The following is a 54,011-nucleotide window of genomic DNA, read 5'->3' on the forward strand; positions in this document are numbered from 1 at the left end:
ACGGCCTTCGAGGCCACCTACACCCAGCGCCAGGGCCAGCCCAGCCCCAGCTATGTGATGGTGGCGGCCAATCTGCCGGCCGTCGTGCAGCGCGGCTATCTGTCGGCCGAGGTCGACATGGACGATGTCAAGGCCAAGCGCTGGGGCGCCAGCTGGAAGGTCATGATGGACCTGCTGCGCCGCATGCACACCGCCGGCATTCCGCTGGTGGCGGGTACCGACGCGACGCCGGGCTTCGCCTTCCAGCGCGAGCTGGAGCTCTATGTGCAGGCCGGCATCCCGGCCGCCCAGGCGCTGAAGATCGCGACCTGGAACGGTGCCAAGTACAGCGACCGCCTGAGCGAGATCGGCAGCATCGAACGCGGCAAGCGGGCCGACCTGGTGCTGGTGGACGGCGACCCGGTGGCCGACATCCGCGCCATCCGCCGCATCGCGCTCGTCATCAAGGGTGGGCAGGCGCTGTCGCCTTCGGCGCTGTACCAGACCATGGGCATCCTGCCCTTTGTGCCGTCGGCCGAGGTGGTCAAGTGAGGCGGCTGGCTGCGCTGCTGCTGGCCCTGCCGCTGATCGCGCAGGCCGACACCACGCTGCGCTTCTGCGCCGCGGGCAGCCCCAAGACCTTCGACCCGGCGATGACCGACAGCGGCATCGACCATGTCGCCCACCTGCCCATCTTCAGCACCCTCATTGAGGTCAAGCACGGCACCGACCAGCTCATTCCCGGCCTGGCCACCAGCTGGACGCTGAGCTCCGACGGACTGGCCTACACCTTCGAGCTGCGCCGCGGCGTGAGTTGGCACACGGTCGAGGGCTTCAAGCCGACGCGCGAGTTCAATGCCGACGACGTGCTCTTCACCTTCGGCCGCCTGCTCAGCCGTGACAGCGTGTTCGCCAAGGCCTTTCCGAACGTGTCGCCCTATGTCGTCTCCTTCGGCTGGGAAAAGCTCATCACCAAGGTCGAGAAGCTGGGCGAGCACCAGGTGCGCATCACGCTGGCCGAGCGCGACGCCTCCTTCCTGTCGGCACTGAGCTTTGCGTTCACGATGATCCAGTCTGCGGAGCTCGGCAACCAGCTGCTCAAGGCCGGCACGCCGCAGCGCATCGCGCAGATGCCCGTCGGCACCGGCCCCTTCCAGTTCAAGAGCTTCCGTGCCGATAGCGTCATCCGCTACGTGAAGCACCCGAGCTGGTGGCGCAAGGACGAGCGGCCGCGTGCCGACCAGCTGGTCTTCGCCATCACGACCGACGCCAGCGTGCGTGCCCAGCGCCTCAAGCGCGACGAGTGCGACATCGCCGCACCCGTCGGTCCGGCGGAGCTCGACGAGCTCAAGAAGGATCCGGCCATCAAGCTCGCGACCGCGCCCGGCATGAACATCGGACTGCTGGCCTACAACACCAAGCGTCCGGCCCTCGCCAAGGTCGAGGTGCGCCAGGCCCTGGACATGGCCATCGACAAGGGATCCATAGTCCGCACCGTCTACGGCGATGCCGGCACCCTGGCCACCAGCAACATCCCGGCCGCCAACTGGGCCTTCGACGCGACGCTGAAGGCAGCACCGCACGACCCTGCCAAGGCCAGGGCCCTGCTGGAAAAGGCCGGCGTGCTGCCGCTGAACATCACGCTCTGGGCCATGCCCGTCGTGCGCGCCTACAACCCCAACGGCCAGCGCATGGCGCAGATGATCCAGTCGGACTGGGCCAAGGTGGGCGTGACGGCGCGCATCGTCACCTACGAGTGGGGCGAGTACCTGCGCCGCATCGACGCCGGCGAGCATGACGCCGCCCTGAGTGGCTGGAACGGCGACCCGGAACCCGCCAACACCTTCGGCCAGCTCGCCTGTGGCTCGGCCAGCGGCAGCTTCTGGTGCAACCCGGCCTACGACAAACTGCTGGTCGAGGCCCGCCGGGCCCTCAAGCAGGAAGACCGCAAGGCCCTCTACGCCAAGGCCCAGCGCATCGCCATGCAGGAGCTGCCCTGGACCGTCATCGCCAACGGCCGCATCGCCGTGCCCGAGCGCGCGGCGGTCAAGGGCTTCATCCTGGACCTGGACGGCGGCATCTATCTCGACGGGGTTCTTCCCCGATGACAGCCCACCCCCTACCGGCTTCGCCGGCCCCCTCAAGGGGGCGCTGCCGATGGCCCGGCAAAGCCGGCTCCATGGCAGCCGTTGGGGAAGGCACCACGAATTTCTAAGAGGATCAATATGAGTATCAAGAGCGACAAATGGATCCGCCGCATGGCCGAGCAGCACGGCATGATCGAGCCCTTCGAGCCCGGCCAGATCCGCGAGCAGAACGGCCGCAAGATCGTCAGCTACGGCACCAGCAGCTATGGCTACGACATCCGCTGCGCGCCCGAGTTCAAGGTCTTCACCAACATCCACAGCACGGTGGTGGACCCCAAGAACTTCGACGAGAACAGCTTCGTCGACATCAACAAGGATGTCTGCATCATCCCGCCCAACAGCTTCGCGCTGGCGCGCACGATGGAGTACTTCCGCATCCCGCGCAATGTGCTGACAGTCTGCCTGGGCAAGAGCACCTATGCCCGCTGCGGCATCATCGTCAACGTGACGCCCTTCGAACCCGAGTGGGAAGGCTATGTGACGCTGGAGTTCAGCAACACCACGCCGCTGCCGGCCAAGATCTACGCCGGTGAAGGCTGCGCCCAGGTACTGTTCTTCGAGAGCGACGAGGTCTGCGAGACCAGCTACAAGGACCGCGGCGGCAAATACCAGGGGCAGGTCGGCGTCACCTTGCCCAAGGCCTGATCTCAGGCCGTCGCTGCGCGCGGCGGATCGCCGTTGGAGGCGTGGATGTGCACGATCTTCCAGGCGCTTTCGAGGCGCTGCAGCACCAGGCTGCGCCTTCCCACGGAACCATCGCCGCGCGGGAACTCGAACGTGACCAGGGCGGCGTCCTCGGCCAGCTGCAGGCGGTGGACGTTGCGCGGCCGGATATCGGGCCCGGCCGGCGCCTCATGCTCGAAGACGAGGCGGAAATGGGCCTCGACAGCTGACTTGCCCTCGATGAGGCTTGGCTGAGCCACGACCGGCGCGAACAAGCTGACCCGCTCGGCCAGGCAAGCCTTGAAGCCATCGAAGTCCAGCGTGTTGAAGGCGCGCAGAAAGCTGTCCACGACAGTGTCGACGGCGGGTGTCACGGTGTTCGGGTCCACGTCGGGTCCTGGCTGATGAGCCCGATCATGCTGCCGCCGTCTCAGCCGGCTGCCAATCCCAGATAGCTCTGCAGACCCAGGCGGCCGGCGCGCATCACCCGTTTGTGATTCCAACGGAACAAGGGCGCCAGCAGCGGCGCCGTCCAGCGCAGGATGCCTGGCGGCAGGGTGACACGCCAGACAAAGGTCACATCGGTATGCCCCCCCGCCTCCGGCAGGGCCTGGTGCAGCAGCCAGATGCCTTCGCCCGCCAGCGTGCCGGCGGCCCTGGCGCGCAGGCGCTCCTCACGCAGCACCTCGGTCACCTCCAGCTCCAACTGCAGGCGGTAGCCCAGGCCGGTGCGGAAGTGGATCTGCTGTACCCGGCCCACGCCGACCTCATCGCCGTTCTTCAGCCGCTTCACGCCCACGACGCCGGGCCACCAGCGCGGCCAGTGCTCGGTTTCGGTGATGGCCCGCCAGACGCGGGGGACGGGCGCATCCAGGCGCCAGTGGCTGACAAGGTCGAAATAATCGGTTTGAGACATGCAAAGGGGATACGCCGGACTACCCAGGGTAGATGCCGAGGTTTACGCTGCATCCGGAATTCTTCACGCTGCGTAGAGACCCTTCATGACCTCGCCCTCCGCCACCCCCGCCCAGGCCCGCGCCATCCGCCGGCGCCTGCTGGAGCGCGTGGCCGACACCGACGACAGCCACCTGACCGTGCCCGCGGGCTCGGTCGGGTGGCAACCGTTCGGAGAAGGCGTGCAGATCAAGGTCTTGCATGAGAACGACGGCATTCTGAGCTATCTGCTCAAGCTTGCGCCCGGAGCCCGCCTCGAAGCCCACCGCCATCCGGTGGACGAGGAGTGTCTGGTGCTGGAAGGGGTGCTCAAGGTCGGCAGCCAGATCGAGGTGGGCCCGGGTGGCTACCACCTGGCCCGCGCCGGCAGTCTGCACGCCAGCATCAGCACCGAGACGGGCGCCACCATCTTTCTGCGCGGTGCCGAGCCGCATGTGGACCAGTTGCTGGTCTGAGGAGACGCCATGACCCTGCCGCACCCGAGCGAAGCTATGGACGAGCCGCCCGCGCCGGCGCTGCTGTTCGACGAGGTCGAACCGCAGGACGCCGACCTGGAAGACCCCTGCGTCGTCGAAGCGGCCGCGCCCAGGCCCGGCTGCCCGACGTTGGACGACACCCAGCTCGCGGCCTGGATCGAGGCCATCGTCGACCATGACGAGCGCGCCCTGCTGGCCCTCTACGAAGCGACGCTGTCGCGTGTCTATGGCCTGGTGCTGCGCCTGGTGCGCCGACCCCAGCTGGCCGAGGAAGTGGCCGAGGAGGTGTTCTTCCAGGTCTGGCGCCAGGCGCCGCGCTTCGATGCCGGGCGTGGCCGTCCGCTGACCTGGCTGCTCGGGATGGCCCGCTCGCGCGCCATCGACGCCATCCGCCGCGAAGCCCGTTTCCAGCACGAGGAACTCGATGAGGAGACCGTGCCCCTGTCGACATCCACGTCCGAGTCCGGCGACGAGCTGCTGGCCGTGGCCCAGGGCCATGCCGAACTGCACCGTGCCCTGCTGCTGCTCAAGCCCCAGCCGCGCCAGCTCGTGGCGCTGGCCTTCTTCAATGGCCTGTCGCACGAGGAGATCGCCAGCCAGACCAGCCTGCCGCTGGGGACCGTCAAATCCCAGATCCGCCGCGCGCTGATCACGCTGCGTGAGGCTCTGGGCGACACTGGCGCGCATGCGCTGCTGGCCTGAAGGGAGGGCGCCATGACGACGATGCCCGATACCCCCGAATCCCGCCCCGAATCCCCCGACGACGACATGTCGCCCCTGCTCAGCGAACCCTTCGCAAGCGCCTGGGCCGCGCCGGCCGCACCCGCTGGCCGCCTGGGCGAACGCCTCACCGGCCGCCTGCAGCAGTCGCTTGAAGCCGAGCGCGGCATGGTCACCGTGCGCCGTCGCCGCACGACGACCGAGGCCCTGGCCGAAGGCGTGCACCAGCGCTGGCTCTACCGCGCGCCGCAAGGCCGTGCGCTGCGCCCCGGCGAGCCGCGTGCCGCTCGCGTCATCGAACTCGAGCCCGGCGCCAGCGCAGACCTGGAGGTAGCGGGCGCGAGCGAATTCCTCGTCGTGCGCGGCAGCCTCGAGGTCGGCGAGGAATTCCTCGGCCTGCGCGACTTCCTGCGTCTGCCCGCCGGCAGCACGCCGCGGCTGGCCAGCGCGGACGGCGCCCATGTCTTCGTGCGCGAGACCGACGGCCCGGCCGGCGAGCGCGCCCTGGTGCGCGATGCCGACGCGGGCTGGCCCGAGTTCGCGCCCGGCATCCGCCGCCGCGTGCTGTGGAGCGGGGGCGGCCAGGCCGCGCTGCTCTACCGTGCCGACCCCGGCGCCAGCGTGCCCGTGCACAGCCACGGTCACGACGAGGAATGCCTGATGGTGCAGGGCGAGCTCTTCCTGGACGACCTGCTGCTGCAGACCGGCGACTACCAGCTCGCGCCGGCCGGTACCGGCCATCGCATCACCGAGACCGACACCGGCGTCATCCTCTACGCGCACGGCGATCTGGACCTGCAATTCGTCTGACTTGAATTTCATCAGCGGCGGTTAAGGGTGGCTTTTCCGCCTTTCTCCGCCCTTCAGTTTTCAGCGGCCCCGGCACGATGACGGCACACGCCAGAAGTCCGCCGAGGCCCGCCATGCTCATTCCGCTGCACCTGATCCCCATCCCCGCCGACGAGCCCCGCGGCGCGGGCGACCCGGGCCATGCCTTCAGCGGCCTGAAGATCGCGCAGGGCGTCAATCTGGGCGACATCCGCGCCCTGGGTCTGACGTCCGCCGGATCGGCCAGCGGGCCCGTCAGCAGCCGCGATCTGCTGCGTTTCGGCCAGCTGATGAACGATGCCGGCCTGGCCATCAACCCGACGCGCATGCTCTACGACCGCCAGTACGCCTCCGAGCGCCTGGTCGACGGTTTCGGCAGCGACCACCCGGGCCTGCGTGACCTGGCGCTGGACCTTTTCGAGGCCTACCAGTCCGCCGGCGAGTGGATCGGCATGACACACTGAAGCGGCGCTCGGCCCGCGAATACGTTTTCATTCCGGTACCGTCCCCAAATCCCGGGGCTTTCCCCGTGCTTGGGAGGGCTTTGCCCCCAAATCCCGGGGCTTTCCCCAGGCCGAAGCCTGGCTTTCCTCACCCCGGGCATCTGCCTCTTGCGGGTTACGCTCGCGGTTTCGTCTTTTGCCGAACCGCTTCATGATCCGTCACTCCCTCACGCTGCTGGCCGCTGCCGCGCTGGCCGTTACCGCTGCCCATGCCGATGAAGGCATGTGGATGCCCAAGCAACTGCCGCAGATCGCCAAGCCGCTGAAGGCCGGTGGTCTGGCCATGGACCCGGCCAAGCTCAAGGAGCTGACCGACTTCCCGATGGGTGCCGTCGTGTCCTTGGGCGGCTGCACGGCCAGCTTCGTGTCGCCCCAGGGCCTGGTGGTCACCAACCACCACTGCGCCTACGGCAGCATCCAGTACAACTCCAAGCCCGACCGCGACCTGCTGAAGAACGGCTTCTACGCCGCCACGCTCGCCGATGAACTGCCCGCCGCGCCCGGCAGCCGCATCCTCGTCACGGTCGACATGAAGGACGTGTCGGCCGACATCCTGAACGCCAAGACCCTGGCCCTGACCGGCAAGGCCCGCACCGACGCCATCGAGGCCACCGAGAAGGGCCTGGTCGCCGCCTGCGAGGCCGACAAGGGCCATCGCTGCAATGTCTACGCCTTCTTCGGCGGCCTGCAGTACCAGCTGATCAAGCAGCTCGAGATCCGCGACGTGCGCCTGGTGCATGCCCCCGCCACCGGCGTGGGCCTGTTCGGCGGCGATGCCGACAACTGGGTCTGGCCGCGCCACACCGGCGACTACAGCTTCTACCGCGCCTATGTGGGCCCGGACGGCAAGCCGGCCGAGTTCAGCAAGGACAACAAGCCCTATGTGCCCAAGCACCATCTGAAGATGGCCAGCAGCCCCCTGAACGAGAACGACTTCGTCATGGTGGCCGGCTACCCGGGCCGCACCAACCGCCACCGCCTGCCCACCGAAGTGGACTTCGCCTTCGGCTGGCAGCAGCCCACGCAAGCGCGCGTGATGGGCGAGGCCATCGACCTCATCAAGGCCGAGACGGCCGGCCGCCGCGACGGCGAGATCAAGATGGCCGCCCGCATGCAGGGCCTGCAGAACTACTACAAGAACCTGCAGGGTCAGCAGCAGAGCTACGACGGCAGCGACATCCTGGCCCGCAAGACGGCCGACTTCGACAAGCTCAAGACCTGGGTCAACGCCGATGCCAAGCGCAAGGAGCGTTATGGCGCCGACATGACCGCGACCGAAAGCCTGATCGCCGAGCGCCAGGCCACCGCCCGCGCCGAGATGCTGATGGCCTTCACGGCGCCCGTGCTGCTGAACTCGGCCCACACGTTGTACGAGGCGGCACTGGAGCGCGCCAAGCCCGATGCCGAGCGCAAGACCGGCTTCCAGGACCGTGACCAGTCGCGCCTGCGCGCCGGCCAGCAGTCCCTCGATCGCCGTTACGACGAGCAGACCGACAAGCGCGTGGTGGCCCACTTCCTGGCCCAGTACCTGGCCCAGCCCGCCAACACGCTGAACGCCGCCTGGCTGCAGTCCCTGGGCCTGAAGGCCGGCCAGGACGAGGCCAGCATCCGCGCCCAGCTGGACAAGCTCTACGCCGGCAGCAAGCTGTCCGACACCGCCACCCGCCTGGCCTGGATGGACAAGGACGCCGCCGCCTTCAAGGCCAGCGACGACGCCTTCATCAAGCTCGCCGTGGCCCTGCAGGACGACTACGACAAGCGTGAGAGCCGCGACAAGGAACTGGCCGGCAAGCTGCAGAAGGCCTACGCCGGCGTGCAGCAGGCCATGATCGACTACCACGCCAGCCGTGGCGAGGCCGTCTACGCCGACGCCAACAGCACGCTGCGCATCAGCTTCGGCAAGGTGCAGGGCCGCAACCCCGGCAGCGACGGCAGCAACTGGACGGCCTTCACCACGCTGCGCGGCATCGTCGCCAAGCATCGCGGTCCGGACGAAGCCGGCGGCGAGTTCAACGCCCCGGCCGAGCAGCTGGCCGCCATCAAGGCGCGCAACTTCGGCAAGTACTACGTGAAGAGCCTGGACTCCGTGCCGGTCAACTTCCTGTCGACGCTGGACACGACCGGTGGCAACTCCGGCAGCCCGGTGCTGAACAAGAACGCCGAGCTGGTCGGCCTGCTGTTCGACGGCACGCTGGACGCGGTGATCTCGGACTGGGACTTCAACCCCAAGATGGTCCGCAGCATCTGCCTGGATGCGCGCTACATGCTGTGGCAGATGAGCACCGTCGACAAGACGACCCGCCTCCTGGATGAGATGGGTGTGAAGTAAGAAGAAAACGCCTCCTCGGAGGCGTTTTTTTCTGGGGCCTGCGGGCCCTTACTCCTTGGCCACCGCCTCCACCTGGATGCGCAGGCCCACATCCATCTTGAAGCCCCAGTCCTTGCCGGCGACGAGACCGAAGTCCTCGCGGTTGAAGCTGCCCGAGGCGTCGGCGCCGCACCAGTCGCGCTTGAACATGGGGTGTGCCGTGCACTTCACCTGGTTGATGGTCAGCGTGACGGGCTTGGTATGGCCGTTCAGTGTCAGCTCGCCCACCAGCTTGCCCGGCGCGCTGTCGAAGCGGCCCTTGAAGCTGGCGCCGGGGTTCTTGGCCACGTTGAAGAACTGCTCGCCCTTGGCCCAGCCGTTCATGGCCTCCAGGCCGAAGTCGATGCTGGCCAGGTCCATCTGCACTTCCACGCTGCCGGCGCCGGTGGCCTTGTCGTAGACGATGCTGCCGGCGTTCTTGGTCAGCTTGCCGCGCCAGAAGGACATGCCCATGTGGTCGGCCTCGAAGCTCGGATAGGTGTGGGCCGGGTCGATCACATAGGTGGTCGGGGCGGCCTGGGCCAGGCTGGCGGCGAGCAGGGCGGGGATCAGGGTCAGGCGCTTCATGAGGTCTCCAACAGCGATTTGGTTTCGGGTCAGGCGGTTGCCTGACACTACGACGAAGCGGGCGCCGCGATTTCGACAGCGGCCCGCAGTTTTTTGTGCCGACATGATCGCCCGACTCCTCATCACCCTGCTGGCGCTGGCCCTGGCCGCCTGCGCAGCCCAGAAGCCCCAGCCCACCGCCGAGAAGCGCTACAGCGCCGCCGAGCTGCTGGCGCTGAAGCCGGCCGATCTCCGCTGGCCCGCCACCTCCACGGACGGCGAGCGCGCGCTGCGCGAGGCCGCGTTGGCCGACATTCGCGCCCGCATCGCGCTGCCGCCCGGACCCGAGCGCGACGCGACCCTGCCCAGGCTGTTCGACCTCGTAGCCCAGTACAACCTTGAGATCGACGCCGCCCGGCCGCTGCTGCTGCAGGCCCTGCCGACACTGGCCAGCCGCGACGCCGACTACCAGCGTGCCCTGCTGACCGCGGCACGGGCGCTGTACGCGGTCGAGGCTCAATCGGCCGTGCAACCCCTGCTGCCCCAGCTCACTGCGAGCAAGCCCTTCGCCATTGCGGCCTACACGCTGAAGGCCGCCAACCCCGGCTACGCCGAGTTCATCCGTGACCTCGTCCCCCGCCAGTTCCCGCAATGGCGCGACGACCCGCGCCTGGTGGCGCTGATGGATGACGTCGCCACCGTCCGCGCCAGCCCGCCGCCGCTGGCCGACCTGCTCGGCGCGCCGCTGCGGCCGGGCTACCCCGTCATCTACAGCCTGCAGCGCCCCGGTCGTGCCGACATGGGCCTGGTGCTGGTGCGCGGCGCCGACGGCCGCTTTGTGCGCACCGCGACCGGCCAGCTCTTTGCCCAGTCCCAGCTGGCCCTCTCGCGCAGCGGCCTGCCCGGCACCATCACCAATGGCAACACGCCCCAGGGCGTCTTCACCATCGTCGGCGCCGGCACGGCCACCAATCCCAACATCGGCCCCACGCCCTATCTGCACAGCAAGCTGCCCATCGAGGCGACGCCTGCCGAATTCGAGCATGGCGACACGACGGTCGCGTGGAGCGAGGCCGCCTACGAAAGCTTCCTGCCGGCGAGTTGGCGCGCTTATGCCGGCATCAAGGAAGCCTGGCTGGCCGGCCGCGCGGGTCGCGACGAGCTGCTCATCCACGGCACGACCATCAACCCGGCCTACTACGCCGGCACGAGCTACTTCCCCGGCACGCCCCAGCAGGGCTGCATGATCTCCAACGAGGACTGGGATCCCGCCACCGGCCGGTTGCTGTCCAGCCGGCAGCTGACGCTCGCCCAGGCCTATGCCGCTGCCGGCGCACGCCAGGATCTGGCGGGCTATCTCGTCGTGGTCGAGGTGGCGGGACAGGGGCCGGTCACGCCGGGCGAGGCTCAGGCGCTCGTGACGGCGGCTGGCCGCTAGCGCACGAAGTCCATCTTTCCGTACTCCCAGTCCCAGGGCACGCCGGTCTCGCCGAGCACGAAGCGCACGAGCTGGGGAAAGGCCCGCTCGGCGCGCACGTCATTGGCCAGGATGACGACGCAGCGCCGGCTGGTCTTCACGCAGACCCAGGTGTTGCCGGTGGCGTCGTCGTGCCCGCCCTTGTAGAAGCCCGGGCCCTGCGGCCCCTGGAAGACGATGACGCCCAGCCCCGCGGCCAGGTCGGCGCGGCGCTTGGATGGCGGCAGTTCGGCCTGCAGCGTCGGGAACTGCGAGGCCGTCGTGATCGGCAACTGCGGCGTGGTCAGCGCGGCCGTGCCTTCGGGCGACAGCGTGACGCCCTTGACGTAGCCGGCCGCCATGCGCGCCATGTCGGCAATCGTCGTGTCCATGGACCCGGCGACGCGCACGCGGCTGCGTTCGTCGTGCGGCACCGCCTGGCCATCGATCGTCCAGCCGTCGGCGAGATTGGGCCGGAAGTCGGGCCGCCACATCATGCCGGTGCGCGTCATGCCGAAGCGGTCGAACACGCGGCGCTGGATCTCCACGCCCATGTCCAGCCCCAGGCCGCGCTCCATGACGAACTGCAGCAGGATCAGGCCTTCGCCCGAGTAGGCGTAGCGCGTGCCGGGGTCGAAGTGCATGCGCAGCTTGCGGTCGGGTTCCAGGAAGGGGAAGTTGGCGAAGCCGCTGCTGTGCGTCAACAGCATGCGCGCCGTCAGGCGGCGCCAGCGCTCGTCGCCGGCCAGGTCGCGCCAGGGACCGTATTTGCCTTCGTTCGGATAGTCGGTCAGCGGCTTGTCGAGGTAGTCGGCCAGCGGCCGGTCCAGCGCCAGCTTGCCGCGTTCCACCTGCTGCATGACGGCGAAGCCGAACACAGTCTTGGTCAGCGAGGCGCCGTACATGACGGTGTCGGTCAGCAGGGGATCGCCCGCCGCATTGCGCTTGCCGTAGGCGCCCACGTGCAGGACCTGACCGTCGTCGATGACCGCCACAGCCAGTCCCTGAGCCTGGCTGGCGGCCATCAGGCGTGCAGCCTCGGCATCGATGGCGGCGCTGTTCGGGATGTCGGCGGCCGCAGCCAGCAGGGGCAGGGCGGCGATCAGACCTAGGAATCGAGTCAGGGGCATGGGACCTCCGGGCCGAGAGCCTAGCGGCTGTTCAAATGGGCCGCCATGCCCTCCATTCGCCTCATCCCGCCCACCCTCGACAGCGCCGACGAACTGCTGCGCTTCGAGACCGACAACCGTGCCTTCTTCGAGGCCCGCGTCAATTCGCGGCCGGCGGGCTACTACTCGCCTGAAGGCGTTCGCGCCGCCATTGCGCTGGCCGAGCGCGAAGCGGCCGAGGACAAGGGCTACCAGTTCCTGGTGCGCACCGATGCCGGCGAACTGGTCGGCCGGGTGAACCTTGCGGGCGTGAAGCGCACCCACTTCCAGATGGCCGACCTCGGCTACCGCATCGCCGAGTCCGCCTGCGGCCGCGGCCATGCCAGCGAAGCCGTGCGCCTGGTGCTCGCCAAGGCTTTCGGCGAGTTGGGCCTGGTGCGCCTGGAGGCCAATGCGCGTGTCGGCAACGAGGGTTCCGTGAAGGTGCTGCTCCGCAACGGCTTCCGCGAGTTCGGTCGCTCGACGCAAAGCTTCCTGCTCGGCGGTGTCTGGCACGACCGCCTGCATTTCGAGCGGCGAGGCCCAGCCTAAGGTAGGCCTCGCAGCGTCTTCTGCAGCGGCGCCAGCAAGCGCTCCCGCTGGCCGGCATCGGCCACGTCCAGCACGCCGGCCAGCAGGGGCCACAGGAACTCGCGCAGATTGTGCAGATCGGTCAGGGCCGCCTCGTCCCAGGCCTGTGCCTGCTTCAGCGGCAGCAGCAGGCCGTCCAGCCAGGTCTGAACGGCGGCGTCTTCGGGCCTGAGCTTGAGCTGCAGTTGCAAGGCCGCGCGGGCGAGGCGGTTGCCCTCGCCGAAGCGGTAGCTGTGCTGGTGGTCGGCCAGCACCTGGCGCGTGACGGCGTCCAGCAGTTGCTGGCGTTGCGGCGCGTTCAGCGCTTCGTTCATGCCGAGCTGCAGGGCCAGGTCGGCGCCATGGGCCACGCCGTGGCGCCAGCCCTCGCCGGGGATGAAGCCGCGGTAGTCGCGCACGCCGGCCAGGAAGCGGGCCGCGTGATCGACGAGGTCGGCACGCTGCGCCGGCGTCATGAAGGGCCTGAGCCGGTCGGCCCGCGCGACTTCGGCCAGGGTCAGCACCGCAAAAGGCTGATGCACCCCGGCCGCATCGGGCGGGGCATCGAGCACGGCGATGAGGTCGGTGCGCAGGCGCTGCAGCGTGGCAGCGTCCAGCTTGCCGCCGCGTGACCAGGCCGACAGCTGCTCGAAAGCGAGGTCGTCGCGCAGCCTGGGGTCGGGGTGCCCCAAGCAGGGCAGCAGGGCCACGGCCTGCTGCTGGATGCGTACGGGATCGGCCTCATCCTTGAGGCCGGCAGGTGGTGCGCAGGTCTGGGCGGCGACGGTCAGCGTCAATGAAGAGAGCAGGACGGTGGCGAGGAGGTTCTTCATGCGCCGCAGTAGCGCATGCCCGTTCACCGCCGGCAAGAAGTCAGGCCGTTGGATAGCTTCCCGGCACGAGGATGTCGCGCCTGACGTTCGTCAGCTGGGTGTGGCCGCAGAAGGCCATGGTGACGTCCAGTTCCTTGTGCAGGATGGCCAGGGCCTTGGCGACGCCTTCCTCGCCCATGGCGCCCAGGCCATAGGCCATGGCGCGGCCGATCATGGTGCCGCGGGCACCCAGGGCCCAGGCCTTGAGCACGTCCTGGCCGGAGCGGATGCCGCCATCCATCCAGACTTCGGTCTGCGAGCCCACCTCGGCCGCAATGGCCGGCAGGGCATGGATGCTGCTGGGTGCACCGTCCAACTGTCGTCCGCCATGATTGCTGACGACGATTGCATCGGCGCCGGCCCGCACGGCCAGCCTGGCGTCCTCCACGTCCATGATGCCCTTCAGGATCAGCTTGCCGCCCCACTGCTCCTTGACCCAGGCGATGTCGGCCCAGGACAGGCGCGGGTCGAACTGCTCGTTGGTCCAGGCCGAGAGGGAGCGCATGTCGCTGACGCCCTTCACATGACCCACGAGGTTGCGGAAGGTGTGGCGCCGCGTGCCCAGCATGCCCAGGCACCAGCGCGGCTTGGTGGCCAGGTTGATGATGTTCGCGAGCGTCGGCCGCGGCGGCGCGGTGAGACCGTTCTTCAGGTCCTTGTGGCGCTGGCCGATGACCTGCAGGTCCAGCGTCAGCACCAGGGCCGAGCATTGGGCTGCCTTGCAGCGCTGGATCATGCGTGCCATCGCCTCGCGGTCGCGCATCATGTAGAGCTGGAACCAGAAGGGCGCCGAGGTGTTTTCGGCGATGTCCTCGATGGAGCAGATGCTCATCGTCGACAGCGTGAAGGGGATGCCGAACTTCTCGGCGGCGCGCGCGGCGTGGATCTCGCCATCGGCGTGCTGCATGCCCGTCAGGCCCACGGGGGCGATGGCCACGGGCATCTTGGCGTCCTGGCCTACCATCTTGACGGCCGTACTGCGGCCTTCCATGTTGACGGCCACGCGCTGGCGCAGCTTGATGGCCTGGAAGTCGCTCTCGTTGGCGCGGTAGGTCGTCTCCGTCCAGGAACCGGAATCGGCGTAGTCGTAGAACATGCGCGGCACGCGCTTTTCGGCGAGTTGGCGCAGGTCTTCGATGCAGGTGATGACGGGCATGGCGGCAAGTCGGAGTGAGGCCGCCATGCTAGGCCTGCCCCGTGCCAGCCGCCCCGGAAAAAACCTCAGGCCATGGCGGAAGAGTTTTCCGCCTGCGCCGCGTTCATTGCGCGGCAGTGCGCCTGCAACCACTGCGCGAAGGCCTCGGCTGCCGGACTCGGGCGGTGGATGAGGAGGCCGTAGTGGCGCTCGGCCGGCACGGTCAGCGCGAAGGGTTGTACGAGGCGGCCCTCGGCGAGTTCATGGCGGGCGAGGCTGAGGCGGGCCAGTGCCACGCCCTGGCCGGCCAGGGCCGCCGCCAGCGTCAGGCCCAGGTCGACGAAGCGGGGACCTTCATCAGGTTCCGGTGCGTGGCCCAGTCCGGCGGCACGCAGCCAGGGTGCCCAGGGCTGCAGCGGCGTGCGCAGCAGGGGGAGGGCCAGCAGGTCGGCCGGTTCTCGCAGTGGACCGTGGTTCGCGAGCAGCGCCGGTGCGGCCAGCGGCGTGAGACGGTCGCGCAGCAGCACCTGGGAGGCCGCGATGTCTTCCGGCACCGCGCCATGGCGGATCTCCAGGTCCGCGCCCGCGTCGCCCTCGGCCAGCAGCGGCACCGACAGCGTCAGCTCGAGTTCGACCTGCGGATGCGCGGCCGCGAAACCGGGCAGTGCGGGTACGAGCAACTGGCGCGCGAACGTGGGCGTGGAGCTGACGCGAAGCCGCTCGCGCTGTGGCCCGGTGCGCTGGTGCAGCGGCATGGCCTGCAACAGCGCGAGGGCCTGGCGCACCTGCGGCAGGTACTCGTGACCGGCGGGCGTCAGGCTCAGGCCCTTGGCCGGCTGGCGCAGGAAGAGGGGCTGGTCCAGCCGCTCCTCCAGGCCCGCCACGCGTTTGGCCACGGCGCTGGCGGTCAGTGCCAGTTCGGCGGCCGCCGCTTCGAAGCCGCCGGCGCGCGCCACGGCCTCGAAGGCGAGCAGGGCGTCGAGCGAAGGCAGGCGGATGGGGCGCAGCGGCATGGCGGCATCCTACCCAGCGGTCTGTCGCGGGCAGCCCGCGGCTTCAGAAGTTGACCGTCGTCGGTCCGGCGTCGCGCGAGGTCGAGCGCAGGTAGTGGCCGAGCGTGCCGGCCATGGCTGCCATGACACCTGCGGCCAGCCGCCCGGCCGTGCGCAAGCGTCGGGGCCTGGCATTGGCCGCGGCGCGCGCCTGGCGCGGCTGGACCACGGCCTGCACCAGGGCCAGTTCCTGCTGGCGTTCCTGGATCAGGAAGATCAGGCGATCTGCGTCCGCGAAGCGCAGCGACAGCGTGCGAACCGCCTTCAGTTCGCGTTGCTGCACGCGAACGCCCTGCGGGCGCAGGGTGCAGCCCAGCGTGCGGCTGCGCAGGTAGAGCGCCTTGGCGGCCAGGCGGTCGGGCAGGCAGCCCACGCCGGCATACAGGCAGTTGGCGAGGTTGAAGCAGGCCTCGGCATGACCCATGGACGCTGCCACCACATAGGACGACAGGCCGCGCTCCTCATCGACGGGGCCGCCGCGGCCGGTCAGCAGCGCGCGCCCGAGCTGGAAACGCCCGATGGCGCTGCCGCGCGTCGCCGCCAACTCCAGCAGTGCTCGCGCCTGCGTCGCGTCGGCGGCCATGCCCAGCCCCTCCAGCTGGCACAGGCCCAGCATGGCGAGGCCGTCGGCGTCCCCGCCATCCGCTGCGGCGCGGAACCAGCCGGCGGCGCGCCCATAGTCAGGCCGCACGGCGTGGAACAGCGCCAGCCCATGCTGCAGGGGGTTGACGGCCGGCGCATCCAGGGCGGCGGGCAGGGTCGGGGCGAGGCCCGGGTCTCGGGAGTTCATCCAACGACAGTCTTGTTGTGAAGGCCTCGTGGGGCCTAATCCCTAGATTGTGGGCAAGCGCCGGGCGCGCCATGGCCGGCGCGGCCGAGGTCTTGCAAGGTGTAACTTGTTGAGGCCATGGAGCGTGAAATATTCCCGCTGTTTCGGGCGCCCCCGGCTCAGAAGTTGATCGTCGTCGGGCCGGCGTCGTTCGAAGACGGCCGCAAGTACTGGCCCAGGGTGCCGGCCATGGCGGCCATCACGCTCGCGGCCAGCCGTCCAGCGCTTTGCAGGGTTCGGGACTTGTCAGCTGCGTCCTGGGCCGGCGAGGGCTGGGCAGCGGCATAGGCCAGGGCCAGCTCCTGCTGGCGCTCCTGCACGAGGAAGAACATGCGGTTGGGGTCGGCGAAGCGTTCGGCCAGGATGCGGACCGATTCCAGCTCGCTGCGTTTCACCAGCACGCCCTGGGGGCGCAGCGTGCAGCCCAGGGCGCGGGCGCGCAGATAAAGCGACTTGGCGGCCAGCCGGTCCGGAATGCAGCCCACGCCGGCAAACAGGCAACTGGCGAGATTGAAGGTGGCTTCGGCGTGGCCCATGGCGGCTGCGGCCACATAGGCCGTCAGGCCGGCCGCTTCATCGGCTTCGCCGCCGCGGCCGGTCATCAGGGCACGGCCGAGCTGGAAGCGCCCGATGGCACTGCGCCGCGCCGCCGCCTGCTTCAGCAGCACGCGTGCCTGCGCCGCATCCGCCGGCATGCCCAGGCCTTCGAGCTGGCACAGGCCGAGCATGGCCAGGCCATCGCCGCTGCCGCGGTCGGCTGCATCGCGGAAGCAGGACACGGCACGCCGATAGTCCGGCGGCGTGGCATGGAACAGGGCCATGCCTTGCTGCAAGGTATCGATGGGCGGCGCGGTGGGCGCGCTCGGATCCAGGTCTTGGAAAATCATCCGGCGGTCGAGTTGGACGACGGCATCTGCCGTTTCCGGGACGAAAACCCGGTGTGACAAGCTGTGACCGTGAATTGTCAGAGGCGGGGTCGTCCCGCGCTCACACGGCCGGCCGCGGCCTGCCGCAAATTGCCGCTATTGCGGTTTGCGGCAGTGAGAATCGTGGTCCCCGCGTCACGATGGACACCGCAGCATGAGTTTTGCCGCCCTTGCCGAGTACGCCATGGCGCTGCCCGGTGCCACCGAGGACGTCAAATGGGGCGCCGACTGGGTTGCCAGCGTCGGCGGCAAGATGTTCTTCGTCGGCGGGCCCCATCCCGACAAGTGGACGCATTGCAGCTTCAAGGTCGACGACCACCGCTTCCTGGAGCTGACGGGCCTGCCCGGATTCGCACCGGCGCCGTATGCGGCGAGGTATCACTGGGTGGCCGTGTCCGACCCCAAGGCGCTGCCGCTGGCGGAACTGGAGGCGCTGGTGAGGCGATCGCATGAGCTGGTGGCGGCCAAGCTGTCGAAGAAGCTGAGGCTCAGCCTGGGCATCGCAGCGTGATGGCGCAGTGGGTCGACCAGCGCTTGCTCAGCCCCGACTCCACCGGCTCGGCACCGACCAGAAGATCAGCAGACCGACCAGGGCCACGGCGGCCAGCGCATGCGGCACATCGAGCGCGCCAGGGTTGCTGGCAAGCAGTCCCGCCGCTGCGCAGGCCGCCGTGCTGATCGCCACCCATTGCGCGCGCCTGACCCAGCGCGCCCAGCGACGCCGGTCCGGCGGCACGTGGTCGGGCAAGGTCGCCATCACCCGCAGGCTGAAGCCCGCATCGTCGGGCTCGCCGTCGGCTTGCAACTGCGCTCGCAGCGCGGCGTCGAAGGCTGCGTCGTCGTTGCTGTCGAAATCGTTCATGTCGTGGGCTCCCATGCTTGCAGCTGGGTGCGCAGCCTGGCCTTGGCGCGCAGTACCTGGGTCTTGACGGTGCCTATGGGCCAGCCCAGCACCTGGGCGGCCTCGGTGTGGCTGAGGTCGGCGCCGTAGCAGAGCAGCAGCGCGTGGCGCTGGGCCTCACTGAGCCCGGCCATGGCGCGGTCGAGGTCGATGCGCCAGTCAGCACCAGGGGCAAAGTCGCTGTGGGCCTCGAGGTCGGGCGGCGCCTCGTCCATCACGGGCAGGGCGGGGCGCTCGGCGGACAGCGCGGAGTAGGCCAGCCGCGTCAGCCAGGTGCGAAAGCGTGCCTCACCACGGAACTGGGGCAGGGCACGCCAGGCGCGCACGAAGGCCTCCTGGGCGAGGTCGTCGGCGCGACCCTGGTCGCCGCGGCAGACACGGCCGAGCAGCTTGCGCAGATAGCCCTGATGGGCCTGCACCAGGGCGGCAAAGGCGCTGCGGTCGCCGGCGGCCGCGCGGGCCACCAGCGCGGCCTCTGCGTCGGCCGGCGCGGCGGGGCGGAGCGTCACAGCTCGGGTGGTTGCTGCTTGCGCTCGACGGCCCAGTACACCGCCAGGCCCAGGCCCATGAACAGCGGCAGCAGGCCGATGCTCCACAGCCACGCACCCGGCATCATGGTCGAGAACATGCCCATCAGCCCGAGGCCGATGCCGATATTGATGACGGCGGGAATCAGGATGCGGTTGGGATTGGCCCGGTTGCGCTTGGCGCGGTGGAAGTCGCTGTCCTGGGCGTCGGCCAGCAGCTCGGGCGGGATGGGCTGGCCGGCGCGGGCCAGCTCGCGGATGGTCTCGTGGCGCTGGCGCTCGCTGTGGGCCTTGCCGATGTAGTGCGACAGGATGGCGATGATGGGAATGAACATCGCCAGGATGGGAATGAACAGAGGCAGCGCGGACTGGATGTCGAACATCATGGAAAGCTCCAGGCAAACAGGTGGATGGTGCTTCCTTGGAGCGGCCGGGCGCGACTTCTGGATTCAGACCCGCGAAGAAAGTGAGCTGCGAGCCCCCTCGAATGAAGGGTTTTAGGATGTCAATTAACTTTACACCCCTAGCTTGAAGTCGCTGTGACGATCTCGCAAGTCACTGATTCTTAATGGATTCAATCGCACGGCACGAGGGTTGCTTATCGAAGGCATCGAAGTTCCCTTGAGGAGATCCGCCATGAAATTGGCTTCCATCGCAGCTGCAACCCTGGCCGCTTCCCTTAGCAGCGTCGCGAACGCCGGCATCGTCTTCACGTTCACCGAGTCCGGCGCCAATGTGGTGATGAACTCCTCCGGCACCATCGACACCGCTGGGCTTGTGCTTCAGAAGACCGTGTCCAGCTGGGGCGGTGCCGGTGTCGAAGAAAACGGCAAGCACGACATCATGGGCGGTACCACCGTCGGCAGTGTCAACATGTCCTTCGGCTTCCATACCGGTACCGATTTCGCGGAATGGGTCAGCGCTGACGGCCCTTGGTCGGCAAGCAACTTCAACACGACGGTCGACAGCGGCAAAAAGGCCTTTACCACCTATGTCATGGGTATCGGCGGCCAGCTCCCCGGCCTGGGCATCGCGCGCGAAGACCTGGACGGCACCTTCTGGTCGCCTGACCAGAACTGGACCTTCCACAACGCTTCGTTCGCCTCCCTGCAGATGCACGCCGGCAGCTATACCGTGACCGACGAGCAGACGGGCGAGTTCATCACTTTCCAGATCGGCGGCAGCAACCAAGTGCCCGAGCCGGACGCAGCGGCCCTGGTCGGCCTCGCCCTGGTGGGCGCCTACGCAGCCCGTCGCGCCAAGGCCAAGAAGGCCTGACCCTTCACCCGGTCACCAAGCCACGCAGGCGAGTCGCGATGACTCGGCCGCGTGGCTTTTTTCTTTTTGGCGTGACCGCTTCCAGCCATCAGCGCGGCTTGCCTAGGTCCTGCGTCCAGTAGCTGCGGTAGGTGGTGCCGGCGTTGCCGGACACGCAGGCCACGCCGATGTCGCGGAAGGCGGCGTTCATCAGATTGGCGCAGTGGCCGTCGCTCTTCATCCAGCCATCCACGACCTCGGTGACGGTGGCCTGGCCGGCGGCGATGTTTTCGCCCAGGCTGCTCCAGACATAGCCGGCGGCCGTCGCGCGCGTGCCCAAGGTGCTGCCGTCGCTGCCGGTGTGGTCGAAGAAGTTGTGCGTGACCATGTCGTCGCTGTGCGCCACGGCCGCCTGGGTGAGGGCGGCATTCCAGACCAGGTCGGACGCCGGCGGGAAGCTGCCTTGTGAACCACAGCTGGCGCCGGCGCGCCGACGGGCATTCACGGCCGCCAGCATGTCGGCCTGGAAGTTGGCCAGATTGCAGGTGATGCGGCTGCCGGCCGAGGGCGATGGTGCCGGGGTTGGCGCTGGAGCGGGCGCAGGGGTGGGAGCAGGCGCGGGAGCCGGGGCAGGAGGCGTTGTCGGCGCTGTGGGCGTCGTGGCGGGCGAGCCGGAGTCTGAGCCTGAGCCACCACAGCCGGCCAGAGAGACCAGGCCGGCGACAGCGAGAGGAGCAAGGAGGCGGGCGGGGAATGGACGCATAGGCCACCAGAGTCGCACGCCTTGACCCCGTGCCGGTTACCGGGTGTGTCGCGCTACAGCTGCCACCACGCCGGCAGCAGGGCCCGCACGTCGGGGCGGGCGTAGCGCTTGTCCAGCAGCCAGACCCAGCCGCGGTCATCCACCGAGCGCAACACGCGGCCGGCGGCCTGCACGACCTTCTGCATGCCGGGCACGAGGTCGGCATAGCCATGGTCGGCGCCGAACATCGCGTCCAGGCGCTCGCGCACGCGGTCCTGCAGCGGCGACACGGGCGGCAGGCCGAGGGTGGCGATGAAGGCGCCGATGAGGCGCGTGCCGGGCAGGTCCACACCCTCGGCGAAGGCGCCGCCCAGCACGGCGAAGCCGATGCCGCGGCCCTCCGGCACGAAGCGCTCCAGGAAGCCTCGGCGGCCGGCGTCGCCCATGGTGCGGGACTGGCTCCATTGCGGCACCTCCGCGTGGCGCCGGGCCAGACGCGCCGACGCCTTGTCGAGGTAGTCGAAGCTGCTGAAGAAGGCGAGGTAGTTGCCAGGGTGCTCGGCGAACTGCGTGGCCAGCAGGTCCACCAGGGAGTCCAGCGAGGCCTCGCGATGCTCGAAGCGCGTGGACAGGCGATGGGCCACACGCACCACCAGATGCTCGGGCGGGAAGGGGGCGGGCACGTCGATCCAGGCGGCGTCCTCGGGCAGGCCGAGCAGGTGGCGCTGGTAGTCGGGCGGGCCGAGCGTCGCCGAGAACAAGGTGACGCTGTGACAGCCCTCGAAGCGCTCCTTCAGGAAGAAGCCCGGCACGATGTTGCGGATGGACAGCAGCACGTCGCGGCCATCGTCGTCCTCGTCGTCTTGCAGCAGCGAGAGGTTGACCGGCGCGTCCAGCGGCGAAGCCTGCCGTGCGGTTGCGGCACTGCGCTGCAGGTCGCACAGCGAGTGGCTGTCGAAGCGGTCCAGCAGGCGCAGCAGGCCCAGCACCTCGAAATAGAACTGCAGCATCGGCCCGACGTCGAGGGGGTGGTTCTGCACATGCTCGCCCAGCACCATGCCCACGCGTTGCAGCGCTTCGTTGAGCGCATCGGGCACGCTGTCCAGCGCGGCGTAGTCGCTGGCCTGCTGGCGGCCCAGCGTGGCCATCTCCTTGGCGAGCCGGCGCAGCGGCGGCTGCAGCACCTTGGGCGCCTCGGCCACGGCCTCGCGCACGCGCGCCAGGCTCAGCCCGGTGCTGTACATGTCGCGGCTGCGATCGATGAGGTTGTGGGCCTCGTCCACCAGCAGGGCCAGCTTCCAGCCCTGGGACTGGGCCAGGCCGTAGAGCTGGCCATAGGGATCGAAGGCATGGTGGACGTCGCCGACGACGACGTCGGCCCAGCGCAGCAACTCCTGGCCGAGGTAGTAGGGGCAGACACCATGCTTGAGCGCAATGCGGCGCTGCGCGGCCGGGTCCAGCCAGGCGCCGGCCACGGCGTCGGCGCGGGCCGCGTCCAGGCGGTCGTAGAAGCCGCTGGCCAGCGGGCAGGCGGCGCCGTGGCAGGCCTTGTCGGGATGCTCGCAGGCCTGCTCCTTGGCGACCAGCGTCAGCACGCGCAGCGGCAGTTGCGGGCTGGCGTCGCGCACGGTCTGCAGCGCGTCCAGCGCGGTGATGCGCGCGGTGCCCTTGCAGGTCATGTAGCCGATCTTGTCCAGCTGTTGAGCCGGCATGGCGCGCAGCAGCGGGTACAGCGTGCCGAGGGTCTTGCCGATGCCGGTGGGCGCCTGGGCCAGCAGATGGCGGCCGTTTGCGGCGACCTTGTAGACGGCTTCGGCAAGCAGGCGCTGGCCGGGACGCAGTTCGCCCAAGGGGAAGGGCAGGCTGCTCAGCGCCGTGTCGCGCGCGGTGCGATGGGCGGCCTCCTGCGCGGCCCAGGCCTCGAACTGGCGGCAGCGGGCCTGGAAGGCGGCCTGCAGCGCTGCGGCCGCGACGGTCTGGCGCAGCACGGTCTCGTGCTGGGTGTCGGCATCCACGTAGACCAGGGCCAGCTCGATTTCGGTCAGCTCGCGGTCGGCGGCGATGAGGGCACCATAGGTTTCGAGCTGGGCCCAATGCAGGGCGCGGCGGTTCTCGGGTATGAGGTCGACGGGGCCACGGATGGTCTTGATCTCTTCCAGCCGGTTCACGTCGGCCTCGTAGCCGTCGGCCCGGCCGCGCACGCGCAGGTTGCCGAACCGGCCTTCCAGGGCCAGCTCGGCCTCGTAGCCGGGCGAGCGCCGCGCCAGCACGGCCATCTGGCCGGCCTGGCCCTCGAGCGCAGTGGCCGACGGCGTGAAGCGGCGGTCCAGGTCGCCGCGCTTGGCGGTGAACTCGCACAGGCTGCGCACCGAGACGCTGTAGCTCCAGTCGCTCAAAACAGAGTCAGGTTGTCGGGCGCCGGGGGGGCGGGAGCGCGGCTAGCCGCGGGTGCCGCCAGCACTTCGCTGGCGTGCACGAGGTTGCCGATGCGCACGCCCATCAGGCGCAGGCGCTTGTCGAACTTGACGCGTTTGAGGCACAGGCCCGCGGCGTGGCGGATGTCGGCGGCGCCGGTGATCGGGACTTTGAGCGTCTGGTCGCGCGTGACGGTGATGAAGCCTTCGAAGCGCAGCTTGATGCCCACCGTCTTGCCCGCATAGCGCTTGCGGGCGAGGTCCTTGGCCAGACTCTCGCAGAGCTCGTCCATGATCTGGCCGAGCAGGATCTTGTCGTTCACGGCGCTGAGGTCGCGCTCGAAGGTCGTCTCGCGGCTGATGGACACCGGCTCGCTGTGCGTGACGACGGCGCGGTTGTCCCGGCCGTGGGAGGCGGCGTGCAGCCAGGCGCCGTAGCTCTCGCCGAACTGCTCGATGAGCCAGCGCGGATCGGCGGCGGCGATGTCGCCCACGGTCTCGATGCCGAGCTTGATCAGCCTTTCGCTGGCCTTGGGGCCGATGCCATTGATCTTGCGCACGCCCAGCGGCCACACCTGCTTCGGAATGTCGTCCAGGGTCAGCACGCTGATGCCGTCGGGCTTGTCCAGCTCGCTGGCGATCTTGCTGAGCAGCTTGTTGGGCGTGACGCCGATGGAGCAGGTCAGGCCGGTGGCGCGTCCCACCGAGTTCTTGATCTCCCGCGCCACGGCCTTCACGCCGCCGAGCGGGTCGTGGCCGACGGCGTCGCGCACGCCGGGCACGTCGGTCAGGTCGATGTAGATCTCGTCGATGCCGCGGTCCTCGATGACGGGCGCAACCTCGGCGACGGCCGCCTTGAACAGGCGCGAGTACTTGCGGTAGCTGTCGAAGTCGGCCGGCAGCAGGATGGCATCGGGTGCCCGCAGGGCCGCCTTCATGAGGCCCATCGCGGAGAACACGCCGAGGTCGCGCGCCGCATAGGTGCTGGTGGTGACGACGCCGCGGCCGGTGTAGTCGCGCAGCCTGGCGTAGCGCCAGCTGCCGTCCTCCAGCTGCCGCGGCGCATCCGCCCGCCGGCCGCCGATGACTACCGGCAAGCCCCTGAGCTGCGGATAGCGCAGCAGCTCGACGGACGCGTAGAAGGCGTCCATGTCGAGGTGGGCGATCCAGCGGGGGGGCTGCTGCATGTCAGTGGTGCACGGCCGCCCGAAACCGCTGACGCGCCCCCTCGGGGGGCAGTTCGCGGACGCGGACGTGGGGGCAGTTCATTTGCCCGATTGTCACTGGGAATAAAGACAGGGGCTGGCAGCATCGGCAGAATGCGCCCGATCCCAGGAGAGAGAGTCGATGCGCGTCCTGCTGCTGCTTTGCACCTGTTTCATCGCGCTCTCGCTGGCCGCCTGCGCCAGCGCGCCGATCAATCCGCCGCGCAACAAGCCGGCGGCCGCGCAGAGCATGCAGCGCGCCCTCAAGCCGCTGGAGAACGACACCTTCGTGGCGTTGAGCTTCTCGGGCGGCGGCTTGCGGGCGGCGGCCTTTTCCTACGGCGTGCTGGAGGGGCTGCGCGAGCAGCCCTCCGTTGGCGGGCACACCCTTCTGGACGATGTCAGCTTCATCACCAGCGTGTCGGGCGGGTCGCTGACCTCGGCCTATTTCGGGCTGCACGGCGCCGAGGGCCTGCGCGATTTCCGCGACAAGGTGCTGCTGCGTGACGGCGAGCGTGGCCTGCGCTTCAGCCTGCTCAACCCCAACAATCTGCGGCGGCTGTTTGCCGGGGGACTGAACGACCGCAGCGACTTCAACGACTGGCTCGAGAACGATGTCTTCAAGGGCGCGACCTTTGCCGACATGTTCAAGCGCTCGAGTCCCGTGGTGTGGATCAGCGCCAGCAATGTGCAGTACCGGCTTGCCTTCCCCTTCCACGAGCGGGCCTTCGACGCGCTGTGCAGTGACCTGGCGAGTTATCCGGTCTCCGAGGCGGTGGCGGCTTCCATGGCGGTGCCGCTGTTCTTCGCGCCGGTGGTGGTGGAGCGCTTTCCCGAGGCCTGCAAGGTGCAGCTGCCGCCCGGCCTGAATGGGCGCCCCAACGAGCGCGACGACCAGTACCGCCTGCGCGTGGCGCTGGCGCGGTTGTTCCGCGACAACCTGGACCCCAAGGCCGGGCGCTATCTGAAGCTGGTCGATGGCGGGCTGACCGACAACCTCGGCCTGGTGGCCATCCTGCAGAGCCGGGTGCTGCTGAACACGCCCTATGGTCCCATCCCCGAGAACGATGCGGCGACGATGCGCCGCCTGCTCTTCATCGTCGTCGATGCCGGCCAGGGGCCGAGCGCCGATTGGGCTCGGGAGGTGGCCGGGCCATCCGGCATGGACATCGCCGCGGGCGCCGTCGACACGGCCATCGAGAGCACGATGCGCATGAGCTATGCGGCCTTCCTGCCCATGGTGCGCGACTGGGAGCGCGAGCTGGTGAACTACCGCTGCGGCCTCAGCGAGGAGCGCAAGTCCGCGCTGCGGGCGCTCAACCCCGGCTGGCATTGCGAGGACATCAAGTTCAGCGTCACGCAGATCAGCTTTGGCGATCTGCCCGAGGCCGAGGAGCAGGCGCTCAACGCCATCCCGACGCGGCTCACGTTGCCGGCCGAGCAGCTCGACCGGCTGATTGCCGCCGGCAAGCAGGTGGTGGCGCGGGACGGCGTGGTGAAGCGCTTCAGCGCCGCGGCCCAGCGCGGCGAATGAGCCTCACCAGAGGGTGTGGACAGAAGGCGCGATGCGGCGCTGGTAGAGATCGGCCAGGGCCTGCATCAGCGGCGCCGGCAGGGCGGCCAGGTCGGCGGCGCTGACGTTCTCGTCCACCTGGGCTGGCGTGCGGCCACCCGGAATGGCGGTGGTGACCGCCTCGTTCATCAGGATCCAGCGCAGGGCGAGGCGGGCCATGCTGATGCCTTCGGGCAGCAGCCGGCGCAATTCCTCGACGGCGGCCAGGCCCTGTTCGTAGTCGACGCCGGAGAAGGTCTCGCCCTTGTCGAAGGCCTCGCCCTGGCGGTTGAAGCCGCGGTGGTCGTCGGCGCCGAATCGGCTGTCGCGGGTGAACTTGCCGCTGAGCATGCCGCTGGACAGCGGCAGCCGCGCCAGCACGCCGACCCGGGCCGCGCGGGCGGCGGGCAGGAAGACTTCCGCGGGCCGCTGGCGGAACAGGTTGTAGATGATCTGCACCGACTGCACGTGCGGGAATTTCAGCGCCGCCATGGCCTCGTCGATGCGCTCGACGCTGACGCCGTAGTGGCGCAGCTTGCCCGCGCGTACCAGGTCGTCCAGCGCGCCGAAGACCTCGGGCATGGTGTAGACGGCGGTGGGCGGGCAGTGCAGTTGCAGCAGGTCGAGGGTGTCGGTCTCGAGGTTCTTGAGGCTGCGCTCGATGAAGGGCTTCAAGTCGCGGTAGCCCTCGGCCACATGCGGGTTCAGGCGCCGGCCGGCCTTGGTGGCGATGTGGAAGGCGTCGCCCGGGCGCTCGCGCTTCAGGCGGGCCAGCAGGCGCTCGCTGTGGCCGTCGCCGTAGACGTCGGCGGTGTCGAAGAAGTTCACGCCGCGGTCCAGGGCGCGGTGCAGGGCGGCCATGGCCGCCGTGTCATCGGTGTCGCCCCAGGTGCCGCCGATGGCCCAGGCACCGAAGCCGATGGCAGAGACATTCCAGCCGGTACGGCCGAGGGGACGGTAGTGCATGTTCGAGTCGGGGCAGGGGATGGGAGCGATGGATGATAGCGCTCCCATGCGCTCGCTGCGAACGGACAGCTTCGCGGCGTGGCCGAGGTCTAGACTGCGGCGCAGCGCAGGCCCTGCATGAGGGCTGTTGTGCGAGTCATTTCACCGGAGATTGCCATGGGACTTCTGGACAGCATGCTCGGCGCCGCCACTCAGGCTATGGGCAATTCGCAGCAGGCCGGTGGGCCGGACTGGGTGACGTTGATCTCGGGCCTGCTGGCCAATGGCAGCGCCCACGGCGGGCTCGCGGGCGTGCTGCAGCAGCTGCAGGCCGGCGGCCTGGGCGAGCAGGTGCAAAGCTGGATCTCGACGGGCGGCAATCAGCCCGTGTCAGGCTCGCAATTGAGCTCGGCCCTGGGGGGCGCCGGCGGCTTGCTGGGCCAACTGGCGCAGCAGGCCGGCGTCTCGCATGCGGAAGCGGGCGATCAGCTGAGCCAGCTGCTGCCCCAGATCATTGATCGCCTGACGCCCAATGGCCAAGTGCCGTCGCAGGGCGCCGGTGGCCTGGGCGACATCGCAGGAATGCTGGGCGGTCTGCTGGGTCGCTAGGCCTTCTTTTCCCAGGCGTTGCACCAGCCCTTGGCGAGCACGTCCTTGCCGTAGAACAGGCCGCAGCCGCCCGAGGGCTTGTTGCCGTCGGGCGCGTACAGCGAGCAGTTGGCGCAGGTCTGGCCGGGGGCGTATTTGGGCGACTTGGCCTTGTCGACCTTGCTGGCGTCGGCGCGGTAGTCCACCGCCTTGGCCTCGTCGTCGCTTTCCTGCAGCAGCGGCTGGGACTGGGCTTGGGCAAGCCCGGCGCCCAGCAGCGGCACCCACTGGATGAGTTGGCGGCGCGAGATCGAGGCCATGCGGTGGTTCTCCCGGTTCAGAGCACTTCGGAGGCGAAGTCGGCCAGGCGCGAACGCTCGCCGCGCGCCAGCGTGACGTGGCCGCTGTGGGCCCAGCCCTTGAAGCGGTCGACGGCAAAGGTCAGGCCCGAGCTGCCCTCGGTCAGGTAGGGCGTGTCGATCTGCGCCAGGTTGCCCAGGCAGACGATCTTGGTGCCGGGGCCGGCACGGGTGATCAAGGTCTTCATCTGCTTGGGCGTCAGGTTCTGGGCCTCGTCGATGATGACGAACTTGTTCAGGAAGGTGCGCCCGCGCATGAAGTTCAGGCTCTTGATCTTGATCTTGCTGCGCACCAGGTCGTTGGTGGCCGCGCGACCCCATTCGCCGGCGGACGAGCCGCCCTTGGCCAGCACTTCGAGGTTGTCGTCCAGGGCGCCCATCCAGGGCCCCATCTTTTCTTCCTCGGTGCCGGGCAGGAAGCCGATGTCCTCGCCGACGGGTACGGTGACGCGGGTGACGATGATCTCGCTGTAGCGGCGGTCATCGAAGACCTGGGCCAGGGCGGCGGCCAGCGTCATCAGCGTCTTGCCGGTGCCGGCCGTGCCGGTCAGCGTGATGAAGTCGCACTCCGGGTCCATCAGCAGATTCAGCGCGAAGTTCTGCTCGCGGTTGCGCGAGGTGACGCCCCAGACGGCATGCTTCTGGTTGCCGTAGTCCTTCAGCGTGCGCAGCACGGCCGTCTTGCCGGTGATCTCGGTGACCTTGGCGTACAGCGGCGTCTCGCCGGGGGCTTCCAGGTAGACCAGCTCGTTGATGAGCAACGTGGGCACCAGCGGCCCGCTGATGCGGTAGAAGGTCGTGTTGCCCTGCTGCCAGCTCTCCATGGTCTTGCCATGGCGGTCCCAGAAGTCCGAGGGCAGGGCCTGGACGCCGGTGTAGAGCAGGTCGGAGTCTTCCAGCGTCTTGTCGTTGCGGTAGTCCTCCGCCGGCAGGCCCAGGGCGCGGGCCTTGATGCGCATGTTGATGTCCTTGGACACCAGCACGACTTCGCGGCCCGGGTGCAGGCCCTTCAGCGCCTGGACGACGCCCAGGATCTGGTTGTCGGCCTTGCCCTGGGGCAGGCCCTGGGGCAGCGGCGTGTCGATCAGCTCGGTCTGGAAGAAGAGCTTGCCCTCGGCCTCGCGGTGGCCGGTGCCCGAGAGCGGCAGGCCCTTGGCCATCTCCGCGATGCTGCTGCTTTGCAGGGTGGCGGCGAGCTGGTCGAGTTCGCGGCTGACCTGGCGCACATTGCGGGCGACTTCCGTCATGCCCTTCTTGTGCCCATCGAGCTCCTCGAGGGTGATCATGGGCAGGAAGACGTCGTGCTCCTCGAAGCGGAACAGCGACATCGGGTCGTGCATCAGCACATTGGTGTCGAGCACGAAGAGCTTGGCGGCGCCTGCCGGCTTGCGCGTGCGTTTGGGCGCGGCGGATTTGGCCGGGGCTTTGCTTGCGCTTTTGGTGGGCAAGGCAGGGCGGGTGGCCGCAGGGCTGGAAGCGGGGGTGGGGAGGCGCAGCACTTCGGCTGTCGGGGCTGCGGCCGGTATCACCGGGGCAACAGCGGGCGCGACAGGCGGTGTCGCGCGGGGTTTGCTGGGGGTCAGAGTGGCCGAGTAAGCAGTGGCATCGAGGCGGCTGGCGCGTTGTGCAGGAGGCTTAGGCAGTGGCATGTACGGCGTGTCGACGGGAAGTGAACCCCACGCGATCCCCGCTCCAGAAAGCAAAAAGCCGCACAGGATGAGTGCGGCTTTGCAGTCTGAGACATGGATTCGACCCGGGGCATGTGCCGATTATGCACATCCGCCGAGGCAGTTTCGCCTCAGGGAAGAACCTGAACAGATGACGTCAGGCGGCTTCCTTCTTCAGACCCTTGACGGCCTTCAGCACCTCGTCGACGTGGCCGGCGACCTTGATGCCGCGCCATTCGCCCACCAGGATGCCCGTGGGGCTGATCAGGAAGGTCGAGCGCTCGATGCCCTTGACCTTCTTGCCGTACATGATCTTGTTCTTGACCACGCCGAACATGTGGCAGAGCTTTTCTTCGGTGTCGGCGATCAGCTCGAAGGGCAGTTCCAGCGCTTGCTTGAACTTCTCGTGCGACGCCATGTTGTCGCGCGAAACGCCCAGCACGACTGCGCCAGCTTTCACGAAGTCCTTGTGGCGATCACGGAATTGCATGGCCTCGGTGGTACAACCGGGCGTGTTGTCTTTCGGGTAGAAATACAGCACGACCGACTTGCCCAGAAAGGCATTGGCAGTGAACTTCACGCCGCCGGTGGCTTGAGCCTCAATTTCCGGCAGGGGTTTGTTGAGCGCAGGCGTCATTGGGGGTGCAGCAGAAGCGTTGTGCTCGCGGGGTCCCCGGTTCGTAGTTGCTCTGTGAAGCCTTTCACGGAAGCAATCTACGCGGGCGCCCGCAAGCAATAGCCCGTGATTATAAAGCCTTGCCCCGACCTCCCGGTCGGACAGGTCATGCCTCGATGAGCAATGCTGCCAGAACGTTGCGACCTTCACTGGCAAGCACGTTGTAAGTCCGGCAAGCGGCTGCGTTGTCCATCACCTCGAAACCGATGCGCGCCTCGACCAGTGCCCGCCACAGGGCAGGATTGGGAAAACGCAGCCTGGCGCCGCTGCCGAAGACGACCAGCTCCGGGTTCAGGGTCCGGATCGCTTCGAAATGCGCAGCTTGAAGTTCCTCGAAGCGCGAAGGCGCCCAGGCGACGACGTCACCCTTCCAGGGGACGAGGACGCTGGCCGTGTGCGGGCGGCCGTTGACCCAGACGCCCTGGGCGTCATGGCGGGAAATGCTGTTGCCGCCTTGCGGCTCGTCGAGCTGGAACTTCATCGGAAAACGGCGCTTGAAACGGGCGCGAGTGTCGCGCAGATCGGCAGGCCACGTGCCCGGGCCTTGCTTAAACTCCAAGATCCCCCTTTTTGCCCATTTCTTGCACTGCAGCACCGCTGCCTCCGGAGCCCCTTTTGAAGCCCATCGCCAAGTCCAGCAAGCTCGCCAGCGTCAGCTATGACATCCGCGGCCCCGTGCTGGACAAGGCGCGCCAGATGGAGGAAGAGGGCCAGAAGATCATCAAGCTGAACATCGGCAACACCGCCGTCTTCGGCCTGACGCCGCCGGACGAGATCGTTCAGGACATGATCCGCAACCTCGGCGACGCCGGCGGCTACACCGACAGCAAGGGCCTGTTCGCGCCGCGCAAGGCGGTGGTGCACTACACGCAGGAGAAGGGCGTCAAGGGCGTCTCGGTGGACGACGTCTACCTCGGCAATGGCGCCTCCGAGCTGATCCAGATGGCCATCAACGCCCTGGTCAACGACGGCGACGAGATCCTGATCCCGGCGCCCGACTTCCCGCTCTACACCGCCGTCGTCGGCCTCTCTGGCGGCCGCCCGGTGCATTACCGCTGCGACGAGGGCGCCGGCTGGCTGCCCGACCTGGCCGACATCGAGGCCAAGATCAGCCCGCGCACCCGCGGCATCATGGTCTGCAACCCCAACAACCCGACCGGCGCGCTGTACCCGACGGACCTGCTGCTGGGCATCATCGAGCTGGCCCGCAAGCACCAGCTCGTCGTCTTCGCCGACGAGATCTACGACAAGACGCTGTACGACGGCGTGACACACACCGCCATGGCCTCGCTGGCCGATGACGTGCTGTTCATCACCTTCAACGGCCTGTCCAAGAACTACCGCGCCTGCGGCTACCGCGCCGGCTGGATGGTGGTCAGCGGCGAGAAGCGCCACGCCCGCGACTACATCGAAGGCCTGAACATGCTGGCCTCGCTGCGGCTGTGCTCCAACACGCCGGGTCAATTGGCCATCCAGACCGCCCTGGGCGGCTACCAGAGCATCAAGGACCTCGTCGCCCCCACCGGGCGGCTCTGCCACCAGCGCGACCTGGCCTACGAGCTGCTGACCCAGATCCCCGGTGTCAGCGTCGTCAAACCCAAGGCGGCCCTCTACATGTTCCCGCGCCTGGACCCCAAGATGTACCCCATCGCCGACGACCAGCAGTTCGCCTACGAACTGCTGGCCGAGGAGAAGGTGCTCATCGTCCAGGGCACCGGTTTCAACTGGCCCGAGCATGACCACTTCCGCCTCGTCTTCCTGCCCAATGTGGACGACCTGCGCGAAGCCATCGGCCGCATCGAACGTTTCCTGGGTGGCTTCCGCCGCCGCCACTCGATCTGAAAACCTTGCGGGACAGACCGTCCGAGCGAAGCGAGTAGCTCTGTCCCCAACTGAAATTGACTGAGAGCCCCGCGATGAAAGCGATTCAAGTTGGCCTGATCGGCCTCGGCACCGTCGGTGCCGGCACTTTCCATGTGCTGCAGCGCAACCAGGCCGAGATTCGCGGCCGCGCCGGCCGGGGCATCGAGATTGCGATGGTCGCCGCCCGCAACCCCGAGCGCGCCAAGGCCTACCAGGCCGTCGTCGGCGACGGCGTACCCTGCGTCGGTGACGCCCAGCAGCTGGTCAACAACCCGGCCATCGACATCGTCGTCGAGCTGATCGGCGGCATCGAGCCGGCGCGCAGCCTGGTGTTGCAGGCCATTGCCAACGGCAAGCACGTGATCACCGCCAACAAGGCCCTGCTGGCCCTGCATGGCACCGAGATCTTCGAGGCCGCCCGCGAGAAGGGCGTCGTCGTCGCCTTCGAGGCTGCCGTGGCCGGTGGCATCCCCATCATCAAGGCGCTGCGCGAAGGCCTGACGGCCAACCGCATCGAATGGATCGCCGGCATCATCAACGGCACCACCAACTTCATCCTGTCGGAGATGCGCAGCAAGGGCCTGGACTTCGGCGTCGTGCTGAAGGAAGCCCAGCGCCTGGGCTATGCCGAGAGCGACCCCACCTTCGACATCGAAGGCGTGGACGCCGCCCACAAGCTGACGTTGATGAGCGCCATCGCCTTCGGCGTGCCGGTGCAGTTCGACAAGGCCCATGTGGAGGGCATCTCCAGCCTGCAGGCCACCGACATCAAGTACGCCGAGCAGCTCGGCTATCGCATCAAGCTGCTGGGCATCACGCGCCGCCGCGACAACGGCATCGAGCTGCGCGTGCACCCGACGCTGATCCCGTCGACCCGCCTGATCGCCAATGTCGAAGGCGCGATGAACGCCGTCGTCGTGCAGGCCGATGCCGTCGGCACGACGCTGTATTACGGCAAGGGGGCCGGCTCCGAACCCACCGCCTCGGCCGTCGTCGCCGACCTGGTGGACGTGACCCGCCTGCACACGGCCGACCCCGACCACCGCGTGCCCCACCTGGCCTTCCAGCCCGATGCGATGAGCGACACGCCCATCCTCGAGATGGCCGATGTGCACACCGCCTTCTATCTGCGCCTCGTGGTGGCCGACCAACCTGGCGTGCTGTCGCGCATCACCACCATCCTGGCCGAGCACGACATCTCCATCGATGCCGTGCTGCAGCGCGAATCCGCCGAAGGCGAGCGCCAGACCGACCTCATCATCCTGACCCACGACACCGTCGAGGGCCGCATGAACGAGGCCCTGGCCAAGATGCAGGGCCTGCCGACCGTGCTGGCCCCCATCGTGCGCATCCGCAAGGAAGAACTGGCCTGAGCCAGACACTGACATGAAGTACATCAGCACCCGCGGCGACCAGACCGAGCGCGGCTTCTCCGACATCCTGCTCGAAGGCCTGGCGCCCGATGGCGGTCTCTACCTGCCCAAGGCCTATCCCAAGGTCGACGCCGCCACGCTTTCGCGCTGGCGCGGCCTGGCCTATGCCGACCTGGCCTTCGAGATCCTGTCCCTCTACATCGACGACATCCCGGCCGACGACCTGCACGCCATCACGCGCAAGGTCTACACGGCCGAGGTCTTCGGCACCGAGGCCATCACGCCCCTGACCTGGCTGGGCGACCACATCGCGCTGCAAGGCCTGTCCAACGGCCCGACACTGGCCTTCAAGGACATGGCCATGCAGCTGCTCGGCGCGCTGTTCGAGTACGAACTCGGCCGCCGCGGCGAGACGCTGAACATCCTGGGCGCCACCTCGGGCGACACCGGCAGCGCCGCCGAATACGCGATGCGCGGCAAGAAGGGTGTCTCGGTCTTCATGCTCAGCCCCAACGGCCGCATGAGTCCCTTCCAGCAGGCGCAGATGTTCAGCCTGCAGGACGCCAACATCCACAACATCGCCGTCGAAGGCGTGTTCGACGACTGCCAGGACATCGTCAAGGCCGTGTCCAACGACCTCGCCTTCAAGCGCGAGCACCGCATCGGCACGGTCAACTCCATCAACTGGGCGCGGCTGCTGGCCCAGGTCGTCTACTACTTCGCCGGCTACTTCCAGGCCACCAAGACGAACTCCGAGAAGGTCAGCTTCACGGTGCCGAGCGGCAACTTCGGCAATGTCTGCGCCGGCCACGTGGCGCGCATGATGGGCCTGCCCATCGCCAAGCTCGTCGTCGCCACCAACGAGAACGACGTGCTCGACGAGTTCTTCCGCACCGGTGCCTACCGCCCGCGCGGCACGGCCGACACCCACGAGACGTCCAGCCCGTCCATGGACATCTCCAAGGCCAGCAACTTCGAGCGCTTCGTCTTCGACCTGCTGGGCCGTGACGGCGCGCGCGTGAAGCAGCATTTCGGCGCGACGCAGTTCGAGCTGGGCGGCGGCGAGCATGCCGACATCGCCGGCTTCGGCTTTCTGTCGGGCCGCAGCACGCATGCCGACCGCGTGGCGACGATTCGCCGCTGCCATGCCGAGCATGGCGTCGTCATCGACCCGCACACGGCCGACGGCCTCAAGGTGGCGCTGGAGAAGCGCGACCCCAACGTCACCATGCTGGTGCTGGAGACGGCCTTGCCGGCCAAGTTCGCGGCCACCATCGTCGAAGCCCTGGGCACCGAGCCGCCGCGGCCGGCGAACCTGGAAGGCATCGAGCAACTCCCCAAGCGTGTGAAGGTCATGCCGGCCGATGTGGGCCAGGTGAAGGCCTACATTCACGCCCATGTCTGAAGCACCGAAAGCCAAACCCGCACTGACCCCGCTGGACGACGCGCTGGCCGGCCTGCTGGCCGCGATCCAGCCGCTGGCCGAGCGTGAGACCCTGGCCACCAGCGCCGCCGTGGGCCGCGTGCTGGCCGCGGACCTGGTCTCGCCCGTGGATGTGCCGCCGGCCGACAACTCGGCCATGGACGGCTATGCGCTGCGTGCCGCTGACGCTGCTGCAGCCCTCCCCATCACGCAACGCATTCCTGCCGGCAGCGTGCCCGCGCCGTTGCCGCCCGGCGAAGCCGCGCGCATCTTCACCGGCGCCCAGGTGCCACCCGGCGCCGACACCGTCGTCATGCAGGAGTTCACCGCGCTGGTGGATGGCAAGGTCAGCGTGACCCAGCCCATCACCGCCGGCGCCAATGTGCGTCTGCGTGGCGAAGACGTGCGCGCCGGCAGCGTCGTGCTGCCCGCCGGCACGCGGCTGAATGCCGTCGCGGTCGGCCTCGCCGCCACGGCCGGCGCTGCGCAGCTGACGGTGACCCGCCGCCCGCGCGTGGCCCTGTTCTCGACCGGCGACGAGCTCGTCATGCCTGGCGAGCCGCTGCCACCGGGCGCCATCTACAACTCCAACCGCTTCACGCTGCGGGCCCTGGTCGAAGGCCTGGGCTGCGAGGTGATCGACCTGGGCATCGTGCCGGACCAGCTCGAGGCCACGCGGGCCGCGCTGCGCGAAGCAGCTGCCCGGGCCGACGTCATCGTGACCTCTGGCGGCGTCTCGGTCGGCGAGGAAGACCACCTGCGCCCCGCCGTCCAGGCCGAGGGGCATCTGGACCTCTGGGCCATCGCCATCAAGCCGGGCAAACCGTTCGCCTACGGCCGCGTCGGGCAGGCCCATTTCATCGGCCTGCCGGGCAACCCGGTGTCCAGCCTCGTCACCTTCCTGGTGCTGGTGCGGCCCTTCCTGCTGAAACTGCAGGGGGCGGCCCGCCTGGCGCCGCGGGGCTACCGCATCGCTGCCGGCTTCGACTGGCCCAAGCCCGACAAGCGCCGCGAGTTCCTGCGCGTGCGCCTGGACGAGGAGAACGGCTTGGCCATGTTCGGCAACCAGAGCAGTGGTGTGCTGACCTCGGCCTTCTGGGCCGACGGCCTGCTCGACAACCCGGCGGGCCAGGCCTTCGCCAAGGGCGATGCCGTGCGCTTCATCCCCTTCTCGGAGCTGCTGTCATGACGATCGCCGTCAAGCTGCGCTTCTTTGCTTCGCTGCGCGAAAAGCTGGGTGAGGGCGAGGTGCTCAGCCTGCCCGAAGGCAGCACCGTGGGCGCGGCACGCGAGTCGCTTCAGTCGCGCGGCGGGGTGCATGCCGAGGCGCTCGCCCGTGGTCGCGCGGTGCGCGCGGCGTTGAACCAGAAGATGTGCGCCGAGTCTGCCGTGTTGGCCGAGGGCGACGAACTCGCCTTCTTCCCCCCGGTCACCGGCGGTTGAGTTGCCGGCACGTCCGTGGACAGCGAACTCGCTCTCTTCTTTCTGGTGGAGTCCGTCATCCTCGGCGCGGGGATGATGGTCTTGCGCCCGTATCGGGCCGGACGAGCCTTCTTCACGACCTATGACTTGTTGTGCACGCTGGCGGTCGCCTTCGGGGTCGGGCAGATGGTGGCCGGCCACCAGGGCATGGCGCTTTGGGTGACAGGCGTCGCCACGGCCGTCCATGGCATCGCCGCTGGCTTTTTGCTGGACCTGTTGCCGCTTCGGGTCCACGCGCTTCGCACTTCTTTCCTTGTGCATGCCGGCAGCGGCCTGGCCTGCCTGGTCCTGGCCTTGGCGGGCGGCAAGATGGCCGAAAAGCTGGTCATCGTCGCCAGCGTGATTCGCTGATATGCAAGGCCTTCATCTCACCGCCGATCTGCGAGGCGTCGACCCGGCCTTGCCGATGATGCGCGGCGCCGAAGCGCTGGCCGCATGCTGTGGACATGCGGTCATCGAATCCGGGCTGACCGGTGTCGCCGAACTGATGCACCGCTTCGGTCCCGCCGACGGGCAGAGCGGCATCACCGGCGTCGTGCTGCTGGCCGAATCGCACCTGGCCATCCACACCTGGCCTGAACTGGGGGCGGTGACGCTGGACGTCTATGTCTGCAACTACGGCGGCGACAACAGCGACAAGGCCCGGGCGCTGCTCGACGCATTGATCCGCGTTTTCGCGCCGACCGAAGTCAACCGCCAGCAGTTGCTCAGAGGCTGAGCCTCGCGGAGGCTTCGACGCCGGCCGTGTAGGCCTCCTCGAAGACCGAATACCCCGCCAGATCGCTGTGGGCGAACACGACGCGACCGCGCTGCGCGTTCAGTGCCGCCAGTTCGGCCGAGCCGCGCAGGCCCGGCGTCGGGATGCTCATGGCATGGCCGAAGCGGCAGAGGTCGATGCGCTCCAGCTTGGCCGGCAGGTCGGGGTGGGTCTGGGCCAGTTCCTGCGTGACGACGCCGGCCCAGTGCTGCCAAGGCTGCTTGAGCAGATCGCCGCGCTGGGTTTCCGGCAGGGCGAGATAGGCCGTCAGCACGGGCGCACGGGGTGTCGGGTCCAGGTCCTGGTGGCGGGCGTCGACATAGCCCAGGGCCGTGCTGCCGTAGCGCACATTGTCCCAGGACGGCGGCGCGCCGGCGCGCTGCAGCAGCGGCTCGCGCAGCGCGAGATTGGCCGTCAGCCACGGCGCGTGGCGCTGCTTCAGCGATCTCAGCGCATCGGGCGGCGCGGCCAGCAGCCGGGCCGAGACGAATAGCGGCGTCGCCATCACGACGGCGCGGGCGGCCCAGCGCTCGGGTGCGTTGGCCGCCTCGTTCCAGGCCAGCAGCTCAACGCCCTCGCGTTGCTCGGTCACGCGCAGCACGGTGCGGCCCAGGTGGATGCGCTCGCGCAAGGGCGCGGCGATGTGGGCGCTGAGCCAGCCATTGCCTTCGGGCCAGGTCAGCACGGGTTCGCGTTCACCCGCCTCGTCGCCGGGCGCATGGAAGCCGTGGCGGCTGGCGAAGTAGTGGATGCCGGCCCAGGCCGAGACGGTGTCGGCACCGGCGCCAAAGTCGTCGCGGCAGCAGTAGTCGAGGTACCAGCGCAGGCGAGGGTCATCAAGCCCATCGTTGTCGAGCATGGCAGCGAAGGTCTGAGCATCCAATGCGTCGTGATAGACCGTCCATCGAGCACGGCGGCTTGGCATGGCAAAGCCCATGTTTCGCTGTGCATCGCCAACGAGATCACTGAAGCGGCGGTACTGTGCCAACGCAGCCGCATTGGAGGGCGGCGGCAGCAGGCCGTCACGCCATTCGCCGTCGATGAAGAGGCGCTCCTGCGGGCTGTGGCAGAGGTTTTTCTCCTCCCACACCGTGCGGCCCAGATGCTCGCGGGCCAGACCCAGCTCGTGCAGCAGCTCGTTGACCTCGCGCGCTTCGGCGCCGGGCACGGGCAGGTAGTGGGCGCCGAGAGGGCAGAGCGAGCCGGCCAGGCCGTGGCCGCGGCTGTTGCCGCCGGCCTGGTCTTCGAGGTCGAGCAGGGCGAAGTCGTCGATGCCGCGCTTGGCCAGCGCGCGGGCGGCGGCCAGTCCGGCAATGCCGCCACCGACGATGAGGACGCCGGTCTTCTTCGCGGGCCCGTCGGCGCGCGGCAGTTCGGCGCGCAGCCGGTGACCGCGCTCGGGATGGGTGCCGACCCAGCCGCCTTGCAGGGCGGGTACGTCCGGCGTGCAGCCGCCGGCCAACAGGCCGAGCAAGACCGCCCGGCGTGAAGGGCCGGGAGATGCGACTTGGAGAGGACAGGGGCGGGGCGGGCGCAAGGGCGGCAGGGTAGCAGCCTGCGCAGCCTGGCCGTCAGCTGGTGGGCAGCTTCTCGTCCTTGCCGTCGCTGTTCGAGCGCCATTCGCGCAACTCTTCGGCCAGCACCGGATGGTGGTCGGCCGCGGCGCGAAGCATCAGGGCCTCAACATTGCGTTCGGTCACGTATTCGTGGCCGACGCCGTGGACGAGGTTGTCGTAGACGCTGTCGAGGTCCCCGGTATCGGTGCCAGGCGGCGTCGTCGGCACGTGGACCTGGGCCAGGGCTTCGGGCTTCAAATGAGCAGTCTGCATGGGTGGCTCCTGCGCCGGCGCCAATTGACCGGCGGCACGATCTTCCGGCAAAAGCCGGGGCTTGTTAAGACTACGGCTGCCGTAGTGTTAACAAGCCCTAGTGAACCTGCCCCCACTCGGTTTCAAACTCTTGCACCAGCACCTGGTTGCTGAGCCGGTTTACTTCGGTGGGCACGCGGGCCATGTCGGGGGGGAAGTCCAGCAGGGCGGGCAGGCTGGTCGCGCTGAGGAAACGCAGGCCCGGCGGGAACTGGGTCGGCGACCGGTAGGGGCGGCGCGAGGCCAGGATGAAACCCCATTCGCCGAAGGACGGCACATGGGCGTGATAGGGCGTGGCGGTCAGGCCGACCGATTCCAGCGTCGTCGCCACCGTCCAGAAGCTGCGCCGCGCGATCAGCGGCGAGGTGGTCTGCACCACCGCATAGCCGGCGGCGCTGAGGTGCTGGTCGACGAGTTCGTAGAAGCTGGCCGTGTAGAGCTTGCCCAGCGCGAAGTTGGAGGGGTCGGGGAAGTCGATGACGATGACGTCGAAGACCTCATTGTGCTGCTCCAGCCAGCCAAAGGCGTCGGCGTTGACGATGCGCAGCTTCGGGCTGGACAGCGAATGGCCATTCAGCGCGGACAGCTTGGGGTTGGACGTGAACAGGCCCGTCATCTGCGGGTCCAGCTCCACCAGGGTGATCTGCTCGACGCTGGGGTACTTCAGGATTTCGCGCACGGCCATGCCGTCGCCGCCGCCCAGCACCAGCACATGCTTGGGCGCTCCTTGCGCCGCCATGGCCGGGTGGACCAGGGCCTCGTGGTACCGGTACTCGTCGCGCGAATGGAACTGCAGATTGCCGTTCAGGAACAGCCGTGTGCCGCCGCCGCCGTCGGTGACGACGATGCGCTGGTAGGCGCTGCTCTGCTTGAAGACGATGTGCTCGCCGTAGAAGCGCTCCTCGGACCAGCGCGTCAGCTGCTCGGCGCCGAGCAAGGCGATGAGCAGCAGCACGGCCGACAGCGCGCAGGCGACAGCCTGGCTGCGGCGCGCGCGCAGTTCGGCGCGGAAGATCCACAGCGCCCAGACCGCGACGGCGACGTTGAGCAGACCGAAGGCGATGCCGGTGCGCACCAGGCCCAACTGGGGCACCAGCACCAGCGGGAAGGCGAGGGCGACGAGCAGGGCGCCGAGGTAGTCGAAGGTCAGCACCTGCGAGACCAGGTCCTTGAGCCCGTAGCGCGCGCTGAAGTGGCGCTTCAGGATGCGCATGACCAGCGGGATCTCCAGCCCGACGAGGGCGCCCACCAGCAGCACCAGGGCGTAGAGCAGGGCGCGGAAGGCCGCGCCTTCGCCCGGCGGCAGCAGGCTGTGCACGGCGAAGAGGCCCGCCGGCATCAGGCCGCCGATGACGCCGACGAGAAGCTCCACCTGCAGGAAGACGCCGACCAGCTGGCGCTCGACGAAGCGCGACAGCCAGGAGCCCAGGCCCATGGCGAAGAGGTAGACGCCGATGACGGTGGAGAACTGCAGCACCGAGTCGCCGAGCAGATAGCTGGCGAGCGCGCCGGCCGCCAGCTCGTAGACCAGGCCGCAGGCGGCGATGACGAAGACGCTGGCGAGCAGCAGCAGCTCGGCCAGCGAGGCGCGCGAGGACGTCTGCTCGGTCACGGCTTGGCGGGGGCCAGCGTCACCGAGAAAGCCAGGCGCTTGCCGTCCGGGCTGGCGGCGATGTTGCGGATGGCGCCGCCCACCTCGGGCAGTTCGGCAAAGGGCATGAAGCCGCCACCGGCCTTGCCATCCCAGCGCAGCAGCAGGTGGCCGCGAGCCATCAGCAGCGAGCCATCGGGCAGGGCCGCGAAGTACTGGCTGCGATTGGGGTCCTTCAGGCCTTCGGGGCCGACGGGCGTGTCCACCAGCGGCTGGGCCTGCTTGTCACCGAGGCCCATCGCGGAGATGCGCCAGTAGTTCGGGTCGGTCTGGTCGACGAAGAGGGCGCGCCTGCCGTCGGCCGTGCGGCCCAGCGACCGGCCGGGCTTGGCGGTCAGTGCCGTCTGCTGGCCGGTGCTGCGGCTGATGAGCACGGCGCGGTGGCTGTTGCGCTCCGGCACGTCGTCGACGAGGAAGGCCACGATGAGGTCGGGTGTGACCCAGGCGTGATAGCCGATGCGCTTGGTCGGCACCACCGGCGCGACGGGCTTGCCATCCCAGCCGAACAGCCACAGCGAGGGCTCGTTCATCTCGATGCCATAGGCCGGGTCGGCGGTGATGACGCGGATGGCCGAGAAGCCGCTGCCGTCGGCCAGGGGCGTCGGTGAATAAAGGTTCTCCGTCGTCGCCGTGACGGCCGTGGTCGTGTCCTTGGCGATGTCGTAGCGGTAGATGTTGTTCGATCCGCTGCGGCCCGAGGTGTAGACGACGGCCGCGCCGTCGGCCGTGAAGGCGGGCTGGAAATTGCTGCCCTTGCCGGGCGTGATGTTGCGCGTGTCGCTGACCTTGCCGGCCTTGACGTCCATCTGGGTGATGAAGACGGCGACGTCGGGCGGCGCATCGGCGGCCGAGGCAGCGCCGGCGATGGCGAGGGACAGGGCGGCGGCGAGGCGGATGGGGAAGTTCATGGCTGGCCTGTGCGGTCGTTCAGCGGATCGCGAGTGTCCGCTAGAACGACACGGGCTGAGGCAGGGCCTTGCTCCAGTAAAAGATGTCCCAGCCGGCGCGCAGGCCGCCGGTCGTGAAGGGATCCGTGGCGATCAGGGCTTCCACCGCAGCCCTGGACGGCGCGCGCATCACCCAAAGCGCGCCGACGGGCGTCGCCTCGGGCGATTCGCGCAGCGAACCCGCCACGCGCACGACGTCCTGGTGCGCCGCCACCCATTCGAGATGGGCCTGCAGCAGCTCGCGGCGCCGCTCACCTTCGCCCGGCCTGTCATGGAAGCGGACCGCGAACAGCGTCCAGTCCTCGTGGGCGTTGGTGGTCAGGGCGGCGAAGTCGTGCAATGGCATCTCAGTTGTCTTTGTATTCGGGCCGAGCGCCGGGCCGCCCCTAGCCGGCCCGCTCTGGCGAAGTGCTTGCCGGTCGATCCGGCAAGCGTCGCCGTCCCCTCGGGGGACCGACCAGGCATGCCCACGTTCAGTGGGGCGTGACTGGGCGAGGGGCTTTAGGGACTGCCCATGGCCTCGCGCCACCGCATGGCGTCGTAGATGCGGTTTCTCGTGCTGGGGTGGTGGAAGAAGATGAATTCCTCGACGGGGCCCGGGTCGGCCTTGCGGTATTCCACCAGTTTCAGCTGGGCCTCGGCGAAGCCCAGGGGCTCGCGCGACAGGTTGAGGCCGAAGCGGTCGGCCTCGATCTCGTGGGTGCGGATCAGCGTGTTCTGCACCGGCGTGGCCAGCGTGAAGAAGATGGAGAACACCGCGGCCAGCAGCGGCAGGCTGGCGATGTCGTCCACGCGGCTGACCCCCGTGGCGTGGGCGAAGCGGGCCAGCAGCCGGCGCATGGCCCATTGCGCGATGCCGAAGCCCAGCAGCAGCACCAGGCTCAGCGTGATCAGCGTCTTGACCATGTGGTTCAGCACATAGTGGCCCAGCTCGTGGCCCATGACGGCGCGGATCTCGGGCTCGCTGGTGCGGCGCAGCAGGTTGTCGTTCAGGCGCACGGCGGCCGTGCCGAACATGCCACTGACGTTGGCGCTGACGCGCGTGGTCTGGCGCGAGGCGTCGAACTCGTAGACGTTGTCCGCCGGCACGCCGTCGGCGTGGGCCATCTGCAGCACGGCGGCCTTGATGGGGCCGTCCTCGACCGGCTTGTAGGTGTTGAACAGCGGCTGGATGAAGATCGGACTCAGCGTGATCGTCACCACGAGGAAGGCCATGCCCAGACCCGTGCCCCAGATCCACCAGCGCTCGCCGGTGCGGCGGAAGACGGCATAGAGCACGGCGAGGGCCACGGCAGCAATCGCGGTGGTGATGGCGGTGTCCATCAGCTGCTCGCCGGCCCAGGCGGCAAAGGTCAGCGTGGACATGCCGTAGAGGTGCTCGCGCACGAAGCCGTCGTAGATCGTCAATGGCAGCGTGAGCACGGTAGCGGCGAGGCTGTAGACGGCGCCGAACAGCATGTCGCGCCTGACCGGGCCGCGCCCGACGCGGGTGGCCCAGTCGCGCGCGCGGGCGGCACGCTTGCCGGACATCATCAGCGCTGCGATGACCAGGCCCAGCAGCAGGTTCCAGAGCTGCATCCAGTAGCCACCCTCCCAGTAGGCGGCGGACCTGGCCAGCACGTCGGCCGGCAGCCGGTCCATATAGGCCTGGGTGGCGGCTTCGGCATTGCGGGGCAGGGCGGCGCGCCAGGCGTCGTCCACGGGTCGGATCTTGAAACCCGAGGCCTGGGCGGTGGCGTCGGCCTTCTGGGCCTGGGTCTGGTCCGGGGCCTGTGCCGCGGTGTCGGCGGCATGGGCCAGCGTCAGGCCGAGGGCCAGTGCGGCCGCGGTCAACCATCTCTTCATCGAGTCCTCCAGTTGTTGAAGCGGCGCGATTGTGGTGACGCGCGCCGCTTCGGGAGGCCCGGTGCGACGGGCTGCGTGCAAGGCGGGATGGACGGCGTCAGCCGTGGATGGCCGCAGCGACGATGTTGCCGATGGACAGGCACATGGCGCCGACCACGATGGCCAGGGCCACGTTCTTCTCCTCGACGATCTGTTCCCACAGCTTGTAGGGCGTGATCTTGTCGACGATGACGAAGGAGACCCAGAAGATGACGACGCCGATGATGGCGTACATCATGGAGCCGAGGATGATTTCAGGCTTGAGCCAGTCGAAGTTCATGGTGATCTCCTATTTGTGGCCGCCGCCACCGCTGCTGTAGCCGCCGTAACTGCCGCCACCGCTGCCGACGTAGCCGCTGCCGCGCGAGTTGCGGCATTGGCGATACTCGTTGCTGTTCTCGCCGAAGCTGGTCTTGTACTGCTGGCAATCATCGCTGGAGCAGGCCCGCATCAGCGCGAACAGCAGCACGATGAGGAAGAGGGCGATGACGATGTTGCGCAGCAGGTTGCCACCGCTCTTGAAGGCCGAGGCGTCGCGTGCGAACTGGGCCGTCGTGTCGCGCAGATTGAAGGCCTTCTGCACGGCCTCGGCCGGGATGGGGCTGCCGCCGCTCCAGGTGATCTCGGGCCCCTCCTGCTCGCGGCTCAGCAGGTACTGGCCGTCGGGCGTGATGTAGTCGGCCACCTTGACCCGGGTGCCCAGGCGCACTGGCCAGTAGAACTCGCCCAGCACATGGGTGGTCTGGGCGCCATAGACCCAGCGCTGCGTGTAGTTGCGGCCCTGCCAGCTGACGGTGCTCAGGGTCTGGCTGGGCGCACCGGTCAGCGTGCGCACCAGGCTCCAGCCCTCGCGGGTGTCGACCAGGAAGGCGAAGCCGGCCAGGCGGTTGTAGAGCAGATATTCGCGCCAGAAGCTCTGCTCGTCGTCGGCGTCCTCGGGGATGTCGCAGCGCTCCTGGTAGCCGACCACGGTCCAGGCCTCGGGCTTGCCGTCGACGCCCAGGGTGCCGGTGCGGCCCAGCGGGATCAGCGGCGGCAGGCCGGGGTTCTGGCGCGTGAAGCCCAGGGCCTTGGACTCGCCTTCCGGCAGATCGACCACGGCACTGCATTGGGCGCAGACCATGCTCTTGGTCTGCGACAGCTTGGGTTCCAGCGGCGCGCCGCAGCTGGGGCAGGCGATCGCCCGGCCCTTGAACTTGGCCTCGGCAAGGGACTCGCCCTCGGCCGTCGTGCGCAGGCCCTGCAGGGCCATGTCGGCGAGAACCACGCTGCGGCCCACCGACCAGACCGGCGGCTGGCCTTCGCGGTATTCCAGGCTGCCGACCTCGCCCTGGGCATTGCGCAGCTCGACGACGCGGCCGGCCTTGGGCGGTCGCGGCAGCTCGCCCTCGGCGGCGCGCAGGGCGGCTTCGACGATGGCTGCGACCTGCCAGCGCTGGCCGGCCACGGTGATGGGCAGGCCGACGCCGGGCGCCTCGGGCGGCGTCTCGGTCAGCGGCACCTCCAGGCTGACGACGAACTGGCCGTTGTCCTCGCTGAGCCAGGCGACCCGCGGCGCGGCATCGCCGGCGTCGAACAGCAGATGCCATTCGTTCCAGTTGCCCAGCTCCGAGCCGCGCTGCACGCGGCCGATGACGGAGAAGTTGCGCCCCATCCAGCGGCCGCTCGAGCCGAGCTGCAGGGGGGAGTAGTCCTCGAAGATCTCGGCGCTCTGGCCGATCTGGCTCAGCGCTTCGCCGTCGCGCAGCAGGGTGCTGCGGCAGAAGCCGCAGACGGCACTGGCCGAGGCCGCGCTCGCGAACTCGACCGGCGCGCCGCAATTCGGGCACGCCGCACGCCAGCGCCGCTGGGCGGCTGGCGCCTGATCAGCCAAGCTTCTTCAGCAGGTCGGCCTTCTTGGCGGCGAATTCCTCGTCGGTCAGGATGCCCTTGGCCTTGAGGTCGCCGAGCTTTTCCAGCAGCGAGACGATGTCTTCCGGCTTGCTGGCCGCCGGGGCGGGCGCCGCGGTGCCGACGCCGGCCAGGCCCTGGCCCAGGGCCTGCGCCAGCGTCTGGCCCAGGGCCACGCCGGCACCCAGGCCCACAGCCTGGCCGGCGATGCCGCCGCCGTCACCGCCGCTCTTGGCCATCTCGGGCAGGGCTTGCGCGGCCTGGTACTGCATGAACTGGCCCATGTTCTGGCCGATGATGCCCATGCCGATGCGCTGGTCGAGGATCTTCTGCAGCTCCTCGGGCAGTGACACGTTCTGCATCGTCACCGAGATCAGCTCCAGGCCTATTGCCGAGAAGGACTCGGCGGTGGCGTTCTTCAACGCCGCGGCGAACTCGACCTGGTTGGCGGCCAGGTCCAGGAAGGGCGTGCCGCTGCTGGCGACGGCGTCGCTGATGTGCTGCAGCATCAGGCCACGCAGCTGGCCGTCCAGGTCCTGCACCGTGTAGCGCTCGCGCGTGCCGGAGATCTGGCTGTGGAAGGTCTTGGGGTCCTGGATGCGGTAGGCGTAGTTGCCGAAGGCGCGCAGGCGCACGGCGCCGAAGTCCTTGTCGCGGATGGCGACGGGCTGGCTGGTGCCCCAGCGCTGGTCGATCTGCTGGCGGGTGCTGAAGAAGTAGACGTCGCTCTTGAAGGGCGATTCGAACAGCTTGTCCCAGTTCTTCAGGTAGGTCAGCACCGGCAGGGTCTGGGTCGTCAGCTTGTGGGTGCCCGGGCCGAAGACGTCGGCGACCTGACCCTCATTGACGAAGACGGCGACCTGGGATTCACGGACGACGAGCTGGCCGCCGTTCTGGATTTCCATGCCGGACATCGGGAAGCGGTAAGCCAGGGTGCCGTCGCCGTCCTCCGTCCACTGGATGACGTCTATGAACTGCTTCTTGATGAAATCCATCAGGGCCATGTTGGTTCCTGCGTGCGGTAAGAAAGAAATGGCGACAAGTATCCGGCGGCGGCCGGGCGCTTCGACGTCCAAACATGTGAATCTCACCCGCGGGGCGGGGTGAGAATCCATGCCATGCCCCGAGTTTGCATCCAGATGGACGACTTTGACGTCGGCGCCGAAACCTCGACCCTGCGGACGGGGGATGGCGGCGTCGGCGCCGTGGTCGCCTTCGTCGGCACCGTGCGTGAACACAGCAGCGGCGAAGCCGTGTCGGCCATGGAGCTGGAACACTACCCCGGCATGACCGAAGCCGCCATCGAAGGCATGGTGGACGAGGCGCTGGCGCGCTTCGACATCCGCGCCGCCAAGGTCATCCACCGCGTCGGCCGGCTGCAGGCCCGCGACCAGATCGTTCTCGTGCTGGTGACCAGCGCCCACCGTGGACAGGCTTTCCAGGCCTGCGAATTCCTGATGGACTATTTGAAGACCCAGGCGCCGTTCTGGAAGAAGGAGCACACGCCGGAGGGCGCCCACTGGGTGGACGCCCGCGTGGCCGACGACGAGGCGCTGGCGCGCTGGGGCATCGCGGCAGGGAATGCCGCATGAACGCCGTCGCCGTTTCCATCGGCGCAGCGCTGGGCGCCCTGGCGCGCTGGCAGGCCGGCCTGCTGTTCAACACCCGCTGGGCGGGTTTTCCGCTGGGCACCCTGCTGGTCAATCTCGTCGGCGGCTTCCTCATCGGCGTGGCGCTGGAGTGGTTCGGGCGTCAGCCCAACGAGGTGCTGAAACTCTTGCTGGTGACCGGCTTCCTGGGTGGGCTGACGACGTTTTCGGCCTTTTCCGGCGAGTCGCTGTCGCTGCTGCGGCATGGCGAGCTGGGCATGGCCTTTGCCCACACGATGGCCCATGTGCTGGGATCGCTGTTCGCTGCCTGGCTGGGCATGCGACTCGTGCAGGCCTTGATTTAGCGCAACTTGAAAAGCGCCAGTCGGCGCCCACTTGGCTTCGCAACCGGAGGATTTACTCACCATGCGTGCCGACAAGTTCACCACCCGTTTCCAGGAAGCCCTGGGCGAGGCCCAGAGCCTGGCCCTGGCCCGCGACAACCCCTATATCGAGCCCGTCCACGTCGTGGCCGCCATGCTGGCCCAGGACGAAGGCCCGCGGGCGCTGATGGAGCGTGCCGGCGTCAACACCGCCGGCCTGCGCACGGCGCTGGACGGCCTCATCGCCGGCCTGCCCCAGGTCAGCGGTTCGGGCCAGACCGTGCAGGCCGGGCGCGACCTCGTCGCCCTGCTGCAGGCGGCCGAGAAGGAAGCCACCAAGCGCGGCGACCAGTTCATCGCCAGCGAGATGTTCCTGCTGGCCCTGACCGAAGCCAAGACCGACCTGGCCGGTGTCGTGCGCGGCCACGGGCTGACCCGCAAGTCGCTGGAGTCCGCCATCGAGGCGGTGCGTGGCGGCCAGAAGGTCGAGTCGGCCGAGGCCGAAGGCCAGCGCGAGGCGCTGAAGAAATACACCCTGGACCTGACCGAGCGCGCCCGCCTGGGCAAGCTCGACCCGGTCATCGGCCGCGACGAGGAGATCCGCCGCACGATCCAGGTGCTGCAGCGCCGCAGCAAGAACAACCCCGTGCTGATCGGCGAGCCCGGCGTGGGCAAGACGGCCATCGTCGAAGGCCTGGCCCAGCGCATCATCAATGGCGAGGTGCCGGACAGCCTCAAGGGCAAGCGCGTGCTGGTGCTGGACATGGCCCTGCTGCTGGCCGGTGCCAAATACCGCGGCGACTTCGAGGAGCGCCTCAAGGGCGTGCTGAAGGAAGTCAGCCAGGACGCCGGCCAGACCATCCTCTTCATCGACGAGATCCACACCATGGTGGGCGCCGGCAAGACCGAAGGCTCCATCGATGCCGGCAACATGCTCAAGCCAGCATTGGCTCGTGGCGAACTGCATTGCATCGGCGCGACCACGCTGGACGAATACCGCAAATACGTCGAGAAGGACGCCGCCCTGGAGCGCCGCTTCCAGAAGGTGCTGGTCGACGAGCCGACGGTGGAAGCCACCATCGCCATCCTGCGCGGCCTGCAGGAGAAGTACGAGGTCCACCATGGCGTGGAGATCACCGACCCGGCCATCATTGCCGCGGCCGAGCTGAGCCACCGCTACATCACCGACCGCTTCCTGCCCGACAAGGCCATCGACCTCATCGACGAGGCGGCGGCCAAGATCAAGATCGAGATCGACTCCAAGCCCGAGCCCATGGACCGGCTGGACCGCCGCATGATCCAGCTCAAGATCGAGCGCGAGGCCGTCAAGAAGGAAAAGGACGAGGGCTCCATCAAGCGCCTGGGCCTCATCGAGGACGAGCTGCTGAAGCTGCAGCGCGAGTACAACGACCTGGAAGAGATCTGGACGGCCGAGAAGGCCCAGGCCCAGGGCTCGGCCCATGTCAAGGAAGAGATCGACCGCACCCGCCAGCAGATCGAGGACTGGAAGCGCAAGGGCGACTTCAACAAGGTCGCCGAGCTGCAGTACGGCAAGCTCCCCGAGCTGGAGAAGCAGCTCAAGGAAGCCCAGGCCAAGGAAGCCGGCAAGGCGGGCGACGCCAGCCGGCCGCAGCTGCTGCGCACCCTGGTGGGCGCCGAGGAGATCGCCGAGGTCGTGGCGCGTGCCACCGGCATCCCGGTTTCCAAGCTGATGCAGGGCGAGCGCGAGAAGCTGCTGCAGATGGAAGCCAAGCTGCACGAGCGCGTCATCGGCCAGGACGAGGCCATCCAGGCCGTGTCCGACGCCATCCGCCGCTCGCGCGCCGGCCTGTCGGATCCCAACCGGCCGCTCGGGTCATTCCTGTTCCTCGGTCCCACCGGCGTCGGCAAGACCGAGCTGTGCAAGGCACTGGCCGGCTTCCTGTTCGACAGCGAAGACCACATGGTGCGCATCGACATGAGCGAGTTCATGGAGAAGCATTCCGTCAGCCGCCTGATTGGCGCCCCCCCGGGCTATGTCGGCTACGAGGAGGGCGGCACGCTGACCGAGGCCGTGCGCCGCAAGCCTTATTCCGTGCTGCTGCTCGACGAAGTCGAGAAGGCCCACCCCGACGTCTTCAACGTGCTGCTGCAGGTGCTGGATGATGGCCGCCTGACCGACGGCCAGGGCCGCACCGTGGACTTCAAGAACACCGTCATCGTGATGACGTCCAACCTCGGCTCCCAGCACATCATGGCGCTGTCGGGCGAGAAGGACGAGGTCATCCGCGAGGCGGTCTGGGGCGAGGTCAAGGCCCACTTCCGGCCCGAGTTCCTGAACCGCATCGACGAGACCGTCATCTTCCACGCGCTGGGCGCCGACCACATCAAGTCCATCGCCCGCATCCAGCTGCGCCTGCTCGAAGCGCGGCTGGAAAAGATGGAGATGAAGCTGGATGTCGGCGAGGCGGCCCTGGACGAACTGGCCAAGGTCGGCTTCGACCCGGTCTTCGGCGCGCGGCCGCTGAAGCGGGCCATCCAGCAGCGCGTCGAGAACCCGCTGTCCAAGCTCATCCTGCAGGGCAAGTTCGGACCCAAGGACGTGATCCCGGTGCAGGTCGAGGGCGGCGAGTTCTCGTTCGGGCGGGTGGTGCACTAAAACGCGGCCGGCCGCCGCGCTCAGAGCGTGGTGGCCGCGTCGTGGGCCGTGTCGACCTCGACGCGGTTGCGGCCCGCTTCCTTGGCGAGGTAGAGGGCCAGGTCGGCGCGCTTGAAGCCGCGCCGCGTCGGCGCGCCCGGCGGCACCATGGCGACGCCGAAGCTGGCCGTCACGCTGAAGCGGCCCTTGGCGTCGACGCTGCCGTTCTGCACGCTGTCGCGCAGCTTCTCGGCCAGGCGGGCGGCATCCTCGACGTGGCGGCTGCGGCAGGCGATCAGGAATTCCTCGCCGCCCCAGCGGCCGATGACGTCGCTGGCGCGCAGATTGGCCACCACGATGGCGGCCACGCGGCGCAGCACGTCGTCGCCGACGGCATGGCCCCAGCGGTCGTTGACGTGCTTGAAGTGGTCGATGTCCAGCACGATGAGGGCGATGCCGCCGCCCTCGGCCTCGAAGTCCTCCAGCGCGCCCTCCAGGCCGCGGCGGTTCAGCACCCCGGTCAACTCGTCGATGGTGGCGAGTCGGCGCAGTTTTTCCTGGTCGATGCGCAGCTGGCGGGTGCGCGCGGTCAGCACGTCGATTTCGCGTTGCTGGCGACGGTCGCGGCGGGCCAGCGACCAGACCCGCCGCCCCGCCGTGGCGCTGGCGGCTATCAGCCAGGCGCAGAGGATGACGAGATAGACCGTCTCGCGCGACACCCACTCGCCGCGCAGGGCCAGGCGCTTGAGCTCCAGGTCCTGCTGCTGGCCGGCCAGGTCGGCCGGCAGGTCGACGGTCAGGGCCGTCACGTTGTCCAGCCGCGGGCGGTTGTACTCGCGCGGCAGGTTGAACTGAGAGATCCACCATTCCGGCACGGTCAGCTCGGCGAGGTCGATGTTGACCGGCTGCTGGATGTCGCGGACACGCAGGTTGATGGCCTGGATGCGCGCGCTGTTGCCATCGTTGACCTTGGAGAAGCGTGGATCGAAGTCGCGGATGGCCAGGCGCACGGCCGGGGCGTTGCCGCGATAGGCCAGCTCCATGTCCAGGCTGTCGTAGCCCCTGAGGTCCATGCCCCGGCTCGGGTCCTCGGTCGTCAGCATGAAGGTGAGGCCGCAGGGCTGGTACTTCACGCCGGCGGCGTAATTGCAGCGCCAATGCCAATGCGGGGCATCCACCCACTGGGCTGCGTTTTCCGTGCCGGGCTCACCGGAGGTCAGCAGGAAGAAGTTGCTGGCCGTGTTGGGTGCCGTGAGGTCGACGATGCGCGCGGGCAGCAGGGCCTGCGCGAGCAGGGCAGCCAGCGTCAGCGCGATGCCCAGCAGCAGCAGCCGCAGATTGAAGAGGTCTTGTCTCACGTCGGGCCGTCTCCGGGTCCTCTGTCCCCGTTGTCGCCTCGGGGTGCAAGGACTGTAGCGGCGTGGCCCGGCCGGGCAAGACGTGGCGGTCGTTACCAGCGCGAGAAATGGTCTTCCGTCACGCCGAGCAGATCACGCACCTCGCGCAGCGGTGCACCGGGGCCGGCACGTACGGTGCCCGAGAAGGTGCCCACCGGCTGCACATAGTTGCTGGCGGCGATGACCAGGTTGCGGCGGTCGGACCGCGCGCCTTCGGGCGTGAAGACGAGGTCCACCAGGCCATCCTCGGTGCGCACATGCCAGGGCGACATCGGCTGGCTGGGGTCGAAATCGAAATGGGCGGCGCCCAGGCCGATGGGCTGGCCGTCCAGCCACAGCACGTTCTCCTGGGTGCCGAAATAACCCTGCTGCAGGTTGAAGCCGATGTCGGGACGGTGGGCGCTGGCCCAGCGCCAGGCGGTGTCGCGGGCCAGCAGGCCGTTGGAGGCGTCGACGGCGGCCCAGGTGCCGTCGAGGTCGAAGCGCTGGCCGTCGGCCTCGGCCCAGCCCAGCACGGGCAGGGCGGTGGTCTTCTGCGTCGCGTGGGCGACGCCGCCGGCGATGGGCCCGATGGCCAGCAGCGGCGGCGCCACCACGTCCAGGTCGAGCTGGGCCTCGATGCGCAGGTGGCGCGTCCTGACATGCAGCAGCAGGCTGTCATCGTCCTGGTGGCGCAGCTCCAGCCGCGCGCCGGGGCCGCGGAACCAGGCGCGCGCACCGGTCAGCGGTTCGTCCGACACACCGGCCTGCAGACCCGGCAGGCCGTCCTGGCTCCAGTCGGCCAGCAGGCGGCGGCGCTTGCGGTCGAAGAGGTAGGCGAAGGCGGTGCAGGTCCAGCCGACGTCGACGATGGCGACGCCGATGAAGACCTCGTCGTGGCCGAGGCCGACGTAGTGCCAGCGCTTGTGGCGCAGCTTGCGCCACAACCAGGAGGGGCGGTCGCGCAGGCCGGACCAGTCGATGCGGTCGATGCGGCCGACATAGCGGCCATGGGCGGGCATGCCGTCTTCGACGACGGAATCGGGAAACTCGAGGTTCATGCGGTGGGGCGCTGCTGCTGCCGGCGCCATTGAAGAGGGGCCTGGCCGGTCCATTGCCGGAAGGCGCGGGTGAAGGCGCTCTGCTCCGAATAGCCGAGCAGCAGGGCCACCTCGGCCAGCTCGACGTTGACGTCGCGCAGATAGGCTTCGGCGAGCTGCTGGCGGGTCTGGCCGAGCAGGGTCTGGAAAGTATGGCCCTGCGCCGCGAGACGGCGTTGCAGGCTGCGCGGGCTCATCTGCAGGCTGTGGGCCAGGTCGGCCAGCGAGGTCTGGCCGCTGCGGATCAGGCCGACCAGGGCCTGGCGCCAGACGCCGACGGGTTCGCTGACGGCGGCCACCTCCCGCAACATCTGTTCGGCCTGGGCGTCGAGCAGGGCCAGCAGCGCGGCATCGGCGCCGCGCAGCGGCAGGGCGAGGTCGCGCAGCGACAGCACGACGCGGGTGCTGGGCTGGCCGAAGCGCACCGGGCCGCCGAAGAAATCCTCGTAGGGCCGCACATCGGCCGGGCGCGGGTTGACGAAGTCCACGGCCAGGGCGCGCACCTGCTTGCCGGTGAAGGCCCGCGCCAGCTGAACCAGGGCCGCGATGGCGGTCTCGTCGACCAGGGCGCCGGGCCGGCCGCGCTCCACGCCCCACTCGATGCACAGGCCCTCGGCGACGGGGTGGACCTGGGCGACGTTGGCGTCGTAGACCGAGCGGTGGTAGCGCTCCAGCCTCAGCAGCGCCTCGGCCAGCGTGCCGCTGGCCAGGGCCGCGAAGCCGACGACGCCGAAGTGGCGCGGCGCAATGCCCCGGGCCAGGCGCAGCGGGAAGGTCGACTTGGGGCCGGGGTCGAGGTCGCGGGCCTGCTCCAGCAGGGCCTGCCAGCGACGCATGGAGACGAAGGTTTCGGTCGGCGCCGGCGGCGCGCCCAGCGCGTCGGCACGGCCCAGCCTGGCCATGTGCTCGAAGAGCAGCTGGACATAGCTGGCGGCGACACGGGTCTCATCCATGGGGGCGCGATGATGCAGCAGCGCAGCGGGCCGCCACGGCCGGGATAACGCCAGCGCTGGCGCGATTTGTCAAAAACCTGGGGTCACCCGTCAAGCCAGGGGGGTCCCAAAGTCGCATCATGCGGGCCATGGACTGGCTGCTCGACCTCTACCATCGCCACGGCGACTGGCGCGACCTGACGCTGGTCATGCTGTCGCCCATCTTCGCCGTCTTCATCGCCATGGAGGCCTGGCGCTTCCGCAAGACCGGCGTCTTCGACCTCTGGGACACGGTCGACAGCATGAACAGCGGCGGCAGCTATCTGGTCGCCGACCTGATCCTTCTCGTCGTGCTGGTGCTGCCAGCCATGGGCTGGGTCTATGACCACCGCCTCTTCACCATCGACGTTACCGTCTGGCGCTTCGTCGGGCTGTTCTTCCTGGTGGAGTTCCTCTACTACTGGTTCCACCGCGGCAGCCATCGCATCCGCTGGTTCTGGTGCGCCCACGTCGTGCACCATGGGTCGGAGAAGATGAACTTCGGCACGGCGCTGCGCCAGAGCTGGTTCTACCCAATAGCCGGCAACTGGCTGTTCTATCTGCCGGCCGTGTGGCTGGGCTTCGAGCCGCGCTGGGTGCTGTTCGCGCTGTCGCTGAACCTGGGCTACCAGTTCTTCGTGCACACCAGCTGGGTCGACAAGATGCCGGCCTGGTTCGAGTTCCTCTTCAACACGCCTTCCCACCACCGCGCGCATCACGGCCGCAACCCGCAGTACATCGACAAGAACTTCGGCGGCATGCTGATCGTCTTCGACCGTATGTTCGGCACTTTCCAGCCCGAGGAAGAGGCGGTGGACTACGGCCTTGAGCA

General features: G+C 68.6%; 57 protein-coding genes (2 of these 57 cut by a window edge). 25 read left to right on the plus strand and 32 right to left on the minus strand.

Annotation, left to right across the window (positions count from 1 at the left end):
* The 3 genes from AC3WOE_RS00240 to dcd all read left to right on the plus strand — a co-directional run.
* A protein-coding gene (locus AC3WOE_RS00240; protein ID WP_492687488.1) for an amidohydrolase family protein crosses the window boundary here: on the plus strand, positions 1-531 show its final stretch. The gene continues 1,476 nt to the left of window position 1, outside the view; 531 of the gene's 2,007 nt are visible here — the last part of the coding sequence; the start codon falls outside the window, past its left edge; the stop codon is at positions 529-531.
* Positions 528-2,087 carry an ABC transporter substrate-binding protein gene (locus AC3WOE_RS00245; RefSeq protein ID WP_492687489.1) on the plus strand — a complete coding sequence of 520 codons (1,560 nt, stop codon included), beginning with the start codon at positions 528-530 and terminating at the stop codon, positions 2,085-2,087. Before AC3WOE_RS00240 ends, AC3WOE_RS00245 begins: the two co-directional genes overlap by 4 nt.
* Positions 2,088-2,204: 117 nt before the next feature.
* Positions 2,205-2,771, plus strand: a complete 567-nt coding sequence (dcd, locus tag AC3WOE_RS00250; RefSeq protein ID WP_492687490.1) for a dCTP deaminase — start codon at positions 2,205-2,207, stop codon at positions 2,769-2,771.
* A 2-nt stretch (positions 2,772-2,773) separates the two neighbouring features.
* On the opposite strand, the gene AC3WOE_RS00255 is transcribed toward dcd, so the two are convergent.
* Complete coding sequence (locus AC3WOE_RS00255; protein WP_492687491.1) at positions 2,774-3,178, minus strand: YybH family protein; 405 nt, start codon at positions 3,176-3,178, stop codon at positions 2,774-2,776.
* 41 nt (positions 3,179-3,219) lie between these two features.
* Positions 3,220-3,705: an SRPBCC family protein gene (locus AC3WOE_RS00260; protein ID WP_492687492.1), complete on the minus strand. Its 486-nt coding sequence runs from the start codon at positions 3,703-3,705 to the stop codon at positions 3,220-3,222.
* An 85-nt stretch (positions 3,706-3,790) separates the two neighbouring features.
* Here AC3WOE_RS00260 and AC3WOE_RS00265 point away from each other — a divergent pair, with 85 nt between their 5' ends.
* The 5 genes from AC3WOE_RS00265 (at position 3,791) to AC3WOE_RS00285 (ending at position 8,599) form a co-directional block, all read left to right on the plus strand.
* Positions 3,791-4,198: a cupin domain-containing protein gene (locus AC3WOE_RS00265; protein ID WP_492687493.1), complete on the plus strand. Its 408-nt coding sequence runs from the start codon at positions 3,791-3,793 to the stop codon at positions 4,196-4,198.
* A 9-nt stretch (positions 4,199-4,207) separates the two neighbouring features.
* A complete protein-coding gene (locus tag AC3WOE_RS00270; RefSeq protein WP_492687494.1) occupies positions 4,208-4,921 on the plus strand; it encodes a sigma-70 family RNA polymerase sigma factor in 714 nt (237 codons plus the stop codon).
* 12 nt (positions 4,922-4,933) lie between these two features.
* Entirely contained in the window at positions 4,934-5,749 is an 816-nt protein-coding gene (locus tag AC3WOE_RS00275) for a cupin domain-containing protein (RefSeq protein ID WP_492687495.1), read from the plus strand.
* 113 nt (positions 5,750-5,862) lie between these two features.
* Positions 5,863-6,231, plus strand: a complete 369-nt coding sequence (locus AC3WOE_RS00280; protein WP_492687496.1) for a hypothetical protein — start codon at positions 5,863-5,865, stop codon at positions 6,229-6,231.
* Between the two features lie 190 nt (positions 6,232-6,421).
* Positions 6,422-8,599: a S46 family peptidase gene (locus AC3WOE_RS00285; protein WP_492687497.1), complete on the plus strand. Its 2,178-nt coding sequence runs from the start codon at positions 6,422-6,424 to the stop codon at positions 8,597-8,599.
* A gap of 48 nt (positions 8,600-8,647) precedes the next feature.
* Here the strand turns inward: AC3WOE_RS00285 and AC3WOE_RS00290 are convergent, their stop codons facing one another.
* A complete protein-coding gene (locus tag AC3WOE_RS00290) occupies positions 8,648-9,205 on the minus strand; it encodes a YceI family protein (protein WP_492687498.1) in 558 nt (185 codons plus the stop codon).
* Between the two features lie 103 nt (positions 9,206-9,308).
* Here AC3WOE_RS00290 and AC3WOE_RS00295 point away from each other — a divergent pair, with 103 nt between their 5' ends.
* Positions 9,309-10,622: a hypothetical protein gene (locus tag AC3WOE_RS00295; protein ID WP_492687499.1), complete on the plus strand. Its 1,314-nt coding sequence runs from the start codon at positions 9,309-9,311 to the stop codon at positions 10,620-10,622.
* Here AC3WOE_RS00295 and AC3WOE_RS00300 read toward each other — a convergent pair.
* Positions 10,619-11,770, minus strand: a complete 1,152-nt coding sequence (locus AC3WOE_RS00300) for a serine hydrolase domain-containing protein (protein WP_492687500.1) — start codon at positions 11,768-11,770, stop codon at positions 10,619-10,621. The genes AC3WOE_RS00295 and AC3WOE_RS00300 overlap by 4 nt on opposite strands.
* Before the next feature lie 45 nt (positions 11,771-11,815).
* Here AC3WOE_RS00300 and AC3WOE_RS00305 point away from each other — a divergent pair, with 45 nt between their 5' ends.
* A complete protein-coding gene (locus AC3WOE_RS00305; RefSeq protein ID WP_492687501.1) occupies positions 11,816-12,340 on the plus strand; it encodes a GNAT family N-acetyltransferase in 525 nt (174 codons plus the stop codon).
* Here the strand turns inward: AC3WOE_RS00305 and AC3WOE_RS00310 are convergent.
* From AC3WOE_RS00310 to AC3WOE_RS00330, 5 genes are all read right to left on the minus strand, one after another.
* Entirely contained in the window at positions 12,337-13,191 is an 855-nt protein-coding gene (locus tag AC3WOE_RS00310; protein ID WP_492687502.1) for a DUF2785 domain-containing protein, read from the minus strand. The genes AC3WOE_RS00305 and AC3WOE_RS00310 overlap by 4 nt on opposite strands.
* Before the next feature lie 40 nt (positions 13,192-13,231).
* Positions 13,232-14,386: an alpha-hydroxy acid oxidase gene (locus AC3WOE_RS00315; RefSeq protein WP_492687503.1), complete on the minus strand. Its 1,155-nt coding sequence runs from the start codon at positions 14,384-14,386 to the stop codon at positions 13,232-13,234.
* 65 nt (positions 14,387-14,451) lie between these two features.
* A complete protein-coding gene (locus AC3WOE_RS00320) occupies positions 14,452-15,378 on the minus strand; it encodes a LysR substrate-binding domain-containing protein (protein WP_492687504.1) in 927 nt (308 codons plus the stop codon).
* 43 nt (positions 15,379-15,421) lie between these two features.
* Positions 15,422-16,207 (minus strand): tetratricopeptide repeat protein, encoded by a 786-nt coding sequence (locus AC3WOE_RS00325; RefSeq protein ID WP_492687505.1) that lies wholly within the window; start codon positions 16,205-16,207, stop codon positions 15,422-15,424.
* Positions 16,208-16,365: 158 nt separating this feature from the next.
* Entirely contained in the window at positions 16,366-17,133 is a 768-nt protein-coding gene (locus AC3WOE_RS00330; RefSeq protein WP_492687506.1) for a tetratricopeptide repeat protein, read from the minus strand.
* Between the two features lie 193 nt (positions 17,134-17,326).
* Here AC3WOE_RS00330 and AC3WOE_RS00335 point away from each other — a divergent pair, with 193 nt between their 5' ends.
* The gene (locus AC3WOE_RS00335) at positions 17,327-17,683 is read left to right on the plus strand and encodes an MmcQ/YjbR family DNA-binding protein (RefSeq protein ID WP_492687507.1); all 357 of its coding nucleotides are present in this window, start codon (positions 17,327-17,329) and stop codon (positions 17,681-17,683) included.
* Between the two features lie 27 nt (positions 17,684-17,710).
* On the opposite strand, the gene AC3WOE_RS00340 is transcribed toward AC3WOE_RS00335, so the two are convergent.
* The 3 genes from AC3WOE_RS00340 to AC3WOE_RS00350 are packed head-to-tail and all read right to left on the minus strand — an operon-like array spanning position 17,711 to position 18,986.
* The gene (locus AC3WOE_RS00340; RefSeq protein ID WP_492687508.1) at positions 17,711-18,034 is read right to left on the minus strand and encodes a hypothetical protein; all 324 of its coding nucleotides are present in this window, start codon (positions 18,032-18,034) and stop codon (positions 17,711-17,713) included.
* On the minus strand, positions 18,031-18,582 hold the full coding sequence (locus tag AC3WOE_RS00345) for an RNA polymerase sigma factor (RefSeq protein WP_492687509.1): 552 nt from the start codon (positions 18,580-18,582) through the stop codon (positions 18,031-18,033). Before AC3WOE_RS00345 ends, AC3WOE_RS00340 begins: the two co-directional genes overlap by 4 nt.
* Complete coding sequence (locus AC3WOE_RS00350; protein ID WP_492687510.1) at positions 18,579-18,986, minus strand: DUF6249 domain-containing protein; 408 nt, start codon at positions 18,984-18,986, stop codon at positions 18,579-18,581. Before AC3WOE_RS00350 ends, AC3WOE_RS00345 begins: the two co-directional genes overlap by 4 nt.
* A gap of 250 nt (positions 18,987-19,236) precedes the next feature.
* Here AC3WOE_RS00350 and AC3WOE_RS00355 point away from each other — a divergent pair, with 250 nt between their 5' ends.
* On the plus strand, positions 19,237-19,878 hold the full coding sequence (locus tag AC3WOE_RS00355) for a PEP-CTERM sorting domain-containing protein (protein ID WP_492687511.1): 642 nt from the start codon (positions 19,237-19,239) through the stop codon (positions 19,876-19,878).
* 88 nt (positions 19,879-19,966) lie between these two features.
* Here AC3WOE_RS00355 and AC3WOE_RS00360 read toward each other — a convergent pair whose 3' ends face one another.
* The 3 genes from AC3WOE_RS00360 to dinB form a co-directional block, all read right to left on the minus strand.
* Positions 19,967-20,362 (minus strand): CAP domain-containing protein, encoded by a 396-nt coding sequence (locus AC3WOE_RS00360; protein WP_492687512.1) that lies wholly within the window; start codon positions 20,360-20,362, stop codon positions 19,967-19,969.
* 311 nt (positions 20,363-20,673) lie between these two features.
* Entirely contained in the window at positions 20,674-22,995 is a 2,322-nt protein-coding gene (locus AC3WOE_RS00365; protein WP_492687513.1) for an ATP-dependent DNA helicase, read from the minus strand.
* A complete protein-coding gene (dinB, locus tag AC3WOE_RS00370; RefSeq protein WP_492687514.1) occupies positions 22,992-24,200 on the minus strand; it encodes a DNA polymerase IV in 1,209 nt (402 codons plus the stop codon). Before dinB ends, AC3WOE_RS00365 begins: the two co-directional genes overlap by 4 nt.
* Positions 24,201-24,360: 160 nt before the next feature.
* Here dinB and AC3WOE_RS00375 point away from each other — a divergent pair, with 160 nt between their 5' ends.
* Positions 24,361-25,752, plus strand: coding sequence for a patatin-like phospholipase family protein (locus tag AC3WOE_RS00375; RefSeq protein ID WP_492687515.1), 1,392 nt, complete (start codon positions 24,361-24,363; stop codon positions 25,750-25,752).
* Positions 25,753-25,755: 3 nt separating this feature from the next.
* On the opposite strand, the gene AC3WOE_RS00380 is transcribed toward AC3WOE_RS00375, so the two are convergent.
* Positions 25,756-26,736, minus strand: a complete 981-nt coding sequence (locus AC3WOE_RS00380; RefSeq protein WP_492687516.1) for an aldo/keto reductase — start codon at positions 26,734-26,736, stop codon at positions 25,756-25,758.
* A 156-nt stretch (positions 26,737-26,892) separates the two neighbouring features.
* Here AC3WOE_RS00380 and AC3WOE_RS00385 point away from each other — a divergent pair, with 156 nt between their 5' ends.
* Positions 26,893-27,324 carry a YidB family protein gene (locus AC3WOE_RS00385; RefSeq protein ID WP_492687517.1) on the plus strand — a complete coding sequence of 144 codons (432 nt, stop codon included), beginning with the start codon at positions 26,893-26,895 and terminating at the stop codon, positions 27,322-27,324.
* Here the strand turns inward: AC3WOE_RS00385 and AC3WOE_RS00390 are convergent.
* The 4 genes from AC3WOE_RS00390 to AC3WOE_RS00405 all read right to left on the minus strand — a co-directional run bounded on the left by AC3WOE_RS00390 (position 27,321) and on the right by AC3WOE_RS00405 (position 30,600).
* Positions 27,321-27,623: a high-potential iron-sulfur protein gene (locus tag AC3WOE_RS00390; RefSeq protein ID WP_492687518.1), complete on the minus strand. Its 303-nt coding sequence runs from the start codon at positions 27,621-27,623 to the stop codon at positions 27,321-27,323. The two genes, AC3WOE_RS00385 and AC3WOE_RS00390, sit on opposite strands and share 4 nt — an antisense overlap.
* Positions 27,624-27,640: 17 nt before the next feature.
* Positions 27,641-29,311 (minus strand): PhoH family protein, encoded by a 1,671-nt coding sequence (locus AC3WOE_RS00395; protein ID WP_492687519.1) that lies wholly within the window; start codon positions 29,309-29,311, stop codon positions 27,641-27,643.
* Positions 29,312-29,486: 175 nt separating this feature from the next.
* Positions 29,487-29,966 carry a peroxiredoxin gene (locus tag AC3WOE_RS00400; RefSeq protein WP_088483312.1) on the minus strand — a complete coding sequence of 160 codons (480 nt, stop codon included), beginning with the start codon at positions 29,964-29,966 and terminating at the stop codon, positions 29,487-29,489.
* 145 nt (positions 29,967-30,111) lie between these two features.
* Complete coding sequence (locus AC3WOE_RS00405; protein WP_492687520.1) at positions 30,112-30,600, minus strand: Mth938-like domain-containing protein; 489 nt, start codon at positions 30,598-30,600, stop codon at positions 30,112-30,114.
* Positions 30,601-30,620: 20 nt separating this feature from the next.
* Between AC3WOE_RS00405 and AC3WOE_RS00410 the strand changes: the two genes are divergently transcribed.
* From AC3WOE_RS00410 to speD, 7 genes are all read left to right on the plus strand, one after another.
* Positions 30,621-31,847, plus strand: a complete 1,227-nt coding sequence (locus AC3WOE_RS00410; protein ID WP_492687521.1) for a pyridoxal phosphate-dependent aminotransferase — start codon at positions 30,621-30,623, stop codon at positions 31,845-31,847.
* 74 nt (positions 31,848-31,921) lie between these two features.
* Positions 31,922-33,241, plus strand: a complete 1,320-nt coding sequence (locus AC3WOE_RS00415) for a homoserine dehydrogenase (protein WP_492687522.1) — start codon at positions 31,922-31,924, stop codon at positions 33,239-33,241.
* 13 nt (positions 33,242-33,254) lie between these two features.
* On the plus strand, positions 33,255-34,646 hold the full coding sequence (gene thrC, locus AC3WOE_RS00420; protein WP_492687523.1) for a threonine synthase: 1,392 nt from the start codon (positions 33,255-33,257) through the stop codon (positions 34,644-34,646).
* Complete coding sequence (locus tag AC3WOE_RS00425) at positions 34,639-35,853, plus strand: molybdopterin molybdotransferase MoeA (protein ID WP_492687524.1); 1,215 nt, start codon at positions 34,639-34,641, stop codon at positions 35,851-35,853. Before thrC ends, AC3WOE_RS00425 begins: the two co-directional genes overlap by 8 nt.
* Positions 35,850-36,107 (plus strand): molybdopterin converting factor subunit 1, encoded by a 258-nt coding sequence (moaD, locus tag AC3WOE_RS00430; protein ID WP_492687525.1) that lies wholly within the window; start codon positions 35,850-35,852, stop codon positions 36,105-36,107. Before AC3WOE_RS00425 ends, moaD begins: the two co-directional genes overlap by 4 nt.
* A gap of 15 nt (positions 36,108-36,122) precedes the next feature.
* On the plus strand, positions 36,123-36,497 hold the full coding sequence (locus tag AC3WOE_RS00435) for a hypothetical protein (RefSeq protein WP_492687526.1): 375 nt from the start codon (positions 36,123-36,125) through the stop codon (positions 36,495-36,497).
* Between the two features lies 1 nt (position 36,498).
* On the plus strand, positions 36,499-36,864 hold the full coding sequence (gene speD / locus AC3WOE_RS00440; protein ID WP_492687527.1) for an adenosylmethionine decarboxylase: 366 nt from the start codon (positions 36,499-36,501) through the stop codon (positions 36,862-36,864).
* Here speD and AC3WOE_RS00445 read toward each other — a convergent pair.
* The 9 genes from AC3WOE_RS00445 to AC3WOE_RS00485 form a co-directional block, all read right to left on the minus strand.
* The gene (locus AC3WOE_RS00445) at positions 36,854-38,377 is read right to left on the minus strand and encodes an FAD-dependent oxidoreductase (RefSeq protein WP_492687528.1); all 1,524 of its coding nucleotides are present in this window, start codon (positions 38,375-38,377) and stop codon (positions 36,854-36,856) included. The genes speD and AC3WOE_RS00445 overlap by 11 nt on opposite strands.
* 97 nt (positions 38,378-38,474) lie before the next feature.
* On the minus strand, positions 38,475-38,732 hold the full coding sequence (locus tag AC3WOE_RS00450; RefSeq protein ID WP_492687529.1) for a hypothetical protein: 258 nt from the start codon (positions 38,730-38,732) through the stop codon (positions 38,475-38,477).
* A 97-nt stretch (positions 38,733-38,829) separates the two neighbouring features.
* A complete protein-coding gene (locus AC3WOE_RS00455; protein WP_492687530.1) occupies positions 38,830-40,383 on the minus strand; it encodes a polyamine aminopropyltransferase in 1,554 nt (517 codons plus the stop codon).
* Complete coding sequence (locus AC3WOE_RS00460; RefSeq protein WP_492687531.1) at positions 40,380-41,330, minus strand: TolB family protein; 951 nt, start codon at positions 41,328-41,330, stop codon at positions 40,380-40,382. Before AC3WOE_RS00460 ends, AC3WOE_RS00455 begins: the two co-directional genes overlap by 4 nt.
* 40 nt (positions 41,331-41,370) lie before the next feature.
* Positions 41,371-41,715: a YciI family protein gene (locus tag AC3WOE_RS00465; protein WP_492687532.1), complete on the minus strand. Its 345-nt coding sequence runs from the start codon at positions 41,713-41,715 to the stop codon at positions 41,371-41,373.
* A 155-nt stretch (positions 41,716-41,870) separates the two neighbouring features.
* Entirely contained in the window at positions 41,871-43,214 is a 1,344-nt protein-coding gene (locus AC3WOE_RS00470) for a M48 family metallopeptidase (RefSeq protein ID WP_492687533.1), read from the minus strand.
* 97 nt (positions 43,215-43,311) lie between these two features.
* On the minus strand, positions 43,312-43,533 hold the full coding sequence (locus AC3WOE_RS00475) for a DUF350 domain-containing protein (RefSeq protein ID WP_492687534.1): 222 nt from the start codon (positions 43,531-43,533) through the stop codon (positions 43,312-43,314).
* Positions 43,534-43,542: 9 nt separating this feature from the next.
* Complete coding sequence (locus AC3WOE_RS00480) at positions 43,543-45,126, minus strand: DUF4178 domain-containing protein (protein WP_492687535.1); 1,584 nt, start codon at positions 45,124-45,126, stop codon at positions 43,543-43,545.
* Complete coding sequence (locus AC3WOE_RS00485; protein ID WP_492687536.1) at positions 45,119-46,147, minus strand: SPFH domain-containing protein; 1,029 nt, start codon at positions 46,145-46,147, stop codon at positions 45,119-45,121. The genes AC3WOE_RS00480 and AC3WOE_RS00485 overlap by 8 nt, the downstream gene beginning before the upstream one ends.
* A gap of 114 nt (positions 46,148-46,261) precedes the next feature.
* Between AC3WOE_RS00485 and AC3WOE_RS00490 the strand changes: the two genes are divergently transcribed.
* The 3 genes from AC3WOE_RS00490 to clpB all read left to right on the plus strand — a co-directional run bounded on the left by AC3WOE_RS00490 (position 46,262) and on the right by clpB (position 49,753).
* Positions 46,262-46,735 (plus strand): molybdenum cofactor biosynthesis protein MoaE, encoded by a 474-nt coding sequence (locus AC3WOE_RS00490; protein ID WP_492687537.1) that lies wholly within the window; start codon positions 46,262-46,264, stop codon positions 46,733-46,735.
* Entirely contained in the window at positions 46,732-47,097 is a 366-nt protein-coding gene (gene crcB, locus AC3WOE_RS00495; protein WP_492687538.1) for a fluoride efflux transporter CrcB, read from the plus strand. Before AC3WOE_RS00490 ends, crcB begins: the two co-directional genes overlap by 4 nt.
* Positions 47,098-47,158: 61 nt before the next feature.
* Positions 47,159-49,753 carry an ATP-dependent chaperone ClpB gene (gene clpB, locus AC3WOE_RS00500; protein ID WP_492687539.1) on the plus strand — a complete coding sequence of 865 codons (2,595 nt, stop codon included), beginning with the start codon at positions 47,159-47,161 and terminating at the stop codon, positions 49,751-49,753.
* Positions 49,754-49,773: 20 nt separating this feature from the next.
* Here the strand turns inward: clpB and AC3WOE_RS00505 are convergent, their stop codons facing one another.
* From AC3WOE_RS00505 to AC3WOE_RS00515, 3 genes are all read right to left on the minus strand, one after another.
* Positions 49,774-51,090: a GGDEF domain-containing protein gene (locus AC3WOE_RS00505; protein WP_492687540.1), complete on the minus strand. Its 1,317-nt coding sequence runs from the start codon at positions 51,088-51,090 to the stop codon at positions 49,774-49,776.
* Positions 51,091-51,182: 92 nt separating this feature from the next.
* Complete coding sequence (locus tag AC3WOE_RS00510) at positions 51,183-52,169, minus strand: DUF2804 domain-containing protein (protein ID WP_492687541.1); 987 nt, start codon at positions 52,167-52,169, stop codon at positions 51,183-51,185.
* Positions 52,166-53,161 (minus strand): AraC family transcriptional regulator, encoded by a 996-nt coding sequence (locus AC3WOE_RS00515; RefSeq protein ID WP_492687542.1) that lies wholly within the window; start codon positions 53,159-53,161, stop codon positions 52,166-52,168. The genes AC3WOE_RS00510 and AC3WOE_RS00515 overlap by 4 nt, the downstream gene beginning before the upstream one ends.
* 128 nt (positions 53,162-53,289) lie before the next feature.
* Here AC3WOE_RS00515 and AC3WOE_RS00520 point away from each other — a divergent pair, with 128 nt between their 5' ends.
* On the plus strand, positions 53,290-54,011 hold the 5' portion of the coding sequence (locus AC3WOE_RS00520) for a sterol desaturase family protein (protein ID WP_492687543.1). Its footprint extends 154 nt past the window's final position; 722 of the gene's 876 nt are visible here — the first part of the coding sequence; its start codon is at positions 53,290-53,292; its stop codon lies off the right edge, out of view.

Source organism: Roseateles sp. FW305-36, from assembly GCF_058787015.1.

Excerpts from the sequence above, each read along its gene's own strand:
- dcd (WP_492687490.1), top strand. The coding sequence starts at position 2,205 with ATGAGTATCAAGAGCGACAAATGGATCCGCCGCATGGCCGAGCAGCAC.
- AC3WOE_RS00260 (WP_492687492.1), bottom strand. The coding sequence starts at position 3,705 with ATGTCTCAAACCGATTATTTCGACCTTGTCAGCCACTGGCGCCTGGAT.
- AC3WOE_RS00265 (WP_492687493.1), top strand. The coding sequence starts at position 3,791 with ATGACCTCGCCCTCCGCCACCCCCGCCCAGGCCCGCGCCATCCGCCGG.
- AC3WOE_RS00270 (WP_492687494.1), top strand. The coding sequence starts at position 4,208 with ATGACCCTGCCGCACCCGAGCGAAGCTATGGACGAGCCGCCCGCGCCG.
- AC3WOE_RS00275 (WP_492687495.1), top strand. The coding sequence starts at position 4,934 with ATGACGACGATGCCCGATACCCCCGAATCCCGCCCCGAATCCCCCGAC.
- AC3WOE_RS00280 (WP_492687496.1), top strand. The coding sequence starts at position 5,863 with ATGCTCATTCCGCTGCACCTGATCCCCATCCCCGCCGACGAGCCCCGC.
- AC3WOE_RS00285 (WP_492687497.1), top strand. The coding sequence starts at position 6,422 with ATGATCCGTCACTCCCTCACGCTGCTGGCCGCTGCCGCGCTGGCCGTT.
- AC3WOE_RS00290 (WP_492687498.1), bottom strand. The coding sequence starts at position 9,205 with ATGAAGCGCCTGACCCTGATCCCCGCCCTGCTCGCCGCCAGCCTGGCC.
- AC3WOE_RS00295 (WP_492687499.1), top strand. The coding sequence starts at position 9,309 with ATGATCGCCCGACTCCTCATCACCCTGCTGGCGCTGGCCCTGGCCGCC.
- AC3WOE_RS00300 (WP_492687500.1), bottom strand. The coding sequence starts at position 11,770 with ATGCCCCTGACTCGATTCCTAGGTCTGATCGCCGCCCTGCCCCTGCTG.
- AC3WOE_RS00305 (WP_492687501.1), top strand. The coding sequence starts at position 11,816 with ATGCCCTCCATTCGCCTCATCCCGCCCACCCTCGACAGCGCCGACGAA.
- AC3WOE_RS00310 (WP_492687502.1), bottom strand. The coding sequence starts at position 13,191 with ATGAAGAACCTCCTCGCCACCGTCCTGCTCTCTTCATTGACGCTGACC.
- AC3WOE_RS00315 (WP_492687503.1), bottom strand. The coding sequence starts at position 14,386 with ATGCCCGTCATCACCTGCATCGAAGACCTGCGCCAACTCGCCGAAAAG.
- AC3WOE_RS00320 (WP_492687504.1), bottom strand. The coding sequence starts at position 15,378 with ATGCCGCTGCGCCCCATCCGCCTGCCTTCGCTCGACGCCCTGCTCGCC.
- AC3WOE_RS00325 (WP_492687505.1), bottom strand. The coding sequence starts at position 16,207 with ATGAACTCCCGAGACCCGGGCCTCGCCCCGACCCTGCCCGCCGCCCTG.
- AC3WOE_RS00330 (WP_492687506.1), bottom strand. The coding sequence starts at position 17,133 with ATGATTTTCCAAGACCTGGATCCGAGCGCGCCCACCGCGCCGCCCATC.
- AC3WOE_RS00335 (WP_492687507.1), top strand. The coding sequence starts at position 17,327 with ATGAGTTTTGCCGCCCTTGCCGAGTACGCCATGGCGCTGCCCGGTGCC.
- AC3WOE_RS00340 (WP_492687508.1), bottom strand. The coding sequence starts at position 18,034 with ATGAACGATTTCGACAGCAACGACGACGCAGCCTTCGACGCCGCGCTG.
- AC3WOE_RS00350 (WP_492687510.1), bottom strand. The coding sequence starts at position 18,986 with ATGATGTTCGACATCCAGTCCGCGCTGCCTCTGTTCATTCCCATCCTG.
- AC3WOE_RS00355 (WP_492687511.1), top strand. The coding sequence starts at position 19,237 with ATGAAATTGGCTTCCATCGCAGCTGCAACCCTGGCCGCTTCCCTTAGC.
- dinB (WP_492687514.1), bottom strand. The coding sequence starts at position 24,200 with ATGCAGCAGCCCCCCCGCTGGATCGCCCACCTCGACATGGACGCCTTC.
- AC3WOE_RS00375 (WP_492687515.1), top strand. The coding sequence starts at position 24,361 with ATGCGCGTCCTGCTGCTGCTTTGCACCTGTTTCATCGCGCTCTCGCTG.
- AC3WOE_RS00380 (WP_492687516.1), bottom strand. The coding sequence starts at position 26,736 with ATGCACTACCGTCCCCTCGGCCGTACCGGCTGGAATGTCTCTGCCATC.
- AC3WOE_RS00385 (WP_492687517.1), top strand. The coding sequence starts at position 26,893 with ATGGGACTTCTGGACAGCATGCTCGGCGCCGCCACTCAGGCTATGGGC.
- AC3WOE_RS00390 (WP_492687518.1), bottom strand. The coding sequence starts at position 27,623 with ATGGCCTCGATCTCGCGCCGCCAACTCATCCAGTGGGTGCCGCTGCTG.
- AC3WOE_RS00395 (WP_492687519.1), bottom strand. The coding sequence starts at position 29,311 with ATGCCACTGCCTAAGCCTCCTGCACAACGCGCCAGCCGCCTCGATGCC.
- AC3WOE_RS00400 (WP_088483312.1), bottom strand. The coding sequence starts at position 29,966 with ATGACGCCTGCGCTCAACAAACCCCTGCCGGAAATTGAGGCTCAAGCC.
- AC3WOE_RS00415 (WP_492687522.1), top strand. The coding sequence starts at position 31,922 with ATGAAAGCGATTCAAGTTGGCCTGATCGGCCTCGGCACCGTCGGTGCC.
- thrC (WP_492687523.1), top strand. The coding sequence starts at position 33,255 with ATGAAGTACATCAGCACCCGCGGCGACCAGACCGAGCGCGGCTTCTCC.
- AC3WOE_RS00425 (WP_492687524.1), top strand. The coding sequence starts at position 34,639 with ATGTCTGAAGCACCGAAAGCCAAACCCGCACTGACCCCGCTGGACGAC.
- moaD (WP_492687525.1), top strand. The coding sequence starts at position 35,850 with ATGACGATCGCCGTCAAGCTGCGCTTCTTTGCTTCGCTGCGCGAAAAG.
- speD (WP_492687527.1), top strand. The coding sequence starts at position 36,499 with ATGCAAGGCCTTCATCTCACCGCCGATCTGCGAGGCGTCGACCCGGCC.
- AC3WOE_RS00450 (WP_492687529.1), bottom strand. The coding sequence starts at position 38,732 with ATGCAGACTGCTCATTTGAAGCCCGAAGCCCTGGCCCAGGTCCACGTG.
- AC3WOE_RS00460 (WP_492687531.1), bottom strand. The coding sequence starts at position 41,330 with ATGAACTTCCCCATCCGCCTCGCCGCCGCCCTGTCCCTCGCCATCGCC.
- AC3WOE_RS00465 (WP_492687532.1), bottom strand. The coding sequence starts at position 41,715 with ATGCCATTGCACGACTTCGCCGCCCTGACCACCAACGCCCACGAGGAC.
- AC3WOE_RS00470 (WP_492687533.1), bottom strand. The coding sequence starts at position 43,214 with ATGAAGAGATGGTTGACCGCGGCCGCACTGGCCCTCGGCCTGACGCTG.
- AC3WOE_RS00475 (WP_492687534.1), bottom strand. The coding sequence starts at position 43,533 with ATGAACTTCGACTGGCTCAAGCCTGAAATCATCCTCGGCTCCATGATG.
- AC3WOE_RS00485 (WP_492687536.1), bottom strand. The coding sequence starts at position 46,147 with ATGGCCCTGATGGATTTCATCAAGAAGCAGTTCATAGACGTCATCCAG.
- AC3WOE_RS00490 (WP_492687537.1), top strand. The coding sequence starts at position 46,262 with ATGCCCCGAGTTTGCATCCAGATGGACGACTTTGACGTCGGCGCCGAA.
- crcB (WP_492687538.1), top strand. The coding sequence starts at position 46,732 with ATGAACGCCGTCGCCGTTTCCATCGGCGCAGCGCTGGGCGCCCTGGCG.
- clpB (WP_492687539.1), top strand. The coding sequence starts at position 47,159 with ATGCGTGCCGACAAGTTCACCACCCGTTTCCAGGAAGCCCTGGGCGAG.
- AC3WOE_RS00510 (WP_492687541.1), bottom strand. The coding sequence starts at position 52,169 with ATGAACCTCGAGTTTCCCGATTCCGTCGTCGAAGACGGCATGCCCGCC.
- AC3WOE_RS00515 (WP_492687542.1), bottom strand. The coding sequence starts at position 53,161 with ATGGATGAGACCCGTGTCGCCGCCAGCTATGTCCAGCTGCTCTTCGAG.